The organism is Streptomyces sp. CA-251387, assembly GCF_050936625.1.
In the GTDB taxonomy this organism is placed as follows: domain Bacteria; phylum Actinomycetota; class Actinomycetes; order Streptomycetales; family Streptomycetaceae; genus Streptomyces.
Genome location: NZ_JBNJMJ010000001.1, coordinates 5,170,825 through 5,227,017, shown reverse-complemented (window position 1 = coordinate 5,227,017; position 56,193 = coordinate 5,170,825). Strand labels below are relative to the sequence as shown.

At 69.2% G+C, this 56,193-nt stretch carries 52 protein-coding genes, 1 tRNA gene and 5 pseudogenes (2 of these 58 cut by a window edge); 22 read left to right on the top strand and 36 right to left on the bottom strand.

The window, feature by feature from the left end:
* Window positions 1–677, bottom strand: the 5' portion of a protein-coding gene (locus ACQEV2_RS23385) for a hypothetical protein (protein WP_433044770.1). 652 nt of this gene lie to the left of the window's left edge; 677 of the gene's 1,329 nt are visible here — the first part of the coding sequence; it begins with the start codon at window positions 675–677; the stop codon falls past the left edge of the window.
* A gap of 296 nt (window positions 678–973) precedes the next feature.
* Here ACQEV2_RS23385 and ACQEV2_RS23380 point away from each other — a divergent pair, with 296 nt between their 5' ends.
* From ACQEV2_RS23380 to ACQEV2_RS23355, 6 genes are all read left to right on the top strand, one after another.
* Window positions 974–3,676 (top strand): SulP family inorganic anion transporter, encoded by a 2,703-nt coding sequence (locus ACQEV2_RS23380; RefSeq protein WP_433044768.1) that lies wholly within the window; start codon window positions 974–976, stop codon window positions 3,674–3,676.
* A gap of 336 nt (window positions 3,677–4,012) precedes the next feature.
* Window positions 4,013–5,968, top strand: coding sequence for an acetate--CoA ligase (gene acs, locus ACQEV2_RS23375; RefSeq protein WP_433044765.1), 1,956 nt, complete (start codon window positions 4,013–4,015; stop codon window positions 5,966–5,968).
* Between the two features lie 203 nt (window positions 5,969–6,171).
* The gene (gene nhaA / locus ACQEV2_RS23370) at window positions 6,172–7,608 is read left to right on the top strand and encodes a Na+/H+ antiporter NhaA (RefSeq protein ID WP_433044762.1); all 1,437 of its coding nucleotides are present in this window, start codon (window positions 6,172–6,174) and stop codon (window positions 7,606–7,608) included.
* Window positions 7,609–7,685: 77 nt separating this feature from the next.
* Complete coding sequence (locus tag ACQEV2_RS23365; RefSeq protein WP_433044759.1) at window positions 7,686–8,183, top strand: phage holin family protein; 498 nt, start codon at window positions 7,686–7,688, stop codon at window positions 8,181–8,183.
* The gene (locus tag ACQEV2_RS23360; protein ID WP_433044756.1) at window positions 8,180–9,118 is read left to right on the top strand and encodes an alpha/beta fold hydrolase; all 939 of its coding nucleotides are present in this window, start codon (window positions 8,180–8,182) and stop codon (window positions 9,116–9,118) included. Before ACQEV2_RS23365 ends, ACQEV2_RS23360 begins: the two co-directional genes overlap by 4 nt.
* A gap of 153 nt (window positions 9,119–9,271) precedes the next feature.
* Window positions 9,272–9,454, top strand: coding sequence for a hypothetical protein (locus tag ACQEV2_RS23355; RefSeq protein ID WP_433044753.1), 183 nt, complete (start codon window positions 9,272–9,274; stop codon window positions 9,452–9,454).
* 13 nt (window positions 9,455–9,467) lie between these two features.
* On the opposite strand, the gene ACQEV2_RS23350 is transcribed toward ACQEV2_RS23355, so the two are convergent.
* The 3 genes from ACQEV2_RS23350 to nth form a co-directional block, all read right to left on the bottom strand.
* Window positions 9,468–10,667, bottom strand: coding sequence for a MarP family serine protease (locus ACQEV2_RS23350; RefSeq protein WP_433044751.1), 1,200 nt, complete (start codon window positions 10,665–10,667; stop codon window positions 9,468–9,470).
* 120 nt (window positions 10,668–10,787) lie between these two features.
* Window positions 10,788–11,483, bottom strand: coding sequence for an NUDIX hydrolase (locus ACQEV2_RS23345; RefSeq protein ID WP_433044748.1), 696 nt, complete (start codon window positions 11,481–11,483; stop codon window positions 10,788–10,790).
* Between the two features lie 151 nt (window positions 11,484–11,634).
* Window positions 11,635–12,672, bottom strand: a complete 1,038-nt coding sequence (gene nth / locus ACQEV2_RS23340) for an endonuclease III (protein ID WP_433044744.1) — start codon at window positions 12,670–12,672, stop codon at window positions 11,635–11,637.
* A 327-nt stretch (window positions 12,673–12,999) separates the two neighbouring features.
* On the opposite strand from nth, the gene ACQEV2_RS23335 reads away from it, so the two are divergent.
* From ACQEV2_RS23335 to ACQEV2_RS23325, 3 genes are all read left to right on the top strand, one after another.
* A complete protein-coding gene (locus ACQEV2_RS23335) occupies window positions 13,000–13,674 on the top strand; it encodes a Crp/Fnr family transcriptional regulator (RefSeq protein WP_015658871.1) in 675 nt (224 codons plus the stop codon).
* Window positions 13,675–14,027: 353 nt separating this feature from the next.
* Complete coding sequence (locus ACQEV2_RS23330) at window positions 14,028–14,894, top strand: NUDIX hydrolase (protein WP_433044740.1); 867 nt, start codon at window positions 14,028–14,030, stop codon at window positions 14,892–14,894.
* Between the two features lie 40 nt (window positions 14,895–14,934).
* Window positions 14,935–15,774 (top strand): MBL fold metallo-hydrolase, encoded by an 840-nt coding sequence (locus ACQEV2_RS23325; protein ID WP_433044737.1) that lies wholly within the window; start codon window positions 14,935–14,937, stop codon window positions 15,772–15,774.
* Between the two features lie 307 nt (window positions 15,775–16,081).
* Here ACQEV2_RS23325 and ACQEV2_RS23320 read toward each other — a convergent pair whose 3' ends face one another.
* The gene (locus ACQEV2_RS23320) at window positions 16,082–16,549 is read right to left on the bottom strand and encodes a RidA family protein (protein WP_433044734.1); all 468 of its coding nucleotides are present in this window, start codon (window positions 16,547–16,549) and stop codon (window positions 16,082–16,084) included.
* Window positions 16,546–16,707, bottom strand: coding sequence for a DUF4177 domain-containing protein (locus ACQEV2_RS23315; protein ID WP_003975360.1), 162 nt, complete (start codon window positions 16,705–16,707; stop codon window positions 16,546–16,548). The genes ACQEV2_RS23320 and ACQEV2_RS23315 overlap by 4 nt, the downstream gene beginning before the upstream one ends.
* Window positions 16,708–16,824: 117 nt before the next feature.
* Between ACQEV2_RS23315 and ACQEV2_RS23310 the strand changes: the two genes are divergently transcribed.
* Complete coding sequence (locus ACQEV2_RS23310) at window positions 16,825–17,802, top strand: ArsA family ATPase (protein ID WP_433044731.1); 978 nt, start codon at window positions 16,825–16,827, stop codon at window positions 17,800–17,802.
* A gap of 52 nt (window positions 17,803–17,854) precedes the next feature.
* A complete protein-coding gene (locus ACQEV2_RS23305) occupies window positions 17,855–19,258 on the top strand; it encodes an ArsA family ATPase (protein ID WP_433044728.1) in 1,404 nt (467 codons plus the stop codon).
* Between the two features lie 62 nt (window positions 19,259–19,320).
* Here the strand turns inward: ACQEV2_RS23305 and wblA are convergent, their stop codons facing one another.
* On the bottom strand, window positions 19,321–19,659 hold the full coding sequence (gene wblA, locus ACQEV2_RS23300) for a transcriptional regulator WblA (RefSeq protein ID WP_062697668.1): 339 nt from the start codon (window positions 19,657–19,659) through the stop codon (window positions 19,321–19,323).
* 487 nt (window positions 19,660–20,146) lie between these two features.
* Between wblA and ACQEV2_RS23295 the strand changes: the two genes are divergently transcribed.
* The 3 genes and pseudogenes from ACQEV2_RS23295 to ACQEV2_RS23285 all read left to right on the top strand — a co-directional run.
* Window positions 20,147–22,444: a transglycosylase domain-containing protein gene (locus ACQEV2_RS23295; protein ID WP_433044723.1), complete on the top strand. Its 2,298-nt coding sequence runs from the start codon at window positions 20,147–20,149 to the stop codon at window positions 22,442–22,444.
* Window positions 22,445–22,579: 135 nt separating this feature from the next.
* On the top strand, window positions 22,580–23,080 hold the full coding sequence (locus tag ACQEV2_RS23290) for a hypothetical protein (RefSeq protein WP_433044720.1): 501 nt from the start codon (window positions 22,580–22,582) through the stop codon (window positions 23,078–23,080).
* Between the two features lie 52 nt (window positions 23,081–23,132).
* A pseudogene (locus tag ACQEV2_RS23285) lies at window positions 23,133–23,450 on the top strand (LuxR C-terminal-related transcriptional regulator); the annotation flags it as partial.
* A 60-nt stretch (window positions 23,451–23,510) separates the two neighbouring features.
* Here the strand turns inward: ACQEV2_RS23285 and ACQEV2_RS23280 are convergent.
* The 4 genes from ACQEV2_RS23280 to ACQEV2_RS23265 form a co-directional block, all read right to left on the bottom strand.
* On the bottom strand, window positions 23,511–23,675 hold the full coding sequence (locus ACQEV2_RS23280) for a hypothetical protein (protein ID WP_433055253.1): 165 nt from the start codon (window positions 23,673–23,675) through the stop codon (window positions 23,511–23,513).
* 67 nt (window positions 23,676–23,742) lie between these two features.
* Window positions 23,743–28,128 (bottom strand): hypothetical protein, encoded by a 4,386-nt coding sequence (locus ACQEV2_RS23275; protein ID WP_433044717.1) that lies wholly within the window; start codon window positions 28,126–28,128, stop codon window positions 23,743–23,745.
* Between the two features lie 440 nt (window positions 28,129–28,568).
* Entirely contained in the window at window positions 28,569–28,940 is a 372-nt protein-coding gene (locus ACQEV2_RS23270; protein ID WP_433044714.1) for a hypothetical protein, read from the bottom strand.
* 288 nt (window positions 28,941–29,228) lie between these two features.
* A complete protein-coding gene (locus tag ACQEV2_RS23265; RefSeq protein WP_394726532.1) occupies window positions 29,229–29,693 on the bottom strand; it encodes a GatB/YqeY domain-containing protein in 465 nt (154 codons plus the stop codon).
* 130 nt (window positions 29,694–29,823) lie between these two features.
* Here ACQEV2_RS23265 and ACQEV2_RS23260 point away from each other — a divergent pair, with 130 nt between their 5' ends.
* The 3 genes from ACQEV2_RS23260 (at window position 29,824) to ACQEV2_RS23250 (ending at window position 31,908) form a co-directional block, all read left to right on the top strand.
* The gene (locus tag ACQEV2_RS23260; protein WP_433044710.1) at window positions 29,824–30,750 is read left to right on the top strand and encodes a metallophosphoesterase; all 927 of its coding nucleotides are present in this window, start codon (window positions 29,824–29,826) and stop codon (window positions 30,748–30,750) included.
* A 244-nt stretch (window positions 30,751–30,994) separates the two neighbouring features.
* Complete coding sequence (locus ACQEV2_RS23255) at window positions 30,995–31,801, top strand: Pr6Pr family membrane protein (RefSeq protein WP_433044707.1); 807 nt, start codon at window positions 30,995–30,997, stop codon at window positions 31,799–31,801.
* 33 nt (window positions 31,802–31,834) lie between these two features.
* Window positions 31,835–31,908 (top strand) — tRNA-Pro (locus ACQEV2_RS23250).
* Window positions 31,909–31,991: 83 nt separating this feature from the next.
* On the opposite strand, the gene ACQEV2_RS23245 is transcribed toward ACQEV2_RS23250, so the two are convergent.
* From ACQEV2_RS23245 to ACQEV2_RS23170, 16 genes are all read right to left on the bottom strand, one after another.
* The gene (locus tag ACQEV2_RS23245) at window positions 31,992–33,194 is read right to left on the bottom strand and encodes a site-specific integrase (RefSeq protein ID WP_433044704.1); all 1,203 of its coding nucleotides are present in this window, start codon (window positions 33,192–33,194) and stop codon (window positions 31,992–31,994) included.
* A 74-nt stretch (window positions 33,195–33,268) separates the two neighbouring features.
* On the bottom strand, window positions 33,269–33,478 hold the full coding sequence (locus ACQEV2_RS23240) for a helix-turn-helix domain-containing protein (protein WP_108906899.1): 210 nt from the start codon (window positions 33,476–33,478) through the stop codon (window positions 33,269–33,271).
* Window positions 33,479–33,703: 225 nt separating this feature from the next.
* Window positions 33,704–34,870: a DUF3631 domain-containing protein gene (locus ACQEV2_RS23235; protein ID WP_433044699.1), complete on the bottom strand. Its 1,167-nt coding sequence runs from the start codon at window positions 34,868–34,870 to the stop codon at window positions 33,704–33,706.
* Complete coding sequence (locus tag ACQEV2_RS23230; protein WP_433044696.1) at window positions 34,867–35,223, bottom strand: hypothetical protein; 357 nt, start codon at window positions 35,221–35,223, stop codon at window positions 34,867–34,869. The genes ACQEV2_RS23235 and ACQEV2_RS23230 overlap by 4 nt, the downstream gene beginning before the upstream one ends.
* Window positions 35,220–36,110 (bottom strand): bifunctional DNA primase/polymerase, encoded by an 891-nt coding sequence (locus tag ACQEV2_RS23225; protein ID WP_433044693.1) that lies wholly within the window; start codon window positions 36,108–36,110, stop codon window positions 35,220–35,222. The genes ACQEV2_RS23230 and ACQEV2_RS23225 overlap by 4 nt, the downstream gene beginning before the upstream one ends.
* A 160-nt stretch (window positions 36,111–36,270) precedes the next feature.
* Entirely contained in the window at window positions 36,271–36,723 is a 453-nt protein-coding gene (locus tag ACQEV2_RS23220) for a hypothetical protein (RefSeq protein ID WP_433044690.1), read from the bottom strand.
* A 3-nt stretch (window positions 36,724–36,726) separates the two neighbouring features.
* Window positions 36,727–37,332, bottom strand: a complete 606-nt coding sequence (locus tag ACQEV2_RS23215; protein WP_433044687.1) for a hypothetical protein — start codon at window positions 37,330–37,332, stop codon at window positions 36,727–36,729.
* A gap of 19 nt (window positions 37,333–37,351) precedes the next feature.
* On the bottom strand, window positions 37,352–37,546 hold the full coding sequence (locus ACQEV2_RS23210) for a hypothetical protein (RefSeq protein WP_433044683.1): 195 nt from the start codon (window positions 37,544–37,546) through the stop codon (window positions 37,352–37,354).
* On the bottom strand, window positions 37,543–37,818 hold the full coding sequence (locus tag ACQEV2_RS23205; protein WP_433044680.1) for a hypothetical protein: 276 nt from the start codon (window positions 37,816–37,818) through the stop codon (window positions 37,543–37,545). The genes ACQEV2_RS23210 and ACQEV2_RS23205 overlap by 4 nt, the downstream gene beginning before the upstream one ends.
* A 140-nt stretch (window positions 37,819–37,958) precedes the next feature.
* Window positions 37,959–40,187, bottom strand: coding sequence for a cell division protein FtsK (locus tag ACQEV2_RS23200; protein WP_433044677.1), 2,229 nt, complete (start codon window positions 40,185–40,187; stop codon window positions 37,959–37,961).
* 80 nt (window positions 40,188–40,267) lie between these two features.
* On the bottom strand, window positions 40,268–40,594 hold the full coding sequence (locus tag ACQEV2_RS23195; protein WP_433044674.1) for a hypothetical protein: 327 nt from the start codon (window positions 40,592–40,594) through the stop codon (window positions 40,268–40,270).
* A 17-nt stretch (window positions 40,595–40,611) separates the two neighbouring features.
* Window positions 40,612–40,782, bottom strand: coding sequence for a pRL2-8 (locus tag ACQEV2_RS23190; RefSeq protein ID WP_433044671.1), 171 nt, complete (start codon window positions 40,780–40,782; stop codon window positions 40,612–40,614).
* A 2-nt stretch (window positions 40,783–40,784) separates the two neighbouring features.
* Window positions 40,785–41,102 carry a hypothetical protein gene (locus ACQEV2_RS23185; protein ID WP_433044668.1) on the bottom strand — a complete coding sequence of 106 codons (318 nt, stop codon included), beginning with the start codon at window positions 41,100–41,102 and terminating at the stop codon, window positions 40,785–40,787.
* Between the two features lie 2 nt (window positions 41,103–41,104).
* Window positions 41,105–41,485, bottom strand: a complete 381-nt coding sequence (locus ACQEV2_RS23180; RefSeq protein WP_433044665.1) for an RRQRL motif-containing zinc-binding protein — start codon at window positions 41,483–41,485, stop codon at window positions 41,105–41,107.
* A complete protein-coding gene (locus ACQEV2_RS23175) occupies window positions 41,485–42,480 on the bottom strand; it encodes a DUF2637 domain-containing protein (protein WP_433044662.1) in 996 nt (331 codons plus the stop codon). The genes ACQEV2_RS23180 and ACQEV2_RS23175 overlap by 1 nt, the downstream gene beginning before the upstream one ends.
* Window positions 42,477–42,767: a hypothetical protein gene (locus ACQEV2_RS23170; RefSeq protein ID WP_433044659.1), complete on the bottom strand. Its 291-nt coding sequence runs from the start codon at window positions 42,765–42,767 to the stop codon at window positions 42,477–42,479. The genes ACQEV2_RS23175 and ACQEV2_RS23170 overlap by 4 nt, the downstream gene beginning before the upstream one ends.
* 515 nt (window positions 42,768–43,282) lie before the next feature.
* Here ACQEV2_RS23170 and ACQEV2_RS23165 point away from each other — a divergent pair.
* Both ACQEV2_RS23165 and ACQEV2_RS23160 read left to right on the top strand, forming a co-directional pair.
* On the top strand, window positions 43,283–43,618 hold the full coding sequence (locus ACQEV2_RS23165) for a GntR family transcriptional regulator (RefSeq protein ID WP_433044656.1): 336 nt from the start codon (window positions 43,283–43,285) through the stop codon (window positions 43,616–43,618).
* 158 nt (window positions 43,619–43,776) lie between these two features.
* Complete coding sequence (locus ACQEV2_RS23160) at window positions 43,777–45,024, top strand: XRE family transcriptional regulator (RefSeq protein ID WP_433044653.1); 1,248 nt, start codon at window positions 43,777–43,779, stop codon at window positions 45,022–45,024.
* Window positions 45,025–45,161: 137 nt separating this feature from the next.
* Here the strand turns inward: ACQEV2_RS23160 and ACQEV2_RS23155 are convergent, their stop codons facing one another.
* Entirely contained in the window at window positions 45,162–45,827 is a 666-nt protein-coding gene (locus ACQEV2_RS23155) for a hypothetical protein (RefSeq protein ID WP_433044650.1), read from the bottom strand.
* A 1,051-nt stretch (window positions 45,828–46,878) separates the two neighbouring features.
* Here ACQEV2_RS23155 and ACQEV2_RS23150 point away from each other — a divergent pair.
* The 3 pseudogenes from ACQEV2_RS23150 to ACQEV2_RS23140 all read left to right on the top strand — a co-directional run.
* A pseudogene (locus ACQEV2_RS23150) lies at window positions 46,879–47,157 on the top strand (phosphotransferase); the annotation flags it as partial.
* A pseudogene (locus ACQEV2_RS23145) lies at window positions 47,156–47,875 on the top strand (DUF4097 family beta strand repeat-containing protein); the annotation flags it as partial. The pseudogenes ACQEV2_RS23150 and ACQEV2_RS23145, both read left to right, overlap by 2 nt.
* A 101-nt stretch (window positions 47,876–47,976) precedes the next feature.
* Window positions 47,977–48,318, top strand: a pseudogene (locus ACQEV2_RS23140) (ATP-binding cassette domain-containing protein); the annotation flags it as partial.
* 3 nt (window positions 48,319–48,321) lie between these two features.
* Here ACQEV2_RS23140 and ACQEV2_RS23135 read toward each other — a convergent pair.
* From ACQEV2_RS23135 to ACQEV2_RS23100, 8 genes and pseudogenes are all read right to left on the bottom strand, one after another.
* Window positions 48,322–49,632: pseudogene (locus ACQEV2_RS23135) on the bottom strand (universal stress protein); the annotation flags it as partial.
* 12 nt (window positions 49,633–49,644) lie between these two features.
* Window positions 49,645–50,328 (bottom strand): response regulator, encoded by a 684-nt coding sequence (locus tag ACQEV2_RS23130; RefSeq protein WP_433044647.1) that lies wholly within the window; start codon window positions 50,326–50,328, stop codon window positions 49,645–49,647.
* A gap of 100 nt (window positions 50,329–50,428) precedes the next feature.
* Window positions 50,429–51,061: a potassium-transporting ATPase subunit C gene (locus ACQEV2_RS23125; RefSeq protein WP_433044644.1), complete on the bottom strand. Its 633-nt coding sequence runs from the start codon at window positions 51,059–51,061 to the stop codon at window positions 50,429–50,431.
* A gap of 4 nt (window positions 51,062–51,065) precedes the next feature.
* The gene (gene kdpB, locus ACQEV2_RS23120) at window positions 51,066–53,201 is read right to left on the bottom strand and encodes a potassium-transporting ATPase subunit KdpB (RefSeq protein ID WP_433044641.1); all 2,136 of its coding nucleotides are present in this window, start codon (window positions 53,199–53,201) and stop codon (window positions 51,066–51,068) included.
* On the bottom strand, window positions 53,201–54,862 hold the full coding sequence (kdpA, locus tag ACQEV2_RS23115) for a potassium-transporting ATPase subunit KdpA (protein ID WP_433044638.1): 1,662 nt from the start codon (window positions 54,860–54,862) through the stop codon (window positions 53,201–53,203). Before kdpA ends, kdpB begins: the two co-directional genes overlap by 1 nt.
* An 8-nt stretch (window positions 54,863–54,870) precedes the next feature.
* Window positions 54,871–54,960 (bottom strand): K(+)-transporting ATPase subunit F, encoded by a 90-nt coding sequence (kdpF, locus tag ACQEV2_RS23110; RefSeq protein ID WP_037770757.1) that lies wholly within the window; start codon window positions 54,958–54,960, stop codon window positions 54,871–54,873.
* Window positions 54,957–55,145: a hypothetical protein gene (locus ACQEV2_RS23105; protein ID WP_433044634.1), complete on the bottom strand. Its 189-nt coding sequence runs from the start codon at window positions 55,143–55,145 to the stop codon at window positions 54,957–54,959. The genes kdpF and ACQEV2_RS23105 overlap by 4 nt, the downstream gene beginning before the upstream one ends.
* Window positions 55,146–55,161: 16 nt before the next feature.
* Window positions 55,162–56,193, bottom strand: partial view of an APC family permease gene (locus ACQEV2_RS23100; protein ID WP_433044631.1) — the 3' portion only. Its footprint extends 810 nt past the window's final position; only the last 1,032 of its 1,842 coding nucleotides appear in the window; its start codon lies off the right edge, out of view; its stop codon occupies window positions 55,162–55,164.

The window sequence follows — 56,193 nt, the reverse complement described above, 5'->3', positions numbered from 1 at the left end:
GTCTTCCAGGACTTCACGAACCTCTTCGCCTGGGCGATCTCGTCCTTCCATTCCTCCACCGACCATTCACCGACTCCGCCGCCGCTGCCGCAGAAGTGGCCGTTGAAATGGGTTCCGATCTCGTTGCCCTCCAGCCAGGCCAGACGCAACTGCCGCACGGTGGCGGCGACGCCCTCCTCGTCGTTGAAGCCGATGTCGGAGCGGCCCGGGGAGTGCTGCGGCGGGCGATACAGGTCGCGTTTGTGGTCCGGCAGCATGTACACGCCGCTGAGGAAGTACGTCATCGTCGCGTTGTTCGCCTTGGCGACCTCGCGGAAGCGGGAGAACAGCTTCTGGCCGTCCTCGCCGGCGCCGTCCCACGAGAACACCACGAACTGCGGGGGTGTCTGACCGGGCTTCAGCCGTTCGGGTCTCGGCAGGTGCGGCTGGGCTCCGGTGTACGCGGTGGACCCGTCGCCGATCAGGCGGACCACCTTTCCGGGCGCGGGCGCCGCCGGCTTCGGCCTCTGGGGTCCGGGCGCCCCCTGCCGGGTGGTATCGGTGCCGGTCCCGCAACCGGCGAGCGATGCGGCGCAGACCGCGGCGACGGCGGTGCCCGCCGCGATCCGGTGCGTCCCGACGAGCCTGTGCGTCGCGGCGAGCCTGCGTGGGGCGGCGAACCTGCGGGTGGCGGCCATGTTCCGTCCACCTTCCTTCTCTCGGGTGCCGACAGCGCCGCCAAGGTCGCACGGGACCGAGAAGGAATTAGTACGACAAGCCGACTAATTACCCACTTCATTCTTTAGAGGGATTTATTAGTCCATTTGCTCGGAAAACCTATGCCGGTCCTTTACTCTGCATTACGATCCGTTTACCGACTGTTGATGCATCCCGCCGCTGCACGCCGTGACCACACGGCCGCGACCCGACCCCTCGCCGATGAGCGGGGGACCACCTGATCCGCGACCGCGCTGCCCCGGAGGAGACGGGAAACATGTCAGCCTGCGTCCCCACCCGCGCCGACGACCCGAGTCGAGCGGAGCGCACCCACGAGCCCCACAGCCCACCCCCGAACCGGCCCCGCCGTCACCGCATCGCGGGCGCCGACGTGTCGGCCTCGATCGCGGTCTTCCTGATCGCACTCCCCCTGTCCCTGGGCATCGCCCTCGCCACCGGCGCCCCCCTCCAGGCCGGCCTCGTCGCCGCCGCCGTCGGAGGGATCGTCGCCGGATGGCTCGGCGGTGCCCCGCTCCAGGTCAGCGGCCCCGCCGCCGGCCTCACCGTGGTCACCGCCGACCTCATCCATCAGTACGGCTGGCGGACGACCTGTGCCATCACCGTCCTGGCCGGAATCGCCCAACTCGGCCTGGGCTCCCTGCGCGTGGCGCGCGGCGCGCTCGCCGTCAGCCCCGCCATCGTGCACGGCATGCTGGCCGGCATCGGCGTCACCATCGCCGTCGCCCAGCTGCACATCGTCCTCGGCGGCACCCCGCAGAGCTCCGTCCTCGACAACCTCCGCGCGCTGCCCGCCCAGTTGGCCGAGCTCCGGCCCGCCTCCGTGTCGGTGAGCGCGCTGACCCTGGCCCTGCTGTTTCTCTGGCCGCGGATTCCCGGCCGTGCCGGACGCCTGCTGCGCAAGGTCCCGGCCGCGCTCGTCGCCGTCGCCGGTGCCACCTCGGCCGCCTCGCTCGCCGGCCTGACCCTGCCCAAGGTGGACCTGCCGTCCTGGCACAGCCACGCCCTGGCCGGACTGCCGGAGGGCCCGACGCTGGGCCTGATCGCCGCGGTGCTGACCACCACGCTGGTGTGCAGCGTGCAGTCGCTGCTCGGGGCGGTCGCCGTGGACAAGATGGTGGCCGCACGTCCCGGCCTGCCGACCCGCGTCGGACGCTCCGACCTGGACCGCGAACTGCTCGGGCAGGGCGCCGCCAACGTCGTCTCCGGCACGCTCGGCGGACTGCCCGTCGCCGGAGTGGCCGTGCGCAGTTCGGCGAATGTGCAATCCGGTGCCGTCAGCCGGAACTCCACGATGTTGCACGGCGTTCTCGTAGTAGTCGCCGCGCTGCTGATGGTCCCGATCCTGGAGTTCATCCCGCTCGCCTCGCTCGCCGCCCTGGTGATGGCCGTCGGCATCCAGATGGTGTCCCTGCACCACATCCGCACGGTGACCCGCCACCGAGAGGTGCTGGTGTATGCCGTCACCACCCTCGGCGTGGTGGTCTTCGGCGTCCTGGAGGGCGTGGCCCTGGGAATCGCCATGGCCGTCGCCGTCGCCCTGCACCGCCTCACCCGCACCCGCATCACGCATGACGAGAAGGAAGGAGTCCATCACGTACACGTACGAGGGCAGTTGACGTTCCTCGCGGTGCCACGGCTCAGCCGGGCCCTGCATCTCGTACCCCAAGGCGCCCCCGTCGTCGTGGAGTTGGACGGGTCGTTCATGGACCACGCGGCGTACGAGTCACTGCAGGACTGGCAGAACACGCACACCGCGCACGGCGGCTCCGTCGAGCTCGTCGGCCGCAGAGCCGGAGTCCGGATCGGCGAACCCACCACACCGATCGGCCTCCATCTCGACGCCGCGAGCGCGACGGCCGAGTCGGCCGGCTGCCGTTGCCACCCCTGGACGGCCTGGCGCAACCACCAGTGCGAGATCCCGGAGTCCGCCGCGTCCCACGACGGACGGGACGGGCACCCTGGGAAAGTGCAGGCGACCGGAACCGGCGACACCACGGAATCGAGCCCACCTCGCACCACCGCGGCCTCCAGTCCGGCCCCCGGCAGCCCGGGCGAACCCGCCACGGACGACAGGTCGGGTCCCAGCGGTGTCGATGAGTCCGGCGGTGCCGTCGGTGAAGCCCGCGATGCCGACGGACACAGCAGCGGGTCCGGCGACCCCGGCGGTCCCGGCGACCCCGGCCGTCCCGGCCGTCCCGGCGGTCCCGGCGGTCCCGGTGAGAGCGGAGCCGACAGGTCCGGTGGAGCCGACCCAGGCCGGCCGAGGGCGCATCAACTGGCCCGCGGTATCAGCGCGTTCCACCGCAATACCGCACCCCTGGTGCGGAGCGAGCTGGCACGGTTGGCGCGTGAGGGTCAGCAGCCTTCCCAGCTGTTCCTCACCTGCGCGGACTCACGGCTGGTCACATCGATGATCACCTCCAGTGGCCCCGGCGACCTGTTCGTGGTGCGCAACGTGGGCAACCTCGTTCCTCCCCCAGCTGACGCCGGGAGGTGCCCCCAGCCCGGCCAGGAGAGCGGGGACGACTCGGTGGCGGCGGCGATCGAGTACGCGGTGGACGTGCTGCAGGTGCGGTCGATCACGGTGTGCGGGCACTCCGGGTGCGGGGCCATGCAGGCGCTGCTCAGTTCGGAGCCCGACGGCCCACAGACCCCGCTCAGGCGGTGGCTGCGGCACGGGCAGCCGAGCTTGGAGCGGTTGTCCGACGAGAGCCGACCATGGGCCCGGCTCGCCGGACGGGCACCGGCCGACGCGGTCGAGCAGCTCTGTCTGACCAACGTGGTCCAGCAGTTGGAGCATCTGCGGGCCCACGAGTCGGTGGCCCGTGCCCTGCGGGCGGGGGCGCTGGAACTGCACGGGATGTACTTCCACGTGGGCGAGGCACAGGCGTACTTGCTCACCGAGGGGGACGGGGACGCGGTGTTCGACCACGTGGGGATGGCGGATCTGTCGGCGTAAGGGGGGTGCAGTGGGAGGCGCGGCCACGCTCGATGCGGGGCCGCGCCTCCCATGCGGGACGGCACCACACCTGGGGCGGGCTACGGCTGAAGAGGGCGTCGGCACACCCGGGCCGGCGTTTCACCTGCGGCCGGAGCGAATGTGAAAGGGATAACAGACCTGAACCGGGTCCGTCCGGCGTCCGTGGGAACGGATGACCGGGGCGCCGAAAAGCAACTCCGGACCCACCCCGCCGACAGGTCTAAACCAATTTTCCGTCGACCCTTGTCATCGGGCCCCCGGGTCTGATGAGCTGTGGCCTGGGACACAACGGACACCCTGGGAAAGGGAGATGTCGTGAGCAACGAAAGCCTGGCCAACCTGCTCAAGGAAGAGCGCAGGTTCGCACCCCCCGCCGACCTGGCAGCGAAGGCCAATGTCACCGCGGAGGCGTATGAACAGGCCAAGGCTGACAGGCTCGGCTTCTGGGCCGAGCAGGCCCGTCGGCTGACCTGGGCCAAGGAGCCGACGGAGACGCTGGACTGGTCGAACCCGCCGTTCGCGAAGTGGTTCAAGGACGGCGAGCTCAACGTCGCGTACAACTGCGTGGACCGGCATGTCGAGGCCGGGCACGGCGACCGGGTCGCCATCCACTTCGAGGGTGAGCCCGGCGACAGCCGCGCCCTCACCTACGCCGAGCTCAAGGACGAGGTCTCCAAGGCCGCCAACGCCCTGCTGGAGCTCGGAGTTCAGCAGGGCGACCGGGTCGCCGTCTACATGCCGATGATCCCGGAGACGGCGGTCGCGATGCTGGCGTGCGCCCGGATCGGCGCCGCGCACTCCGTGGTCTTCGGCGGCTTCTCGGCGGACGCGCTCGCGACCCGCATCCAGGACGCCGACGCCAAGGTCGTCATCACCTCCGACGGCGGCTACCGGCGCGGCAAGCCGTCCGCGCTCAAGCCGGCCGTGGACGAGGCGATCTCCAAGGTCGACAACGTGGAACACGTGCTCGTCGTCCGGCGCACCGGCCAGGACGTCGCCTGGGACGACAGCCGTGACGTCTGGTGGCACGAGATCGTGGAGCGGCAGTCCGCCGAGCACACCCCCGAGGCGTTCAACGCCGAGCAGCCGCTCTTCATCCTCTACACGTCCGGTACGACGGGTAAGCCGAAGGGCATCCTGCACACCTCGGGCGGCTACCTCACCCAGGCCGCGTACACCCACCACGCCGTCTTCGACCTCAAGCCGGAGACGGACGTGTACTGGTGCACCGCCGACGTCGGCTGGGTCACCGGCCACTCGTACATCGTGTACGGGCCGCTCGCCAACGGTGCCACGCAGGTCATGTACGAGGGCACGCCGGACACCCCGCACCAGGGCCGCTTCTGGGAGATCGTGCAGAAGTACGGGGTGACGATCCTGTACACGGCGCCCACCGCCATCCGTACGTTCATGAAGTGGGGCGACGACATCCCCGCGAAGTTCGACCTCAGCAGCCTGCGGGTGCTCGGGTCCGTCGGTGAGCCGATCAACCCCGAGGCGTGGATCTGGTACCGCAAGCACATCGGTGCGGACCGGACGCCGATCGTCGACACCTGGTGGCAGACCGAGACCGGCGCGATGATGATCTCGCCGCTGCCGGGCGTGACGGAGACCAAGCCCGGTTCCGCGCAGACGCCGCTGCCCGGCATCGCCGCGACCGTCGTCGACGACGAGGCGAACGAGGTCCCGAACGGCGGGGGCGGCTACCTGGTCCTGACCGAGCCGTGGCCGTCGATGCTGCGCACCATCTGGGGCGACGACCAGCGGTTCCTCGACACGTACTGGTCGCGGTTCGAGGGCAAGTACTTCGCCGGTGACGGGGCGAAGAAGGACGACGACGGGGACATCTGGCTCCTCGGGCGCGTCGACGACGTCATGCTCGTGTCGGGCCACAACATCTCCACCACCGAGGTCGAGTCTGCCCTGGTCTCCCATCCGTCCGTCGCCGAGGCGGCCGTCGTCGGTGCCGCCGACGAGACCACCGGGCAGGCGATCGTCGCCTTCGTGATCCTGCGCGGTAGGGCCGCCGAGACCGAGGACCTGGTCGCCGAGCTGCGCAACCACGTCGGCGCCACCCTCGGCCCGATCGCCAAGCCGAAGCGGATCCTCCCGGTGGCCGAGCTGCCCAAGACCCGCTCCGGCAAGATCATGCGCCGCCTGCTGCGGGACGTCGCCGAGAACCGCCAGCTGGGAGACGTCACCACGCTGACGGATTCCACCGTCATGGACCTCATCCAGGCGAAGCTCCCGGCGGCGCCGAGCGAGGACTGAGCACGGCCGACGACTGAGAACGGCCATCGAGGGCACCCGGCGACAAAACGCGCCGGGTGCCCTTCGTGTTCGTACGGTGGAGCTGGACGGGATGCACTCCGGCACACCCTTAGGTAAGCTAACCAAAACAATCTCCCTCTCAGGTGCGCCGGGAAGTCTGGTCGGCAAGTGTTCCGTCCTGCCCACCGACCGGAGGTCTCCCCGTGCCCGCGCCCCGCACCACCGCTCCCCGCAAGGTTCTCGGACGTCTGTCCCTGCCCGAGCGAACCGTCGTCGCGGACGCACTGCGCACCGAGACCGTCGGTGGCGTACTGCTGCTCGTGGCCGCGATCACGGCGCTGATCTGGGCGAACGTGCCCGCGCTGCACGACAGCTACGAGAGCGTCAGCCACTTCCACCTCGGCCCCGAGGCCCTCGGGCTGAACCTGTCCCTCGAGCACTGGGCCGCCGACGGACTCCTCGCGATCTTCTTCTTCGTCGCCGGCATCGAGCTCAAGCGTGAGCTCGTGGCCGGCGATCTCAAAGACCCCAAGGCGGCCGTGCTGCCGGTCGTCGCCGCACTGTGCGGCATGGCGGTACCCGCGCTGGTCTACACGCTGACCAACGTCACCGGGAGCGGCTCGCTGGAGGGCTGGGCGGTCCCGACCGCCACCGACATCGCCTTCGCGCTCGCCGTGCTCGCCGTCATCGGCACCTCCCTGCCGAGCGCCCTGCGCGCCTTCCTGCTCACGCTCGCCGTCGTCGACGACCTGTTCGCGATCCTGATCATCGCGGTCTTCTTCACCCACCAGATCGACTTCGCCGCGCTCGGCGGTGCGGTCGTCGGCCTGGGCGTCTTCTGGCTGCTGCTGCGCAAGGGCGTACGAGGGTGGTACGTGTACGTCCCGCTCGCCCTCGTGATCTGGGGGCTGATGTACAACAGCGGCGTCCACGCCACCATCGCGGGCGTGGCGATGGGGCTGATGCTGCGCTGCACGCGGCACGAAGGCGAGGCGCACTCCCCCGGTGAGCACATCGAGCATCTCGTGCGCCCCCTGTCGGCGGGACTCGCCGTCCCCCTGTTCGCGCTGTTCAGCGCCGGTGTGGCCATCTCCGGCAGCGCGCTCGGCGAGGTGTTCACCCAGCCGGAGACGCTCGGTGTCGTCCTCGGGCTGGTCGTCGGCAAGACGCTCGGCATCTTCGGCGGCACCTGGCTGACGGCACGTTTCACCAGGGCCTCGCTCAGCGACGACCTCGAGTGGGCCGACGTGTTCGCGGTCGCCGCCCTCGCCGGCATCGGCTTCACCGTCTCCCTGCTCATCGGCGAGCTCGCGTTCGAGGGCGACGCCGCGCTGACCGACGAGGTCAAGGCGGCCGTACTCATGGGCTCCCTCATGGCGGCGATCCTGGCGACGGTGCTGCTGAAGATACGGAACGCCAAGTACCGCAGGATGGTCGAGGCCGAGGAGCGCGACGAGGACGCGGACGGCATTCCGGACATCTACGAGGAGGACATGCCGGAGTACCACCTGCGACTGGCTGCCCTCTACGAGCGCAAGGCCGCCGAGCACCGCCGTATCGCCGCGGAGAAGGCCGCGGCGCGCCACGCGCTTGCCGAAGTGCCGGGCGGGGCAGGCGAGGAGGAGCAGCGTCGGGCATGATCTGACGGGACGGTACAAAAGACGGAACCGTACGCACTCAGGCAGAAGACGGAACCGTACACACGAGGGAGACCGCGATGAGCGCACCCGACGGCAGCCCGGTCGGCGCCGAACGCAGCATCGGCCAGCTGTTCGCCTCGGCGACGACCGAATTGTCGGCGCTGGTGCACGACGAGATCGCGCTGGCCAAGGCGCAGCTCAAGCAGGACGTCAAGCGCGGCGCGACGAGCGGCGGCGCGTTCACACTGGCCGGCGGGGTGCTCGTGTTCTCCCTGCCGATGCTCAACTTCGCCCTGGCGTACGGCATTCGGACCTGGAGCGACTGGAACCTCGCGATCTGCTTCCTGCTGTCCTTCGCCGCGAACGTCCTCGTCGCCGCGGTCCTCGCGCTGATCGGTGTCGTCTTCGCGAAGAAGGCCAAGAAGAGCAAGGGCCCGCAGAAGGTCGCCGCTTCGATGAAGGAGACGGCGGGCGTCCTGCAGAAGGCCAAGCCGCACCCGCGTCCCGCCTCCGCACCGGAGCTGGAGGACCGGGCGCCCGCGGCCATCGAGGCTGTGGCACGCTCGTCGTCATGACGGATCCCGCCACCCCTTCGGCGCAACCTGCCTCGGTCGTACGACTCGACGGTCCCTGGACACACAGGGACGTCGCGGCGAACGGCGCGCGCTTCCACATCGCGGAGATGGGCGACGGGCCGCTGGTGCTGCTGCTGCACGGCTTCCCGCAGTTCTGGTGGACCTGGCGGCACCAGCTCGTCGCGCTCGCCGACGCGGGCTTCCGGGCCGTCGCGATGGACCTCAGGGGGGTCGGCGGCAGCGACCGTACGCCGCGTGGCTACGACCCGGCCAACCTCGCCCTCGACATCACCGGCGTGATCCGCTCCCTCGGCGAGCCCGACGCCGCGCTGGTCGGTCACGATCTGGGCGGATATCTGGCCTGGACGGCAGCCGTGATGCGTCCCAAGCTCGTACGGCGGCTCGCGGTCGCGTCCATGCCACACCCCCGGCGCTGGCGCTCGGCGATGCTCTCGGACGTCAAGCAGACGAGTGCGAGTTCCTACATCTGGGGGTTCCAGCGGCCCTGGCTCCCCGAGCGGCAGCTGACGGCCGACGACGGGGCGCTCGTCGCCCGGCTGGTCCGGGACTGGTCGGGCCCCCGCCAGCCGGAGGACGACGCGGTGGAGACGTACCGCCGCGCGATCTGCATCCCATCCACGGCGCACTGCTCCATCGAGCCGTACCGCTGGATGGTGCGCTCGCTGGCCCGCCCCGACGGCATCCAGTTCAACCGCCGTATGAAGCGGCCGGTGCGTGTCCCGACGCTGCATCTGCACGGCTCGCTGGACCCGGTGATGCGCACCCGCAGCGCGGCCGGCTCGGGCGAGTACGTCGAAGCGCCGTACCGCTGGCGGCTGTTCGACGGGCTGGGGCACTTCCCCCATGAGGAAGACCCGGTCGCTTTTTCCACCGAGCTCATCAACTGGCTGAAAGACCCCGAACCCGATCGGTGACCGGGGCGCATCGCCCCGATCGGTGACCGCGCCGATGCGCCCGGTATCCGGAACTGAACACCTGTCCTACGAACAGCCAATTGCCCGGCGCATAGGCCAATTGGGGGCGCGTGAGGCGGTTATCGACCATGGGGCAGGGGCAGACGTCGGGGTATGGGCTGGACGCACGACTACAGTGACGCAGCACGCAATCGCCGCTCGGCCAGTGGGCTGAGCTCCCACCAGCGAGGCAACGCCCCGCAGATAGCGGGCGCCGACCCCCGGGTGGGCATTCCGCGCATCCTGCGCCGCCGGGCCCGCTGGGTCTCGGTACGCCTGCGCCACCCGCGCGGCTGACCTCGACCGACCGTCAGAGCGCGCAGCTGTCGCTGTCCACCTGCTGGTTCGCGGTACGCCCCTTGACGATGTCCTCCTGGATCTCGTCCGCGGTGAGCGCGTATCCGGTGTCGGCGTCGTCCAGGGACTTCGCGAAGACCACGCCGTACACCTTGCCTTCGGGCGTGAGCAGCGGGCCGCCGGAGTTGCCCTGGCGGACGGTCGCGTACAGCGAGTAGACGTCACGGCTCACGGTGCCGCGGTGGTAGATGTCCGGACCGTTGGCCGGCAGGCGCCCGCGTACGCGTGCGGCCCGGACGTCGTACGACCCGTTCTCCGGGAAGCCCGCGATGATCGCGCTGTCGCCGCTCTGGGCGTCGGTGGACGTGAACCGCAGCACGGGCGCGCGCATGTCCGGCACGTCCAGTACGGCGATGTCGCGCTCCCAGTCGTAGAGGACGACCGTCGCGTCGTACTTCTTGCCCTCGCCGCCTATCTGGACGGTGGGTTCGTCGACGCCGCCGACGACATGCGCGTTGGTCATCACGCGGCGGTCGGCGAAGACGAAGCCGGTGCCTTCCAGGACCTTGCCGCAACTCGTCGCCGTGCCCATGACCTTGACGATGGAGCGCTGGGCGCGGGTCGCCACCGGGCTGTTGGCCAGGGCCGGGTCGGGCGGCTGCACCTCGTTGATCGGCTCGTTCGCGAACGGGCTGAAGACCTGCGGGAAGCCGTTCTGCGCGAGGACCGAGGAGAAGTCCGCGAACCAGGTGTCCGCCTGGTCCGGCAGCGCCTGCGAAACGCCGTGCAGCACCTTGGAGTTGCGGACCTCCTTGCCGAGCGTCGGCAGCGTCGTCCCGGCGAGGGCGGAGCCGATCAGCCACGCCACGAGGAGCATCGCGACGACGTTGACGAGGGCGCCGCCGGTCGCGTCCAGGGCGCGGGCCGGGGACCAGGTGATGTACCGGCGCAGCTTGTTGCCGAGGTGGGTGGTCAGGGCCTGGCCGACGGACGCGCAGACGATCACGACGACGACCGCGACGACGGCGGCGGTCGTGCTCACTTCGGCGTTGTCGGTCAGCCAGTCCCAGATGACCGGAAGCAGGTACACGGCCACGAGGCCGCCGCCGAGGAAGCCGATCACCGACAGGATGCCGACGACGAAGCCCTGGCGATAGCCCACGATCGCGAACCACACGGCGGCGACCAGCAACAGGATGTCCAGCACGTTCACTGCTTCAGGCTCCGCCTCGTCACTTTCCGATCACGCCCGGTCGACCCAGGGTCCGGCCCGCCGCGCAGCGGCAATCGGACACAGCGGCCCCCGGAAGAACACAGCACGGCAGACACCCTGTCATGACCGCCAGTCGAGCGGGACCTGCTTGCTGCGGTCCCAGGGGCGCTCCCAGCCCGAGAAATGGAGCAGACGGTCGATGATTCCGGCCGTGAAACCCCAGACCAGGGCCGATTCGACCAGAAATGCCGGGCCTCGGTGGCCGCTGGGGTGGACGGTCGTGGCCCGGTTGTCCGGGTTCGTGAGATCCGCCACGGGGACGGTGAAGACTCGGGCCGTCTCGTTCGGATCGACGACGTCGACCGGGCTGGGCTCGCGCCACCAGCCCAGCACGGGCGTGACGACGAAGCCGCTGACCGGGATGTACAGCTTGGGCAGCACGCCGAAGAGCTGGACGCCGCTCGGATCGAGCCCGGTCTCCTCCTCGGCTTCGCGGAGAGCGGCCCGCAGCGGCCCGTCGGCCTGCGGGTCGCCGTCCTCGGGGTCGAGGGCGCCACCGGGGAAGGACGGCTGTCCGGCATGCGACCGCAGCGAACTGGCCCGCTCCATGAGCAGCAGCTCGGGCCCGCACTCGCCCTCGCCGAAGAGAATCAGTACGGCCGACTGGCGCCCCGCGCCGTTCTCCGGCGGGAGGAAACGGCTCAGCTGCAGCGGCTCGACCGTCTCCACCACCCGCACCACCGGATCCAGCCAGTCGGGCAGCCCCTCCTTGCTGAGCACCACCGGCCCGTCCTGCGTACCGCTCGCGCGCGTCATCGCCACCCCCGTCGTCCTGCAGAGTCCAACGCCTGACGGCACCTAGATCGTTCCGCCGGGGCCGTACGACCGCACACGGGCCGCCGGCCGGACCGCCCCGACCCGGCCGTACGCACGCGTGGCGACGCCCCGACCTCTCCCGCTCGCCCCGTCATCCGGCCCCCAGCGGCGGGGCCGGCTTGCCGCCCGCGTCCAGGTAGGCCTGCGGCGGCTTGAGCCGCTGCCCCGGGAAGCCGCCCTTCTCGTATTTGAGGAGCTTCTTCGCCTTCTCCGGGTCGGTCTCGCCCTCGCCGTACGCCGGGCAGAGCGGCGCTATGGGGCAGGCGCCGCACGCGGGCTTGCGGGCGTGACAGATGCGACGGCCGTGCCAGATCACATGGTGCGAGAGGTCCGTCCAGTCGCTCTTGGGGAACAGCGCGCCGATCTCGGCCTCGATCTTGTCCGGGTCCGTCTGCTCGGTCCACTGCCACCTCCGCACCAGCCGCTGGAAGTGCGTGTCCACGGTGATGCCGGGCCGGCCGAAGGCGTTGCCGAGCACGACGAAGGCCGTCTTGCGCCCGACGCCGGGCAGCTTGACGAGATCTTCGAGCCGGCCCGGGACCTCGCCACCATGGTCCTCCACCAGCGCCTTCGACAGGCCCATGACCGACTTGGTCTTGGCCCGGAAGAAACCGCACGGACGGAGGATCTCCTCCACCTCCTCCGGGTTGGCGGCGGCCAGGTCCTCGGGGGTGGGGTACTTGGCGAAGAGCGCGGGCGTGGTCTGGTTGACGCGCAGGTCGGTGGTCTGGGCGGACAGCACCGTGGCGACCAGGAGCTGGAAGGGGTTGTCGAAGTCCAGCTCGGGATGGGCGTAGGGATAGACCTCGGCGAGCTCACGGTTGATACGGCGGGCCCGTCGGACGAGAGCGGTGCGGGACTCGGCCGTAGGGGGCTTCAGGGTGACCGTCTTGGCCGGGGAGGCGCCCTTGACCGAGGCGGTGGCCTTCTTCGGCGCGATGGCGGGTTTCTTGCCGACCACTTTTTTCGTGACCACCGCGCCGGTGGCCTTCTTCGCGGTCGCCGCCGTCTTCTTCGCAGCAGCCGTCGTCTTCTTCGCGGCCGTCTTCTTCGCAGGCGCGGCCTTCCGCGCGGCCGTCGACTTCTTCACCGCAGCTTTCTCGCCACCCGCGACCGTTTCACCCGGCACCCTTTTCGCCGCTTTTGCCGTTTTCCGTCCGCCACCAGGGTTCTGTTCGCCCACAGCGGAATCGCGACGTACAACCACCCGCCCAGCCCCCTTGGCCTGTGTTCTCACCGGCGATTTGGACACTCGGCCAGCCTAAAGCCCGGCACCGACATCCGCCCCGGACCCCGAAGATCGGCCCCCAATTGGACCCCTGCCGCTTACCTCGGCACACCTGTGCGGCATCCTTGTGACAGATCACACTGTTTGGACCGTCCGGCAAAATGGGGAGCACGGTCCCCTGGTACGCGGGGGAGCGATCCCCTGAGCAGGTCGACAAGGAGAGAACTCGTGGACGACGTTCTGCGGCGCAACCCGCTCTTTGCGGCGCTCGATGACGAGCAGTCCGCGGAGCTCCGCGCCTCCATGAGTGAGGTGACCCTCGCACGGGGCGACTCCCTGTTCCACGAGGGCGACCCCGGTGACCGGCTGTACGTCGTCACCGAGGGCAAGGTGAAGCTCCACCGCACCTCGCCCGACGGCCGCGAGAACATGCTGGCCGTCGTCGGCCCCGGTGAGCTCATCGGCGAGCTGTCCCTCTTCGACCCGGGTCCGCGTACGGCGACGGCGACCGCGCTGACCGAGGTCAAGCTGCTGGGTCTGGGCCACGGCGACCTGCAGCCCTGGCTGAACGCCCGCCCCGAGGTGGCGACCGCACTGCTGCGCGCCGTCGCACGCCGTCTGCGCCGCACCAACGACGCGATGTCCGACCTGGTCTTCTCGGACGTCCCCGGCCGCGTGGCCCGCGCGCTCCTGGACCTCTCCCGCCGCTTCGGCGTGCAGTCCGAGGAGGGCATCCACGTCGTACACGATCTGACGCAGGAGGAGCTGGCCCAACTGGTCGGCGCGTCGCGTGAGACGGTCAACAAGGCGCTCGCCGACTTCGCCCAGCGCGGGTGGCTCCGCCTGGAGGCACGCGCGGTGATCCTGCTGGACGTCGAGCGACTGGCCAAGCGGTCGCGGTAACCACACCTGGTCATACGACGCCGGGGCCCTGTCTCACCAGGAGGCAGGGCCCCGGCGCCATTGGCCCCGAGACGCGAGCCCCCACGTGCCCGCAGTCGCCGACGGCGGGAAGGGGACGTGTCGGGGGGTGTCCGCCCGCAGTGGCCGGCGTCAACACGCAGTGCCTCCTGGCCTAAGTCCAGCCGCCGGTCCGAGGAGGACACCCCCCGGCGCGGCCCCGACCCACAACGAGTCCGCAGGCGCAACGCGAACCCCCAACCAGCGACACAGGCCGCCGCAGGCATCCTCGGCCCCACCGCCGGACGCACCCGCCACCCCTCGAACATCCGCGCACCAAGAGATAGCCTCCGCCCATGGCAAACGGGCAGTGGTACCCACCGGAGTGGCCGGACCGTATCCGCGCGCTGGCGGACGGAAGCCTCACTCCTGTCGCGCCGAAGCGTGCGGCCACCGTCATGTTGCTCAGGGACACCGACGCCGGTCCTGCCGTGCACATGCTGCGCCGCCGGACCTCCATGGCCTTCGCCGGTGGGGCGTACGCCTACCCGGGCGGCGGCGTCGACCCGCGCGACGAGCATCCCGTCCGCTGGGCGGGCCCCACGCGCGCGTGGTGGGCGCAAAAGCTCGGGGTCGACGAGGCGGAGGCCCAGGCGATCGTCTGTGCGGCCGTAAGGGAGACGTACGAGGAGGCGGGCGTCCTGCTCGCCGGGCCCACCGACGATTCCGTCGTCGGCGACACGACGGGCGAGGACTGGGAGGCGGACCGCGCCGCCCTGGTCGCCCGGGACGTGTCGTTCGCCGAGTTCCTGGACCGCCGGGGACTGGCGTTGCGTTCGGACCTCCTGGGCGCCTGGACCCGCTGGATCACCCCGGAGTTCGAGCCCCGCCGCTACGACACGTGGTTCTTCGTCGCCGCCCTCCCGAAGGGCCAGCGCACCTGGAACGCCTCCACGGAGGCCGACCGTACGGTGTGGATCCGCCCCGCGGAGGCCGCCGCCTCCTACGACAAGGGCGAGCTGCTGATGATGCCGCCCACCATCGCGACCCTGCGCCAGCTGACCCCGTACGACAGCGCCGCCGAGGCCCTCGCCGGCGCCCCCGATCGCGACCTCACCCCGGTCCTGGCCCAGGCTCGCCTCGAAGACGGCGAGATCGTGCTCTCCTGGCCGGGCCACGACGAGTTCACCAAGCACATCCCGACCGGCGGAGCCCCCGCATGACCGTGCCCACAGTGCCCGCAGCCCTGGAAGGCCCCCTCGTATGACGGACGCAGCAGCCCTCCCCGGCCAGCCGCGAGGCGGGGTCCTCTCCGGCCCCGCCACCCCCCGCGCCGTCAACGTCCTCGCGCCCAACCCCTCCGCGATGACCCTGGACGGCACCAACACCTGGCTCCTCGCCGAGCCGGACTCGGACCTGGCCGTCGTCGTCGACCCCGGCCCGCTGGACGAAGGACACCTGCGCAATGTCGTCGCCATGGCAGAGAGGTCCGGCAAGCGCATCGCCCTGACCCTGCTCACGCACGGTCACCCGGACCACGCCGAGGGCGCCGTACGCTTCGCCGAGCTGACCGGCACGCGCGTGCGTGCCCTCGATCCGGCGCTGCGGCTGGGCGACGAGGGTCTGGCTGCCGGGGACGTGGTCACCGTGGGCGGCCTGGAGCTGCGGGTCGTACCGACGCCCGGCCACACCGCCGACTCGCTCTGCTTCCATCTCCCGGCCGACCGCGCCGTCCTGACCGGCGACACGATCCTGGGCCGCGGCACGACGGTCGTGGCGCATCCTGACGGCCGTCTCGGCGACTACCTGGACTCGCTGCGGCGGCTCAGGTCCCTCACGGTCGACGACGGCGTGCACACCGTCCTGCCGGGCCACGGCCCCGTCCTGGACGACGCCCAGGGCGCCGTCGAGTTCTACCTCGCCCACCGCGCCCACCGCCTCGCCCAGGTCGAGACGGCGGTCGAGGACGGCTACCGCACACCGGCCGAGGTGGTGGCCCATGTGTACGCGGACGTGGACCGCTCCCTGTGGCCGGCGGCCGAGCTGTCGGTACGGGCGCAGATGGACTACCTGGAGGAGCACGGCCTCATCGAGTCCGCCTGACCTCATGGCCGGCCCGCCCTGACCCGGCTGGCCCGCCCTGATCCGCTTGGCCCCGCTGACCTGGCCAGGCATTTTGACGCCGTGCACGCGCGCGTACCCCTGCCGCAGACGGGCCATTCGGAATCCGCCTTGCCGCAGACGGGCCATTCCCGGCGCCGTTCAGCCATGTTCAGCCTGCCCGGGCTCCCCGGACAGGCTGCTGCGACACGACGGCCGTGGACGACGACCGGCCACGACGACCAGGCCCATGACGACCGGGCCCACGACGCCCGGCACGACCACCGAACCCACTCCCACCGCCGGAGGCCTACACCCCCGTCAGCTCCACCTGGACCTCGACCTCCACCGGCGCGTCCAGCGGAAGCACGGCCACGCCCACCGCGCTGCGCGCGTGGACGCCCTTGTCGCCGAGGACCTCGCCCAGGAGTTCGCTCGCGCCGTTGAGGACGCCGGGCTGGCCGGTGAAGTCCGGGGCCGAGGCCACGAAGCCGACCACCTTCACCACGCGCGCGATGCGGTCCAGGTCGCCCGCCACCGACTTCACGGCCGCGAGGGCGTTCAGGGCGCAGGTGCGGGCGAGCTCCTTGGCCTCCTCGGCGGTGACCTCCGCGCCCACCTTGCCGGTGACCGGAAGCTTGCCCTCCACCATGGGGAGCTGGCCGGCGGTGTAGACGTACACGCCCGACCGGACGGCCGGCTGGTAGGCGGCCAGCGGAGGCACGACCTCCGGGAGCGTCAGGCCCAGCTCGGCGAGCTTCGCCTCGACGGCGCTCACGCCTGCTTCTCCCGCTTCAGGTAGGCCACGAGCTGCTCGGGGTTGTTCGGCCCGGGCACGACCTGGACGAGCTCCCAGCCGTCCTCGCCCCAGGTGTCCAGAATCTGCTTCGTGGCGTGGACGAGCAGCGGCACGGTTGCGTATTCCCACTTGGTCATGTGGCCGACTTTATCCGCTGCCCGACGAGGGCCATGAGGGGCCATGCGGCCGACCGCGGGTCACGTTGTCCACAGGCTGTCGCGTAGCCGGCGCGGCGACTGGTTAGGCTCGAAGACGTGAGCAGGCTCCAGGTCGTCAGCGGCAAGGGCGGGACCGGAAAGACCACGGTCGCCGCCGCACTCGCGCTCGCTCTCGCGACCGAGGGGAAGCGGACGCTTCTCGTCGAGGTCGAGGGCCGGCAGGGCATCGCGCAGCTCTTCGAGACAGAGGCGCTGCCCTATGAGGAGCGGAAGATCGCCGTCGCTCCAGGGGGCGGGGAGGTGTACGCCCTCGCCATCGACCCCGAACTGGCCCTTCTGGACTACCTCCAGATGTTCTACAAGATGGGCGGCGCCGGCCGGGCTCTGAAGAAGCTCGGCGCCATCGACTTCGCCACCACCATCGCGCCGGGCCTCAGAGACGTACTCCTGACCGGCAAGGCGTGCGAGGCCGTGCGGCGCAAGGACAAGAGCGGGCGGTTCGTCTACGACTACGTGGTGATGGACGCGCCCCCCACCGGGCGCATCACCCGCTTCCTGAACGTCAACGACGAGGTGGCGGGCCTCGCCAAGATCGGCCCGATACACAACCAGGCGCAGGCCGTGATGCGGGTGCTGAAGTCCGCGGAGACGGCCGTGCATCTGGTGACGCTGCTGGAGGAGATGCCCGTCCAGGAGACCGTGGACGGGATCGCCGAGCTGCGGGCGGCGCGGCTGCCGGTCGGGCGGATCATCGTGAACATGGTGCGGCCCGAGGTGTTGGACGCGGCCGACCTGGAACTCGTACGCAGTGTCCCGCGCGCCGCCGTGGCCAAGTCGCTGTCCTCGGCGGGGCTCGGCGGGGCGCGGCGCGGCGGGAACGCCGAGCGGCTGGTGGCCCCGCTGCTGGTGCAGGCCGAGGAGTACGCCGAGCGGTACGCGCTGGAGCAGGAACAGCGGGCGGTGCTGGACGAGTTGGGGCTGCCCGTGCACGAGCTGCCCTTGCTGTCCGAGGGCATGGACCTGGCAGGCCTGTACGAACTCGCGCGGGAGATGCGGGAACAGGGTCCGACATGAGTTCGTTGACCAGGTGCGAGCGGTACGCGGTACGTCGGAAGCAGGGGATGTCATGAGTCGTCCGGAACCGGCCCACACACACGACACCGCTCGCCAGCCGCACCACCCCCAGCACCTGTCCCCCGCGCGCGTGCTCGACCTCGACCCGCTGCTCGACGACCCGAGGACCCGGATCGTGGTGTGCTGCGGCTCGGGCGGCGTGGGGAAGACGACGACCGCGGCCGCTCTCGGCCTGCGGGCCGCCGAGCGTGGGCGGAAGGTGGTCGTGCTCACCATCGACCCGGCCCGCCGGCTCGCGCAGTCCATGGGCATCGACTCCCTCGACAACACCCCGCGCCGGGTGAAGGGCGTCGAGGGCGACGGCGAGCTGCACGCGATGATGCTCGACATGAAGCGCACCTTCGACGAGATCGTCGAGGCGCACGCGGACCCCGACCGGGCGGCCGCGATCCTGGGCAACCCCTTCTACCAGTCGCTCTCGGCGGGCTTCGCGGGCACGCAGGAGTACATGGCGATGGAGAAGCTGGGGCAGCTGCGGGCCAGGGACGAGTGGGACCTCATCGTCGTCGACACGCCGCCGTCGCGCTCGGCGCTGGACTTCCTGGACGCGCCCAAGCGGCTCGGCTCGTTCCTGGACGGCAAGCTGATCCGTGTGCTGCTGGCCCCGGCGAAGGTCGGCGGGCGCGCGGGGATGAAGTTCCTGAACGTCGGCATGTCGATGATGACGGGCGCGCTGGGCAAACTGCTGGGCGGGCAGCTGCTGAAGGACGTACAGACCTTCGTGGCCGCGATGGACTCGATGTTCGGCGGGTTCCGCACGCGCGCGGACGCGACGTACAAGCTGCTGCAGGCGCCCGGGACGGCGTTCCTGGTGGTGGCGGCGCCGGAGCGGGACGCGCTGCGGGAGGCCGCGTACTTCGTGGAGCGGCTGGCCGCCGAGGACATGCCGCTCGCCGGTCTGGTACTCAACCGGGTCCAGGGCAGCGGCGCCGACCGGCTGTCGGCCGAGCGGGCGCTCGCCGCCGCGGAAAATCTTGAAGAGCCCCGCATTGTGGATCAGGACGGAGGGAAAGCTGGACTTCGTAACTCCCCCGACACGTACGGCAGTTCAGAATCGGCCACTTCCGAGGTACCGGCTCCTGACGGAGGCTCCCCCGCCGCCACGGACATGGAGCGCACCCCGGCCACGAACGAACCGCAGTCCGTCGCTCCGCATGTGGAGCGGTCCGTCGACCAGCTCACGGCAGGCCTGTTGAGGCTGCACGCGGAGCGTATGCAGCTGCTCTCCCGCGAGCAGCGCACGCGTGACCGCTTCACCGCGCTCCACCCCGAGGTGGCGGTGGCCGAAGTGGCCGCGCTGCCCGGCGATGTGCACGACCTCACCGGCCTGCGGGACATCGGAAACCGGCTCGCGGCCAATCGGCCGGAGCTGCCTGATCCCGCGGTCGGTGCCTGAGGGAGTTCCTGTCGGGCCGAAGCCCTTCGGGTCCGCCTGAGGGGAGGGCCCCTTGGGCCCCCTCAGCTCACCGCCGCGTAGTTCTCGTACACCTCGTCGTCGTCGAGCGGCAGGATGCCCGCCCCGCGCTCGTACTCCGTCCGTGCCGTCTCCAGCAGCCGGCGCCACGAGGTGACGGTCGGCCGCCTGCGCAGCAGGGCGCGGCGCTCCCGCTCCGTCATGCCTCCCCACACGCCGAACTCGACGCGGTTGTCTAGCGCGTCGGCGAGGCACTCCGTGCGCACCGGGCATCCGGTGCACACCGCCTTGGCCCTGTTCTGCGCTGCTCCCTGAACGAACAGTTCATCCGGATCGGTAGTGCGGCAGGCCGCCTGCGCACTCCAGTCGACTACCCAGCCCATACCGGCGCCGTCCTCTCCCGAATCGAGGCTCCCCCACGGCGGCAGCGGCATATTCACCGCCGCCAGTTGAGGACGTTACGGAAGGTGGGCACAGCGCAACACCCCCAGCGGGCCCAATCTTGAATGGCCCGAACGGACTATGGGTAAGCGGCAGATCACCCGGGGGAGTGAGCTGGCGACATGCGTGACCTTCCCGGCAAACCGGGACAGTTCTGTTGAGTCACAACGGACGCCGGATGACACACAAGGCGGATTCGGACACGCGCCCAACAAAAAAGTTGGGGAACCTCCGCAACGATTCGGGGTCGCCGGACGTATTGATACGTGGCCGCACTGCTGTGACAGTTGAGAGCAGCTTAGGCCAAGGCCTGCGCGCCTGTCCGGCGAATGGGTTGCATTGCCGTGCCATGGCCGACATCACTCTCCGTGGCGTGCTCACGCACGGTCGGCCCTCGGTTCGCTCATCTCTACGGTTTAGGCTGCCCTCATGCCAAAGAAGCGCTCGGGCGGCGGTCTCTCGCCAACGCAGCAGGCCGCCAAGTTCCTCGGTGTCAGTGTGCTCGCGGGAGCCGTGCTGGCGGGTATCGCGCTGCCGGCCGTCGGCGCACTGGGACTTGCGGCCAAGGGATCGGTGGAGAGTTTCGACGAGCTCCCGGTCAGCCTCAAGACCCCGCCGCTGAGCCAGCGCACCACGATTCTGGACGCCAAGGGCGGTCTGATCGCCTCGGTCTACTCACGCGACCGTACGGTGGTCGACCTCAAGGACATCTCGCCGTACATGCAGAAGGCGATCGTCGCGATCGAGGACGCCCGCTTCTACCAGCACGGCGCGGTCGACCTGAAGGGCGTCCTGCGCGCCCTCAACCGCAACGCCCAGAGCGGCGGCGTCGCGGAGGGCGCGTCCACGCTCACGCAGCAGTACGTGAAGAACGTCTTCGTCGAAGAGGCCGGCGACGACGCGACGAAGGTCGCGCAGGCCACCCAGCAGACCCTCGGCCGCAAGATCAAGGAGCTGAAGTACGCGATCCAGGTCGAGGAGGAACTCGGCAAAAAGAAGATCCTCGAGAACTACCTGAACATCACGTTCTTCGGCCAGCAGGCGTACGGCGTCGAGGCCGCCGCCGAGCGCTACTTCTCCAAGTCCGCCAAGGACCTCAAGCTCCAGGAAGCGGCGCTGCTCGCCGGCATCGTCCAGTCGCCCAGCCGGTACGACCCGATCAACGACGAGGCCGAGGCCACCAAGCGGCGCAACATCGTGCTGCAGCGCATGGCCGACGTCGGTGACATCTCCCAGGCAGACGCCGACAAGGCCAAGGAGGCGCCGCTGGGCCTGAAGGTCAGCAAGCCCAAGAACGGCTGCATCACCGCGGTCAAGGGCGCCGGCTTCTTCTGTGACTACGTGCGCAAGGTGTTCACGAGCGACCCGGTCTTCGGCAAGTCCAAGGAGGAGCGGGCCAAGATCTGGAACCAGGGCGGTCTGACGATCCGGACCACGATGGACCCGCAGGCGCAGAAGTCGGTCCAGCGGTCCATCAAGGAGCACGTCTACCAGAAGGACGACGTCGCCACCGCCGCCACCATCGTGGAACCCGGCACCGGCAAGATCCTGGCGATGGGCCAGTCCCGGCCGTACGGCAACGAGGTCAAGAAGAACGAGACGGTGCTCAACCTCTCCGTCGACCTGAATATGGGCGGCGGCGCCGGTTACCAGCCCGGTTCGACGTTCAAGCCGATCGTGGCCGCGGCGGCCATCGAGGGCGGCATGGCGCCGACGCAGGTGTACTCCTCGCCGTACGAGATGGAGTACCCGAGCCCCGTCCAGGCCTGCGACGGCAAGACCTGGAACGAGAAGGGCGTCAAGCTCACCAACGAGAACGAGTCCGAGGTCGGCCCGTACGACATGAAGGAGGCGACCGCGAAGTCGGTCAACACCTACTACGTACAGATGATCTCGGAGATCGGGATCTGCCCGGTGACGACGATGGCGAAGAAGATGGGCGTCGAGCGGGCCGACGGCGGTGACCTCGCCCAGGCCCCGTCCATCGCCCTCGGCACCATGGAGATGTCTCCGCTGACGATGGCGTCCGGGTACGCGACGTTCGCCTCGCGCGGGATGTACTGCACGCCGGTCGCCATCGAATCGGTCACCCAGAAGGTCGGCGGGAAGACGCAGTCCCTGGAGGTCCCGAAGTCGACCTGCCGGCGCGCGATGTCCGAGACCACCGCCGACACGATCAACACGCTCCTGAAGGGTGTGGTCGAGGACGGTACGGGCACGGAGGCGGGCCTCGGCGCCCGTCCCAGCGCCGGCAAGACCGGTACGACGGACGAGCGGTACGCGGCCTGGTTCGTCGGCTACACGCCGAACATGGCCGGCGCCGTCTGGGTGGGCGACCCCACCCACAAGCGGAAGATGCAGGGCATCAGCATCGGCGGCGTCTGGCACGACAAGGTGTTCGGTGGTGAGGTGCCGGGCCCGATCTGGCGCGACATGATGACGGGCGCCCTGGACGGCAAGGACGCACCCCCCTTCAACCTGGTGGACATCCCGGACCGCGAGCAGGACAAGGGCCGTGACGATGACGACGACAAGGGCGACGACAACGGGAACGGCAACGGGAACGGCAACAACGGTGGTCTCATCGGCGGCCTGACCGACGGAGGCATCACCGGCGGCGCGGACGGCGGGACGAATGGCGGCACCTTCCCGTCGCCTTCGTTCTCGATCCCGGAGGGCTGGTGGCAGGGTCAGACGAACGGCAACGGCAATGGAGGCCGCGGCTGACTCTCCGACGGCCCGGGCGTAATTACGCCAGTTAGGCAATATGGGCATTCTCTCGGCGGACGCCGTGACATATTCACGTGCAGCCCCGCCACGAGGGTGCCCATTTTGCTGCCCGCCGTTTCACATGGAGGGGAAATGAAACTCCGGTCACGCATCGGCCTCACGCTCGGCATGCTGCTCAGTTCCCTCGCGCTCGCCGTCCCGAATTCCGCCTCGGCCGCCGCCCTGGCCTGTGACAACTTCGGCTGTGACGGCCACGATCCGAACATCCAGAGCTGGGACTCCGGACCGGTCACCCCGCACGGCCCCTACGACCTGGGCAACTCGTTCTCGTACGAGCTGCGGTGGGGGAAGACGGACGGCGACCAGTACAGCTGGGGTCGCTTCAAGTACATCAGCGGCTCGGGCGCACAGGACTGGTCGGTGTACGTCCAGCGCTGCACGAAGGACCACTCCACCTGCTACTGGAGGCTCGGTCTGAAGGAGGGCGGGGCATCGGGCTGGACCGCCAAGGTGCCGGACACGGCGAATTTCTACCAGACACGCACGCCGATGTATTACAACCCGTCGACCCACGAAATGCGTGCCTGCGTCGAAAATCCCTCGGGCAGGCAGTACTGCACTCCCTGGTACTGAGTCGGCCCAGACGGTTCAGTAACCGGACGTCCAGCAATCGGACACACCGCGGGTGGGGTGGCGTGATTACGCCACCCCACCCGCCCCTTTACCGCCCTTTGGTGACGTTTATTCGGCTGTTCATGGTCACAAGCGCTTCCTAGACTGCTCTGTGAAGTGGCTGTGGAAACAGCGTCACAGGGGGGCGAAATTGACCATTCCGCCAAAATTCGAAACCGGCACATCTGGTGTCGATACCGACGAACGAAGAATTCTGGATCTGCTCTACACGGGGTTGAACGACGCATCGATCGCGAGGCACCTGGGAGTGGGACACCGGACGGTGCAGCGCAAGGTGCAGCGCCTCATGGAGCGGTTGCAGGCCAACGGACGGGTGGCCCTGGGCGCACGCGCCCAGGAACTCGGCCTGCTGCCTCCGGCCGGGCTCACCTCAGGGAATGACAGCGGCGATGACGACGGCGACCGGCAGGAACACTACGGCCGCCGCCATCAGCCAGCCCACCTTCCATGAGGACCTGTCGCCGACCTTCACGCACAGCACCGTCATGAGGATGAGATAGACGGTCAGCGGCACGATGAGGATGCCCGCGCCCACGATTGACTCCTTCGAGACGTGAGCCCGGGGCCGCCGAGAGCGGCCCCGGGCTCTTTGTTCCTACGCCCTACGGCGTGACGTTGTCGAGAAACCCGGTGGTGGGTGCGTCACAGTGCACGACGCCGGCCGGACGGGCGCCGGGTCCTTCACCGACCACGGGCACCGGAGCGTCGAGCGCCCACGGGTTGCCGCCGCTGCCACGATCGGTCGCGTTGCACTTTCCATAGGCGTTCCCGCCGATGCTGTTGACCCCGGGGATGTTGGAGAAGTTCTTCCAGTCCCCGAGCTTGATCCGCTCGTTCGACGGGCGGCCGAGGTTGTCGGTCATCGAGTCGTCGACGTAGAGGTACAGGTCGGGCATGTAGCTCTGCCAGACGATACCGTTCGACGGAACCGCGTCGCGGTTCTCCACCAGATGCGTCGGCTTGACACTGCCGTCGGCGCAGAACGCCGCCGCGATGTCCTGCCAGATCGGCGGCGCGTTGCCGATCTGGCTGCCGAAGATGTTGTTGTCCCCGCTGTTCTTGAAGAACATCGAGTACATCTCACCGGCGAAGTTCTGGATCATGATGTTGGTCTCGGGATGCGCCTTGACCTTGTCGACCCATGCCTTGACGTTGTCGTTGATGTACTTGTGAGCGACCATCGGCCGGTACCCGTGGACACCGCCGCCGACGGCGCGGAAGTCCACACAGGTGTTGTCCGAGTTCAGGCGGGCTCCCCGGAAGTGCGGGAAGAACACCTGACCGGGCGTGTCACCGTCGGTGTACGGGTGCACCCTCTGGTCACGGCCCCACTCGAGCGCGTCCTGGGTGGTGTAGTCGATGTACGGCTTGGAAATGCCGTAGTCCCGCTCGATCGCGTCCATGATCTCGGTCACGAAGTGCGGCAGGTGGGCGTTTCCGATCTTGACCTCGTAGTCCGCCGACTCGCTCCCCGAGATGATCTTCCCGGTCGACTTGTCCTTGATGAACGAGACGTTGACGTCGCTCTTGATCTTGTAACTGTTGGGGTCCTTCAGCGCGATGCTGGCCGGCGTGAGCGGGTTGGGCCGCTGGTTGGCCATGGCCATCCAGACCGGTATGGACATGGACGGCGCCGAACCGTCGGCACGCGGCGTGTAACCGCCCGCCTTGATGTCCTCGTACCACTTCTGGGCCGCGTCGTAGGTGTTCTGTCCGCTGCACTCGCCGACCGGCACCACCGTGGGGCAGCGGGCGGCACTGGTGATGCCGTACGCGTCGGCCCCCGGGTTGTCCCACCGCGGTCCCTGGTAGGCCAGGCCCATCCCCCAGTCGTACAGGGTCTTCATGGTGCGCAGCGGTGTGTAGACCTCCTCCGGCATGTTCGAGTTGAGGTTCTGGTTCCGGTCGAAGATCGCCGCCGCGGTCAGGCTCCGCTCGACGTACTCACCGTCGATCGGCTGCACGGCGATCGCGTCGTAGGCGATGTCCTTGTCCCCGGTGCCGTCGGGCGTGATGGTCGACAGCGTCACCTTGGGCCTGCCGTCGAACATGAACGCGCCGAGCGCGACCCACCGGTTCTTGCTGCCGTTCTGGTCCAGGACCCGGGTCTTGACTCCTCGGGCGGTGGTGATCTGGTACTTGGCGTACTTCGCCTGCGCACCGTGGTCGGGCAGGTGCACCCAGATCTTCGCGGGCCCGTTGACGTCCTTGTTCAGCGTCCACGAACCCGTCATCTTGAGCCGCTCGCCCTTGGCCCCCGGGGCACGGGTGTGCCCGAAGTAGAAGTGCCCGCCGAACCCTGCGCCCAACTGGTGCAGGTCGACCTTGGACGGCCAGGTGGTGATGATGGCGCTTCCGTCGTAGTTCAGGCCCGGTTCGCCGTCACCGAAGTCGAGGCTGAAGCTGCCCTCGTTGGTCCAGTCGCTGTTGGCGCAGCCGGATCTGATGGACGGGGTCCCCTGCGGCAGGTCGTCGATGATCATCGCGCCGGACGGCAGGCCGGAGCGTGAGCAGTTCGGCGGGTAGGCGGTGCCGTCCGCCTGCTCGGCGTCGTAGTCCGGGGAGGTGAAGCGGAAGAACTCGTTGCCGCACTCGTAGGCGCAGTCCGTCTTCCACTGCACCGACTGGTGGAACCAGCACTTGAAGTCGGCGTGGGTGCAGGGACCCTGACCGGCCTCGTTGCTGGCGCCGTCGCTGATCTTCGAGGGCTCGCACCAGTTGTACGGCCCGCAGAACAGGTCCTCCGGCGGCTTGACCCGCGCGCGGTTGTACTTGGCCGAGCCCTTGACGGTGGCGTCCTCGCTGGTGCCGTTCCACCAAGCGGCGCGGAAGGCGGGCACCATCGTGCCCGGCGATTCCAGGAACGCCGGCGGGTGCGCCGCGAAGCCGAGCACCTTCTCCGGGTACGGCCAGTTCTGCGGGCGGGCGGCGGCGGAGGCGTCCTCGTTGCCGAGCCGGTCCTCCATGAACGGCGTACGGCCGGCGTCCCACTCGGGGTTGGCGGGGTTGTTGGCCCAGCCCACGCCCCAGGCGTCGTTGCCGTTGACGTTCTCGTAGAAGCCGCTGTTGTAGGCCCACAGCGCGAAGAACCAGTTCTCCAGCCGGTTCGGGTTGCCGTCGTGGACCGCGAGCCCGGCCTTGCGGGTCGTGTTCCACTTGTCGACCAGGATCTGCAGACCGGCGGCGACGTTGGCGGCGTAGTCCAGGGCCACCGCGCGCTGCTTCTGGTAGTCCCAGGCGGTGCCGCCCTTGCCGTTCTCCCGGCCGGCCATCCGCATGTGGTCGGTGACCTGCGTGATGCCGTAGCCGCAGTCGGCGTCGGACCAGTCGATGTCCCAGTCGTTGTCGGTGTTGCCGTCGTAGTAGTCGATGCCGTAGTAGTTGCCGATCAGCGGGCTGCCGGTCACACCGGGCACCGCGGAACGGGCCGCCTGCCACATGTTCGACTCCTGCGTGGTGATGCCGAGCATCACCTGCGCCGGCACCCGGCCACCGCCCTCGAGCGCCGGGTTCGCGAAGAGGGTCTGCGGCGCGTAGGCCGGCATCCCCAGGTTCTTCCAGTTCGCCGGCCGGGTGGCGCCGATGTTCAGCTTCCCGGTGATCGCCTTGTTCACCGCCCACTCGACCTGGCGCGGCTTGGGCTGCATGGCCTGGTTGCGCGGGTCGCTGCGCGGCACGGAGCAGGTGCGCTCCGACTCCACGATCTCGGTACGCGTGCCGCTCACGGCGGCGGCGCTCAGGGCGCTCGTCCCGGCGGAGTTGGTCCGCATGCCGCCCTCGGCGGCCGCCTTGCCCTTGGCCGCCTTCTTGCCCGTGCCCAGCAGCGGTGACGGGGTACGGGAGGTCTCCCACTGCGGCGACTTGGCCTTCAGCGGGGTCACGGTGAAGCCGGCCTTCGTGCCGCTGTCGCGGACCGTGGCGGTGATCTTGACCGTGCGCGCGTCCAGCGCCGAGTCGGGGTGCAGGTACTTCGGCGAGCCCTTGCCGTCCGCCCACGTCGTGTGCTGGACGATCGTCTCGCCCTTGGTGGACAGCGTGGCGTCCTTGTCGGCACCGGCGAGCCGTGTGACCGTCTTCGGCAGGCTCTTGGCCGCCTTCACCCCGCCGGTCAGGTAGACCTGGCCGGCCCGCCGGATCAGGCCGGTGTCGGCCAGCGGTCCGGAGCCCAGCTTCGACACCTTCTTGTCCGCCCAGCGGCGCACCAGCGCGGTCTCGCCCTGCTTGAGGCTGTCGCGCTGCACGCGCTCCAGGAAGACGTAACCGCCGTCGCTGTCCTTGCTGATGCGGTAGGGCACGGTGCCCGTCGTCGCGAGCTTCTTCTTGGCGCCCTTGGCGTCGATCTCGACGAGCGTACGTCCGGAGGCGCCCGCGATCTTCCCGCCGCCGGCCGGCACCGAGGAGGTGACCTGACCGTCGACGGCGACGGGCTTGCTCAGCCTGCCGGTCCCGGTGTCGACGCGGATCAGCCGGGTCTGCTTCTTGTCCTCACCCGGCGACTGCGTCAGAACCGCCTCTTCACCCGTGCCGCAGCCCGGGTTGTAGTACGACAGCGACGCGTTGGCCTTCAGCTTCGTCACCGCGCCGGTGACCAGGTCCACCACGGCGGTGAACCCGCCGCGGGCCATCAGCCGGGGGTCGTTGGTGAAGGTACGCGGCGCGTAGACGACGACGGCACGCTTGCCGGAGCCGGTGACGCACGCATTGCCGATCCACTGGTCGGCGTCGAACCCGGGCTCGGCCAGCGAGGCGAGGGTCTTCCACGCGTAACCGCTCTTCTCCGTCGCGGTCAGCAGATGGAAGCCCTGGGCGTCACCGGTCGTGGTCCAGGCGATGTCCGCCGACTGCTTGTAGTCCTCGCCCAGCACCTCGGCACGGTCACCGGCCGGGACCGCGTCGGGCGTGGGCTTGGCCGACGACGCGGCCGGAGACGGGGACAGGGACGGGGAGTCGTCCGCCCAGGCCGTCACCTGCAGCAGCCCAGTCAGCATTCCGCCGGCCGCCACGAGGGACAGCGGAGCCCTGAGCCGTTTGTACCTGCCGTATCTGTGTCTGTTGTTTTCGCGCGTTCTCAACCAGTCTTTCCTTTCAGTGACACACGCGCCTAGACGGCACGCGTGACCCGACCCGTCTCCGGGGAGCGCAGCGGTCGGGAGTCTGTGGGGGATTCAGCGGCTACAGGGCTGCAAAGGGCCCGTAGAAGGGCAGCGCAGGGCAGGGCAGGAGCAGCTGAGGAAAAGAAAAGGAAGAGATAGAAGGGAGAGAAGATATAAGGGGAAAAGGGAAAGGCGGAGGAGGAGGGAGAAAGGGAAGAACGGCGACATCAGGGAGATATGCGCGAATCAACAGCGGCCGGAGATTCACGGCAGAATGCGACGCAGGAGGTGAATACGGCACAGGGCCTGCGCCACCTCCCGCGTCGGGGTGCTCGTCAGCCGCAGTGGACGTTCTGCCACTGGTCGCCGACGATCTTGTTGTACCCGGGGTCCGCGACCCAGCCGGAGAGGGTGATGCACTTGCCGTTGCTGTTGGTGACCAGGGCAGGGCCCGCGTACTCGTAGAAGTAGCCCTCGTCCTTGTCGTCGTCGCTGCTGTGCCAGAGCTTGACGTCCATGTAGTGCCGCTGGCCGGCGTACTTCTTGGTCATGTTGATGACACAGTTCGTGCCGCCATTGGCGCTGGAGTAGTAGAGGTAAATCGACCCCCACGTACTGCCGTTCTCGTCCTTGATGTTGTACGTGTCGATCTGCGAGCCGGGGCAGCCGTACGCGTCGGCGGCCGCCGACGCCGACGGGGCCGCCATGAGATTGAGTCCAGCCGCGACAACCAGACCGGACACTGTCGCCAAAACCTTGCGCAAGGCGCTTCCCCCTCCGAGCCGAAACCCATGAATTTCAGGCTGGTGCATTCAATGCAAGATTTGATCAGACATGACAAGGGTGATCAATAGCCGCTGGGGAATTGACGTCATTACGCCAACCCGGAGGCGCGCACACAAAAGCCCCGCACCGCAACGAGTGCGGGGCGGGGCTGCGCGGGGCGGCGCGGGGCGGGGCTGCCGCCCGACCGGTCGGTGTGCGGCGGGCCGCTGTCAGCCGGCGAGCAGCTTCTTCACCGCGGCGGCGACCCGGCCGCCCTCCGCCTGGCCGGCCACCTTCGGGTTCACGATCTTCATGACGGCGCCCATGGCGCGCGGCCCCTCGGCGCCCGCCGCCTTGGCCTCCTCGACGGCCTGGGCGACGATCTGGTTCAGCTCGTCGTCGCTGAGCTGCTTCGGCAGGTAGGCGGCGAGCACCTCGCCCTCCGCCTTCTCCCGCTCGGCGCTCTCGGCGCGACCGCCCTGCGCGAAGGCCTCGGCCGCCTCGCGGCGCTTCTTCGCCTCGCGGGTGATCACCTTCTGCACCTCGTCGTCGGAGAGCTCGCGCTTCTCCTTGCCCGCGACCTCCTCCTTGGTGATTGCGGCGAGCGTCAGCCGGAGCGTCGAGGAGCGGAGCTCGTCGCGCTCCTTGATCGCGGCGTTGAGGTCTTCCTGCAGCTTCGACTTGAGCGTGGTCATGGGGTCGATTGTCGCAGGTGTGGGCAGCGGAACGCCCGTTGATTTCAAGGGGCCTGCGCGCAGGCGTCGTACCGGAGTGGTCGACGGCGGCCGGGCACGGGGCACTTCCGCGGTCTGACACGATGGTCGTATGCGCGCGCGATACGGAGTACCTCTGGGCATCACGGCGGTTGGCGCCGCCGGTCTGCTGTATTCGGCGGGTTTCGAGGCCCGCTCCTTCCGCCTGCGACGGGTGACGGTCCCCGTCCTGCCCGCCGGCATGCGCCCGCTGCGGGTACTCCAGGTCTCCGACATCCACATGGTGAGCGGTCAGCGCAAGAAGCAGCGCTGGCTGCGCTCACTGGCCGGCCTGCGCCCCGACTTCGTGATCAACACGGGCGACAACCTGTCGGACCCGGAGGGCGTGCCGGAGGTGCTGGACGCGCTGGGCCCGCTGATGGAGTTCCCGGGAGCGTACGTCTTCGGCTCCAACGACTACTACGGCCCCAGGCCGCGCAACCCTGCCCGCTACCTGCTGGAGAAGGTCCAGGGCCGCCATGGCCTGAACGGCAACCCGCCCGTCGTCGGCGCGATCCACAACCCCTGGGAGAACCTGCGCGACGGCTTCGACGCCGCGGGCTGGCTCAACCTGACGAACACACGGGGGACGCTGAAGGTCGAGGGCGTGTCGGTGGAGCTCACCGGCCTGGACGACCCGCACATCAAGAGGGACCGGTACGCGCAGGTGGCCGGCGGTCCGTCGGGCGCCGCGGACTTCGCGATGGGCGTGGTGCACGCGCCGTACCTGCGCGTCCTGGACGCGTACACGGCCGACGACTACCCCCTGATCCTGGCCGGCCACACCCACGGCGGCCAGGTCTGCATTCCCTTCTACGGCGCCCTGGTCACCAACTGCGACCTGGACACGGACCGAGTGAAGGGCCTGTCGCAGCACACGGCGGAGGGCCGTACGTCCTACCTGCACGTCTCGGCGGGCTGCGGCGCGAACCGCTACACACCGTTCCGCTTCGCCTGCCCGCCGGAGGCTACGTTGTTGACGCTGGTGGGACGGGAGTAAGGGCCCTCGGCGGCGGCACGGCCGCGGCGGCTCAGCGGCTCGGCGGCTCGGCGGCTCGGCGGCTCGGCGGCTCGGCGGCTCGGCGGCTCGGCGGCTCGGCGGCTCGGCGGCTCGGCGGCTCGGCGGCTCGGCGGCTCGGCGGCTCGGCGGCTCGGCGTAACGATGGGGGCGGTCTGCGGTTCTCGGGTAACCCGCACGGATTACCCGTATCGCCCCATTCGCCCACCCTGCTTAGCGTGAGGGCATGACCGCCCCGATACCCAGGGACATCCCGGATCTCCCCGCGATACCGGGCATGCCCGTACTGCTGCCCTCCCATGTCCCCGCCACGGCGGTGATGGCCCCCGTACCTCGCCCCTTGGCCGCCGCGTACCGCCTGCTGGTCGCAATGACCGCGGCCGCGGCGGTGACGGTCGAGCTGGCCCTCGGCAGCCCCTTGCGCACCCTGAGCCACTTCGCGATCCAGAGCAACATCCTGCTGGCCCTGGTCCTCACCGCCGCGGCCCGCCGCGCCTGGACCGCCCGCCGCCCCCTGCCGTCGGCCCTCACGGGCGCGACGCTGCTCTACGCCGTGGTCACGGGCCTCGTCTACCACCTGCTGCTGGCGCGCGGGGCGAGTTCCTTCGCGCTCCCCGGCGTCCTCACCGGCGAGGCCACCGCGCCGACCGGCTGGCACGCGCTCACCACGCAGGTCCTGCACACGGCGACACCCATAGCGGCCGTCCTGGACTGGCTGCTCCTCACATCCCCCGGCCGGTTGCGCCTGCGCCAGGCAGCGACCTGGATGCTCTACCCCCTCGCCTACCTGGCGTTCACCCTCATCCGAGGCGAACTCCTCCCCGGCAGCCCGGCCCGCTACCTCTACCCGTTCCTCGATGTGGCCCGGCACGGCTACAAGAGCGTCCTGGGCAACGCCCTCCTCATCGGCCTCGCCATCTACGCCCTGGCCATCCTCCTGGTGGCCCTCGACCACGCCCGCCCCAACCCGATCCGCCGCCGCATCCATCACCGCACGAAAACCGGATTTCGTCTCCAGCCACCAGTGGGCTAAAGTAAACGTCGTCGCCGCGACAAGCAGTGACATCGGGGTGTAGCGCAGCTTGGCAGCGCGCTTCGTTCGGGACGAAGAGGTCGTGGGTTCAAATCCCGCCACCCCGACGCTGGTCAGAGGGCCAATCGCGTGATCGCGATTGGCCCTCTGTCATGCTCGGGGAGCCAAACAGGGGGCCAAACGAATTTGATCAGGCCACCGCGTCGCCCTCCTCCTCGCCCTCCGTGTCCTCCCCTTCCTGATCTTCGGCGAAGATGTCATCCATCGCTTCGGCACCCTGCGTGATCACCGGCCGGAGCTGCTTGCGGTAGACCGCCTCTGTGGTCGCCTGACTGCTGTGACCGACCAGCAGCGCGATCCGCTCCAAGGGGATGCCATGGTCAGAGAGCAGGGACACGAAGCTGTGCCGGAGCTCCCGCGGGGTCCACTCAGGCTTCAGCCCGGCTTTCTTCACGATGGCCTTGAAGTCGCGCCGGACGTTGGCCGCGTCGAGCGGCTCGCCGCTCCGAGTCGTGAAGACACGGCCGGTCGGGCTCCACTCCATCCCTCTCGATGCCCGCTCCTGCTTCTGCCATCGCATGTGCTCTTCGAGGACTTCGACCACCTGTTTCGGTAGAGCAATGGTCCGGCGGCTCTTCCTGGTCTTCGTCTCACCGTGCTTGCGCACCGAACGCCACACCGCGACGTGAGGCGGGATGCCGTCCGTCGGCTCCAGGAAGACGTGATCCCAGGTGAGCGGGCGCGCCTCTTCCGTGCGCACGCCACTGAGAAGCGAGAGCACCAGGTAGGCGTAGAGCCGTGACGGGCGCGCGGCGGTGAGCACGGCTTTCGCCTGCTCCAAGTTGAGTGCCTTGCTCGGACGGCCGGGGCGCCCCTCCGGTGCGGTGACGAGTAGGGCGACGTTGCGCGCAGCTTTGTCCCTGCGCTGGGCGTGCGCGATGGAGCGGCGCAGGATGGCGAGCAGGTCACGCAGGCTTCGGGTTGCGAGGAATTCGGCCCTGTCATCCAACCAGTCGTCGACGTCGTCCGCGCTGAGTTCCTTCAGCTTAGCCTTGCCGATGAAGGGGATCAGGTGCTTGTTCGCCATCGAGCGGTTCTTGCCGATGGTGCCCTTCTCATCGCGCCCTTTCAGCCCGCGCTCCAACCAGTCGTTCACCGCGTCGGCCACGGTGTAGTTGGCCGGAGCCTTAACGCCGGTTTGTACCTCCTTCTTCAAGTCCCGGATCTTCTGACGGACTTCGGTCTTTGTCTTGCCGTACACCTTCGGTCGACGGCGCTTGCCGTTCGGGGCGTAGCCCAAGGAGACGGCTCCCACGTAGCTCTTCTTGGCGGGGTCCCAATAGATGGTGTCCGCACCATGGCCAGCCCGGGTGTTCTTCGGGGTCTCGCTCATCTTCTGTTGTGCCTCCATAGGACAGGGCCGCGCCCTGAAGGGCGCGGCCCTGTGGAACTGGGGTGATGGGGAGTTCAGGCGGTGGCCTCTGCCTCGCGCTTGAGGAGTTCGACGTACTGCGCGATGTACTCCGGCGGCACGAGTCGGCGGCGACCGATGCGGACGGTCTGAAGGCGTCCGAGGCGGATCTCCTCGTAGACCATCGAGCGTCCGATCCTGAGAGCCTTGGCCGCCTCTTCGGGGCGGTAGAGGAGCTGTTCGGCGGGTTCAGCAACCGTGGTCATGCGGCGGTGCCTCCTCGGCAGGGTGTCGGGGGCGGTGGCCCCCTTCCTGTCAGGTCCGCTACTTCCGCTACCTCCGCTACCGCCCTGGTCAGGGGCATGATCGAGGTAGCGGATAGAGGTGCGGGTAGCGGATGGAGCCGCTACCGGCCCCGGGTCGTGGCCGCGGGGCGGGTAGCGGATGGGGCGGCGCGGTAGCGGACGCGGAAGGGCGATCCGCTACCGGTTTTAGGGCTCTGACCTGCCCGGTAGCGGAGGTAGCGGAAGTAGCGCACTTTCCGCGGGGGGTGGGCAGTACCGCTGCCATGCGTCGTGAAGGTCCGTCGCGTAGTAGCCCTTCATGACGCTGCCGCCTGCCTTGATGTTGCGGGCCGCGATGGGAGTGTTGTCCGCTGTCATGTACTCCCGCAGCATCCGGGAAAGCCCGCGCGCATCGAGCGGCTTGCCGCTCATGTCCGCCCACGGCGCCTCTTCGAGGCTGTGCAGCCTGTCGAGGATGGCGACGGTGGGCAGGCGGTCGATGCCGTTGAACACGTAGTCACGCAGGTCCGTGAGCAGGCGGATGCCGATGCTGCCCTTGTCGCTGGTCTTGGCCGCGTTGACCAGCTCGATGCAGGCGGCGCGGGCCCGCTCCGGCCACGCCCCGCCTGCCGCGTCGGCCACGGCGAGCAGGGGTTCCCACACGTCCGCGGGCCGGTCGCTGATGCCCTCCGGGAGTTCCGGGAACACCCCATCGACCACGTGGCGGACGGACTGTGCCCATGCGGCGAGCCGGTCGCGCAGCTCGTGCCCCTCCTTCTCGTGGATGCGCTGACGGAACGGCTCCACACGCTCGTTCGGCGCGCGGCGGCGCATGCGGACGATGACCGAGCGGGTCAGGATCGTGTCCGGCAGCGAGCCGAGACCGGCGACCGCGACCCCGCAGAACGACGGGAACTCCTGTACCTGCTGATTTGCTCCGTCGCCCACGCAGCGCCACATGACGCCGGAGCGGCGATGCCCGGCGTTCAGGAAGCCGCGGAGCTGTTCGTTCTCTCCGGCCTTGGGCCCGAACACGGTGTCGATCTCATCGAACAGGATCGTGGGCCGCCCCTCCATCCCGGACACCGCGCGGAAGAGCGCGGAGGCTGAGGCGTTGACCGCGACCATCGGTTGCGGCACGAGAGTTTCCACGATCTCCAAAGCACGGGACTTGCCCGAACCCGGCTCCGGCGACAGGAACGCGAGCCGCGGGGTGGAGTCGAAGCAGTCGAGCAGGTGCGCGTGCGCGTCCCACAGCGTCACAGCGACGTACGCGGCATCGAGGGGGAAGATGTTGAAGCGGCGGTGGAAGGCTTCGACCTCATCGAGCAATGCGGATCCGTCCATGGCGGGTGCCGGCGGATTGGTGCTCATGCCGCCTGCCTCCCTTCCTGGTTGCTGCGGAGCGGGCATGCGTCGCGGTGGGCGGTGTGGTCTTCGATCAGGGCGAGCACCTTCGTGTGGCCGACGGCGCTACGGTCCCTGCCGCACAGGCACCTCGAGGTGGCTGTGGGCACGGCGCCGCGCGGCGCGCAGATGCACAGCCACGCGACCGGGAACCGTCCGTCCCCCTCGTGCGGGTCAGGACGAAGAGCAGAAGGGACGCCCTTGCGGGCGGCGCCTTTCGGCTCGCCCACGGCCGGAGCGGGCGCGGCTTGTGCGGCGGCGCGCGGGCCGGTCGGGGCGGCGGGAAGGCTCTTCAGGGAGGGGCGGGGCGCGGTGCTCATGCCGCCCTCCCCTGACCGTTGCGGGCAATAGACCAGTTCAGACCGCTGCGAATGGTCGCCTCACAGGATCGCGGCGAGAGACCGGCCTGCTCCCCCGCCCACTGAAGAGCCTCCTCAACCTGCTCCCTGGGGAGGTCGCCCCATGCGATGAACCGCCCCAAGGCTCGCGCCGCCCGCAGCAATGTGGCGTTGCGCTCGCCCTCCGGAGCCTGCCGCACGGACGCGGTTTCCGCGTTCAAGCCCGCTGCCGCGTAGCGAGAGGCTCGTACGGCTGACGGTGCAGCCATCAGTGCCCGCGAAGCCTGACGGCCCGTCAGACGGGCGCTCAGCCATTCCGGCAGCGGGGCGGGCGGCATGTCGTTGACGAGCGCATAGGCGCCCGTGGGGGTGAGGCTGCCGGGGGCGACGACGTAGCCACCCCAAGCGCGGGTGTCGATGCGCTTGCCGAGCCGTCCGGCCGTATTGCCGAGCCGGACGCCGGACGGGGCGGTGAAGTACAGGTGGACCCCGCCGCTCGCGGTCCGCACCGTGCGCGTGGTGGGGACGGCATGCCCGGCGCGCTCGCAGAGCGCCGTGAAGGTCGTCACGCCGTTAGGCGTGTCCGTAGCGCTCTTCCGTTTGGGCATGTCGAGGTCGACAACGACCAAGCGGGAAGGGCCGGTCGCGATGCCGACGTTGAACGGCAGGTCGCCCCACGCGCGGCGGATGCGGTCCGGGTCGATGGTGGCGCGCTCTTCCCACTTGCGGTGACCGCCCGCACAGTCGCCGATGCCGGGGCAGACGTCCTCACCGTGCAGGGCCGGACGCTTGTCGCCGGGGCGCAGCGGGAGGACGGCCCATCCCCGTTCCGCGGCGTCGAGGGCGGCGTACAGGAGGTGACGGTTCATGCCGTCACCCCCGCCGTGCTCGATGGGGTGGCTTGGGCCGGACGACCCTCGCCGAATGACGCTCGTTGGGTCATGCTGGATGTCTCCTGCTCTCTTGGAGGGACTGGAGAACCGGGGCGGGCGCAGGCTTGTGGTGAGACGGCGCCCGCCTCGGGCGTACCTACTGGTGGTTGATCCAGTGGGCGTACTGCTGGCGGACGTAGCGCCGCGGGTCGCAGATGACGCCCGCGTCGTCCAGGCTCATCAGGCGCTCGGCTGCCTCGTTCGCTGCCTCGGCCGCGTCGTCGCCGACGTCCTGCAGGGCGATGCGGTCCAGGACGGCCGCCTTGCGGAGCCAGAAGTCACGCGGCAGCCGGGTGCCGAACGGCGTGTTGGCCTCCTGCTCAGCAGTCCACCCGACTTCGCTGAGGACGCTCGGGGCGAGCGCGTACGCCTCCTCCGGCGCGGGCCACGGTCCGGTGTTGCTGTGGTGGTCGGCCGTGACGTACAGGCGCAGCCGCTTGCCGCCGCGGGTGGGGTACTGGCGTACGGGGCCGACGGTGAAGGCCTGCGACAGGGCGTCGGTGACGCGGTCGGTGTCGGCGGGGTCGCAGATGACGCGGATTTCGAGCATGGGTCAGTGCTCCTTGCTGGTGTCGACGGCGGGGAGGGCAGGCAGTCCTGCGCGTTCCAGGGCGGTGGGGTCGAAGCCGGGCAGCGTGGCGCGGGTGACGAGTGCCTGCGCGAGCTGTTCGGCGTAGGCGGCGCCGGTACGGGCCACCTCGATCTGTGTGGTGGAGCGGAGGGTTTCGACGCGCTCGATGTGGGCGTACTCCTCGCGCCGCTCGCTCGTCTGCCGCTCGTACGCGACCGTCTCGCGGCGGTCGGTGCGCCAGTAGCGGGCGGCGAGCCCGTAGGCGCCCGCGGTGGCGAGCGACCACAGCAGCAGGGGCAGGGAGAGTCCGTCGGAGTATCCGGCTACCCCGGCGAAGGCGAGGGCGCCGGAGGCGGCGAACGCGGTCCCGACGAGCACGGAGTCCCCGGTGGCGTTGCCCGCGACCACGCCCGCGGCGGCGGCTCCGAGGGACAAGGCAGCCATCAGCACAGCGTTGCCGACGGAGTGTTCGGCGCCGTTGGCGTTCCAGATCCGGGCGAGTGCGAGCACGGTCGTGGTGGCGATGGCGGGCGTTGCCTTGGGCGCGGCAGCAGCGAGCCAGTGCCGGGCGGTGGTGGAGTCGTTCACGAGTACTCCTCCTGTCCTGTCAGTTGCCGAGCGCGGAGAGGGCGTCAGCGGACGCCTGCACGAGGTTGTGGATGGGCTCGTACGCGCCGGTCCCAGCGGTGAAGAACCCGAACAGGAACAGCACGACGGCGGCGCCGCCCCCGGCGGACCGGGTCTTGACGGCGAGGGCGGACGCGGCACCGAACAGCAGCACGGCGGAAATGTTCAGAATCATCGGGAGCCTTCCGGGCGCGGGGTGTCGGTGCCCGCGCGGTAGATGCGGGCCCAGCGGTTGTAGAGCCAGCGGCCGACGCGTACGCGCTTGCCGGTGGCCTTGCAGCGGCGGCAGTCCTTGCCGCGCTTCATGCGGCCCTTGCGGTCGGTCTTGAACGCGAAGCCCCAGCCGTGGCACTTGCGGCAGTCGCCGAACGGCGAGGCGGCGCACACAGCGACGTAACACAGCGTGACGCCGACGAGCAGGGTGATAGCGAGCAGGGCAAGGCTCATGGAGGCCCTTCCAGGCGGTTTTCTGGGGTTTCCGCAGGTGGGCCGCTATCCGCTAGCGGCCTGATCAGAGCGGGTTCGGGGCGCTAGCGGGGCCGCTAACGTTAGCGGGGTGTGCCGCTAGCGCTAGCGGCCCCGGAGCCTCAGCCCGCGTCCCGATTTCCGTCACGCTCCGCAATGGCCGTGACGATATGGGAGCGGTCGATGCCGCGCCGGTTGACGACCTTGCCGTTGACCCGGCGGCCCACCTGGATGGTGGACACGCCATGGGGCTTCAGGGCCGCGGCGAGCCCTTCGGGGTCCCATCCGTCGTAGACCTCGCCGCGCAGGTCAGCGAGCCGGGCGACGACGGTCTCGGACCACACCTTGGGCTCATCGGCCGGGACGACTGCGAGGATGTCGGCGAGCAGGTCGTATCCGCTGCCCGCAGCAGGTTCCGGCTCCTGACCGAGGGCGTAGCCGGACAGGGTCCCGGCTTCCTCGCGTGCCTTGCGGGCCCGCAGCGCGATCCGTTCGGCGGTGGGTGCGTCGACGTAGACGCTGCGGATGATCCGGGCATCGGAGCCGTCGCCGACGAAGTAGGCAATGCCCTTGTCGGCCCAGGAGAACATGGTGGCGCGCACGCCGCGCTTGTAGGAGGACGTGCCGAGCACCATGTCGTTCTCCGTCTGGCCCATGACCTTCATGCACAGCCGCACGCCCGCGTTCGCGCTGATGCCGGTGGGCAGCGACTTGGCGTCGGGGCGCTGAGTGGCCAGCATGAGCACGATCCCGGTGGCCGGGCCCCGCTTGACCAGGTCGGTGCAGATTTCCTCGAACTCCTTGCCGTACTTGTCGTGCTCGAACCACACCTGGCATTCGTCCACGGTGATGACGATGGGGTGCAGTCCCAGGCTCGGCTTGGAGGCGAGTTCGCTGGTCACCTTGGACTCGGGGCAAATGTCCCGCGGCAGCGAGCGGATCACCTTGGCGCGGCGGCGCAGTTCGCCGCGTACCTCGCGCATGTCGGCGATGGCGTACTCGATGTCCTCGTCTTCCTCCCCGGCGCGGTGCCGGTAGGAGACGTGCTCGCCGACCGGATCCAGGTCGCCGGTGCCCTTCAGGTCGTAGGTGTGCAGCTCAGCGCGCGGATCCAAGGCTGCGATCAGCGCGAACAGGCGCAGCAAGAACGTCTTGCCCATGCGCGGGATCGCGCCGATGATCGCCGCGATGTACATGAACGTCAGGCCCACCCAGCGGCCCCGCTGATCGGTAGAGAAGTCGACCGGCTTGAACAGGTCGACCAGACCGGACTTGGCCAGCGACCACGCGGGCTGCTTGGCCTTGTTCATGTCCTGATCGCCCACCCACAGCACGAGGCGTCCGGTGTGCTCATCGGCCACCGCCTCCGGCCACACGCAGCCCAGCGGGCGGCGCAGGCCGGACGCGAGCCGCTCCCGCCGCTCGATGATGTCCGTGACCGTCACGCCGTACGGGAGGTTGCCCTCCGCACGCCAGCCGGGCCCGTCGCGGGTGATCGGGGCGGTGAACTCGAACCCGTCCCGACCCTTGGCCTGCGCCTGGTTGATGGCCGGGATGCCGAGCGAGCCGAGCGCCCGCAGCACGATGTCCGAGGTGAGCTTGACCGCCGTGGGCAGTTCCACCGCACGGTGGATGACCGGGTCATCGGCCCTGCGGCCGGCGTACCCGAGCGCCAGCACGACCGCGCCAACCGACAATGCCTGAAGCCAGTCGGGGGCGAGCACGTAAATGGCGAGTGCGGCGCCGAGCCCGATGAACATCGCGAGCACGGTCACGAGGGTGCGCAGTCGGACGCGGCCGTCGCGCTGCCGTGAGAGCTTCAGGTACTCGGCCGCGTCCTCGCGCCGCACGGCGGCGAGTCGGACCGGCTCGCCCTCGCGGTCGGCCACCCACCGCATCGTGCCCCCGATGAAGCGGGCGGCGCCGGTCGGGGCTTGCAGGGTGAGCCGGGCGACGTAGACCGGGGCACGCAGCGCGTGATAGCCGAGCGAGTGGGCGTAGTGGCGGGCCACCCACGCCGACGCGGTCTTGAGCTCCGCCACGGACTTGAGCCACACCGGAACAACCGCGCGGCGCCGCGCGCCAGCGAGCCGACCCAGGTAGCCCGGACCGGTCGCGGTCGGAGCCGACTGGTCGACCATCGCGCGCGCCGTCGGGTCGCCCGACTCCCTACCCGACCGCTCCGGAGCGGAGTCGGCCGACGGGTCGGCGTCGGGTCGGATGGTCGGGTCGGCCGACTCCGCGCGGGCCAACCGCGCCTTGTCGAGGTCGACTACCTCGCCCCCGGAGTCGGCGTTCATCTCTGCTTCGAGTCGGTTGAACAGTTCGTTGGCGTCGTCGGGGTGCTTCACTGAGAGTCCTTCCACTTTCGGGTGTGAGGGAGGGCGGGCCCGGCCGACGCTGTAGGAGGTGAGCGGCCGGGCCCGTGGGCTTACATGCCGGGCGGGAGTGCGCTGCCCGCGGGGAACTCGAAGACCGTGACCAGGGCTTCAAGGCCCGGGTCGTCGACGTAGGCGACGCGGGTGTAGATGACCGTCAACGGGGTGCCGTCGCGACCGGTGGTCGGATAGGCGCGGACGTCGTGTCCCCATGCCCGGCGTCGGCTGATCTCGAAGCGGGCGCGGGACGCCGGGACCACGCCGTGAACGCCGAACCTGCGGCCCGACAGGCACACGACCCACGCTGAGTCGGCAGGCAGCGGCTGCCCCAGCGAGCCACCCGAGCCACGGAACAGACGGGTGATCCACTTCAGGCCCATGCCTGAACTCCTCCTCGTCACCGCCAGCGGGACTTCGCCTTGGGCACGATGTAGGGGTGGCCGTTGATCATGTGGTCCACGCACTGCGGGCAGTCCTCACGAGGCTTGAGGTGGCGATGTGCGCGCCGATCGTGAGCGTGCTGCCAGCACTGCGGGCACTGGCCGGGCGGCGTGTCCATCCGGGCCATGGTCACCACCACCCCGAGGACTTCTTGGCGGCCTTGGCGGTGGCGGCCTCGTTCAGGACCCGCTGCCGCTCCGTCTCCAAGGCGGTCAGCTCCGTGGTGAGCCGGTTCAGCACCGACTGCCACAGGGTCTCCAGCTTCCGTTCCGCGCGGCCGGGGCTCTTGCCACGGGCGATCTTGTAGGAGCCGCCCGCCAGGGCAGCCACGACCTGACGGCGTTCGCGGCCGGTCAGCGGCCACAGCTCCTCTTTGCCAGCCGCTTCGAGCTTGCGCCGTGTCTGCTGGATCTCGCGGTCCAGGCGGCGGGTGTTGGGCTTGAGCATAGTCAGCCCCTCCTCGGGGTGTCGGGGTAGGCGCAGGGAACGCACATGCCGAGCGAGCCGGGGATGACGTATCCCGCGTCGGTTCGGCAGGCCGGGCATGTGCGGCGCGCGCGCATGGCCTTGGCGAGTGCGGCCCGCTTGCCGGGCGTCATCGGCCGCACGGGCTTGGCGCGGTCGATGCGGTACAGGTAGGCAGTTAGCGGCGCGCGTCGGCGGCGCGGACGCAGCAGTTGAGCTGCGATCGGCTGACCGCCGGGACGTAAGCCGCGGGCGCGGAGCTGACGGCGTGTGGCGAGCCCGTCGGGGGCGTAGCGCCACGGGTAGGTGGGGATGCCGTACTGGCTGCCGGTGGGGTCGAAGCACTTGCCGAATGCCGCGGGCATCAGGCTGCCTCAGCCTCGGACTCCTCGCCCTCTGGTGCCTCCACCACGTGCAGCGGGCGGCCCTCAGCGCGCTCGCCCTTCAGGGTGTCGCGCAGCTTGCGGGCGTTGGCCTGCGAGACGTGCAGCGTGGTGCGCAGACGGTCCGCGGTCAGCTCCGCGTCCGTCCAGTCCACGGTGACCTTGCGCGCCTCGGTCAGCGCTTCCTCGAAGGTGCGCTGCGCTTTGCCCTTGGCGGGGGTCCGGCGCGGCGGGCGCGGCTTGGGCTCAGCCGCGAGTGCCGGCGGATGCTCCACCGCGGCCTCAGCGGGCGTCTCCTGCTCGGTTGCACGGGCGAGTTCGCCCATGCGCAGCTTCACGCGCTCGCGCCGCGGGGTCTTCCAGCGCCACGTCCAGCCGTAACGCTCGTGCAGGTCCGCACGGGCCAGCAGCCGTTCGCGCTCGCAGGCGAGCGCCAGGCTGTAGGAGGTGACCTCCCACAGCGTCATGCGCCGCCACAGCGCGAACGTTGACAGCGGCGCCAGCAGCCACCGCGACCAGCGGATCTTCTCCATGCGGCGGCCGGTGGCGGCGCCGATGCGGACGGCGTAGATGTGCGCGCCGATCTCGGAGAACACCACCCACAGCAACGGCATCGTGCCGTGCGCCACCTTCGCCCACACACCGTGTCCGGCGGCGACGTTCAGCCCGCAGGTGACCAGGGTGAGCACCCAGGGCACGAACCGCACCCACGCGAGCGCCATATCCATGCGGATCAGCAGCAGGTTGGCCACGGTGAACACCGGGATGGCCACGTCGATACCGACCGGCAACATCCACGGCTCACCAAAACCCCAGCGGAGCGCGGCGGCCGATACGGCGTCGAAGGAGGCGATCAGACCGAGCGCGCCGACTCCCGCCGCGGCAAGCGCGCCCACTCCGGCGAGCCCCATTTCCGGGCGGGTCAGCGGCGGCACCCCGGACAGCGGCGCCTCGGGGGTCGGGGGCGTGGTGGTCATGCCGCTGCCCCCTTGCGTGCCGGGCGACGGCCGCGGGCGGGGCGGGTGAGCGGGATGACGTCGAACAGGTCCGGGTTCTCCTCGATGACCTGCGCGGCCATGCGGACCAGGTCATCGGGAAGGTTCGGGTTGTCAGCGAGGATGTCTCGCGCCGCGTCCAGGCGGGCCGCGCGCTCTTCGTCCGTCTCGCCCTCCACCCCGAGCCACAGCTCAACCGGGGTGCCGAGCGCCAGTTCCGCGAAGTCCTCAGCAGAGATGGCCTGTTGGCGGCCAATGTACGTATGCATGGCAAGACTCCTGAAGTGGAGGGACAGGGAGCCGGAGCGATGCAGGCGTGTTGGTGAGACGGCGACCGCTCCGGAAGCCCCCGAGCCGCAAGTTGCGGCAGGGGATAGCGCCCCGGCGGGAGTCGAACCCGCCTACGACCATCGGGGCAGCACTGGAGCGAGCGGGGCCGACGGCATGAACGCCAGGTCGGGCCCGCTCGCGAGATCAGGTGCGCGGGTCTTTCTCCGCGCGGGCCGCCTTCTTGGAGCTGAGGACAGGCGGTAGATCCTCGGTCCACTGTGGAGTTCTCAAGGTGCGATCAGCGCGGGGCCCGCGGCGCGCGGCAGAAGCCGCCTTCCGGCCGCCGCGAGCGGCAGCCATACGGGCAGTCCCGAGCCATTCGTGCAGGTCAAGCGGGTTGCCATCCCGAAGTTTCCGGGAGGCCACTCATTGACTAGCTTGCACTAGTCTGCTGTGGTGCACAACCCCCGTGGGGTGATGCGCGCTAGTTCGCTGTGGTGGGTACGCTCAGAGCATGACTGTCACAGGAGGGCCGAAGCCGAAAGCGGTACAGGTCGCGGACGCACTTCGCGAGGACATCAAGAAGATGAAGCCGGGGGACAAGCTCCCGTCACAGCGCGAGTTGATCGACCGGTTCGGATTCGCGAGCCAGACCATCCAGAACGGCTTGGCCGCACTCCGGGCCGAAGGACTGATCGTGTCGGCCGGGAACCTCGGCAACTTCGTCAGCGACGGGGCTTCCCCCAGCAGCGACGTGCGCGACGACATCAAGGAAATCCGCTCCCAGATTCAGGCGTTGACTGAACGGGTCGCAGCGCTCGAAGAGCGTTCCGCCCCGGGTGGTGCGTGATCTGCAACCAGCATGCGTGGAACGGGAGTTGTGTCGTAAGTGACAGCCAGGGGACGACGAAGCGGAGGTGGGGACATGTCCAGTGACACCCCTGTGTCCCCTTCCCTGTCCCCCTGGCTCGCGGGTGAGACTCGGAGTAGGCACTCGGAGGAGGGCACATGACCGATGACAGGCCCGCATGGGCGCGGCGCATCGCTGCCGAACGGTTGGCGCGCGACTGGTCGCAGCGTCAGGCAGTGAGGGCACTGCGGGCGCACGCTCCCACGGAGCTGCCCGCAGAGGACAGCATGATTCGCCAGTGGAAGCGCTGGGAGTCAGGCCAGATGCCGAACGACTTCTACCAACCGATCATCGCGGCCCTGTTCGGCACCGTGACGCACGCGCTCTTCCCGGCGCCTTCACGACGGGACGGGGACAAGGAGATCCTTGCAGCGTCCGGCATGGAGACGCTGGAGATCGTGAGCCGCCTCAACCGGTCCGACGTCGACAATGCCACGCTGGACGCCCTGCGGATCACGGCGGACCGGCTCGCCTCGGAGTACCCGTTCATGCCGAGCGAACAGCTCCTCATCGAGGGGCGGCAGTGGCTCCGTCGTGTTGTCGAGCTTCACACGAAGAGCCTCACGCTCGCGCAGCACCGCGAGGTGCTCGCGCTGTCTGGTTGGCTCGCACTACTGGTCGGTTGTGTCGAGTACGACACGGGCGCACGCCACGCGGCTGAGTCGACGCGACAGGCGGCCCTATCGCTAGCGACCGAGGCGGACCATGCGGAGGTCGCCGGGTGGGCGCACGAGATGCGGGCGTGGTTCGCCCTGACGACCGGCGACTACCGCGGCGTCATCGCAGCCGCGCAGGCCGGAGCCGAGACGGCACAGCACCACGGCGTGGCCGTGCAGCTCGCAGCCCAAGAGGCCAAGGCGTGGGCTCGGATTGGGGACCGCCGGCAAGTCGAGGTTGCCTTGGACAAGGGGCGGCGGTTGCTCGAAGGGATGCCTTACCCCGAGAACCTGGACAACCACTTCGTAGTGGACCCTGCCAAGTTCGACTTCTACGCGATGGACTGCTACCGCCTGGTCGGTGAGGACAAGCTCGCGCGCACGCTCGCCGAAGAGGTGCTGAGGGCAGGAACGGACTTCGATGGCACCGAGCGCTCGCCGATGCGCAACGCCGAAGCTCGCGTCACGTTGGGCGTCACAGCGGCACGTGAGGGCGACTTGGAACAGGCACTGGTGATGGGCGAACGCGCCCTCGAAGGGGACCGGCAGTCGGTGCCATCGCTCATCATGACCAGCCGAGAACTCGCTGCCGAGATGAGGAACCGGTACAGCTCCGAACCGGCAGCACAGGACTACCTCGCGCGGCTTCACTCGCTCGCTGAGCAGAAGCCCGGATTCATGCCTCGCTGAGCCCCAAACACAGGTTAGCGAGAAAGGTCCGCGCGCGCGTTATCTGCATATTCAGACAACGCCGCATCGATGCATGGCGGCATGCGGACCTAGTCTGCACTGGCACTTCTGCTAGGCAGCCGAGTTAAGGAAGCCCACTATCGCACCGTGAGGCTCGGAAACGATTTATCCTTCTTATCGGCCTCATGCTTGTCTTTATCGTATCCGAGATAGCCGAATATTATCGCCGCAAGAAGCGACGCAATGGAGATCACAATGGTGATTCTCTCGAAATTGGACATTGAGGGAGCCTGCGGTGGTGGCGGGCTTTCCGAGATCCAAAGGGTGGTCTGGTGGCGCCGTACAACACGCGTGCCCACGATGAAGCCAATAAAGTACGCGAACGTGGGGCATACGCCAAGGGGCACGAAAGACCACGGGGACGTAGCGGCTTTAGCTGACAGATCGACACCAGCGGCTGTCAATATAAGCACGTATGCGAGCCATGATGTCCCCGCGAACATGACGCCCGTCAGTTCAGGGCTGAGGAGCCAAAGCCGACGCTTCCCGTGCGTGTCCTGAATCAAAGATTTTAGATGCTCAACCTTGGAACGGGCCCAAGCGGGATCCCCGGAGATTGATAAAGTTAGACCTTTAGGGGAAATTTCTACGCGAATACTTTTCGGGAATTCGTCGTCGGGTGTGTCATCTCGGGATGTCGTTATGCTTAGCCAGAGGTTATCTACAACTTCTGGATCACCAGGCTCATTTGACTCGCTTAACCCCTGGACCAGATCATCTAGTGTCGCCGCGTAGATTTCCACGAGGATTCCTCGCCGCGTCCCCATGACCCGGCCAGCAGAAGATGGGAACCCTTCGCACATTACGGCCCAAATGCGCTCAATATGCCTACGCTCTAATTTGCAGTCCTCGAAGAGGTAACTGGCCCGGGCCATAGCGGTGTGCGGCGAGGGAGACGACATGCCTACATGCTCGCAGTCGGCCACGGGCTGCGAGTCCCGTTTGAGGAGACTCCCGAAGCTGCTGAGCCGCCTCCGTGCCGTCAAGCCCACTCCACTGGCGGGCCTGCCGCCTGTGGGCCGCCCGAGCGCAGCCGACGACGACAGCCGACGACAGCCCCTTCCGCTGCTCAGAGACGGCGCCTTGCTGTCGGCGCAGGTACTCATCCGCGAACGTGAGTTGAGGAACAGCAGAGCTCAGGCTGCTGTCACCCACGGAACACATCTCCCGCGTCGGGCGAATCCAGGGGGCCAAACAGGGGGCCAAACGGTGCAGCCCCGTCGAGACCCTCCCGGACGGTCATGGACAGTCCCGGTAGCGAACAGGGCAGGTCGGTGGCACCAATGCAAGGTCGCGAGGGGGCTAATCGCGTTCGGGACGAAGAGGTCGTGGGTTCAAATCCCGCCACCCCGACAGAGAAACAGCAGATCAGGCACTCCCTCACGTGAGGGGGTGCCTGATCTGTTTCGTCTGTGTGTCTGTCTGCGTGACTACCGTCTCGGAGGCGGTGGCGTGCCAAAGCCCATCCATGGCGATGGCCGCGGTCTGGATCACAGGGCGGATCTGCTTCGAGCGCGCAGTAGCCGATCGAGTACGGCGACCGGCGACCGGCGAGCGCGGGTGCAGGTTGCGACGGGCGTCGAGCGCTGCTTCCCACTGCCGAGACCGAGCCGTCGATGTGGCCCATGCGCTCGTCCATCAGCACCTTCTCGGTGCCGAGTCCTCCATATGCGGGCGGTGGGAGTGCCGCAGGCCATGCGGGGTGAGTCCTCTGGCAATGGGCAGCCAGCAGGCGTCGGCCCGGCCTTGGGCGTTGCGGCCACGGACCGGGATGCGATCCAACACCACTGACCCGAGCAGCTCCTGGATGTTCCCCGGCTTCGCCACCTCTGGGCAACGCTGCGCGAACTGCCGCGCGGTGCCGCGGATGACGTGATGACACACGGTGACCTGATTCCTGGCAACGTGCTCGTGTCCGCCGGCCGGCTGGCGGGGATTCTTGATGTCGGCGGCTTCGGGCCGGCTGATCCTTCTCTGGATCTCGTGAGCGCGTGGCATTTGCTCGATGCCGGGCCGCGGCGGGTTCTCCGCGATCACCTGGGGTGCGACGACCTCGAATGGGAGCGGGGAGAAAAAGGACCTGGACGCGCGGACGGCCGAGCAGACCGAGGTCGGTTACGCGAGCGGCCTCCTGACCGTCAGGACGCCCAAGGCCAATCTGTTCGGCCGCACCGGCACCGTCGACGTCACGGTCGAACTGCCCACAGGCTCACGCATCGACATGACCGGCGCCTGGGCCCAGGTGCTCGGTGAGGGCCGGCTCGGCGAGGTCCGCGTGAAGACCTCGTCCGGTGACGCCCGTTCGACACGACCGGCCCGCTGCAGCTGACTGCCTCCCACGGCTCGATCACCGTCGACCGTGTCGAGGGCAGGGCCGAGATCACCACCAGCTCCGGCAGCCTGCGCGTCGGCACCGTCGACGGCCCCGCCGTCCTGAAGAACTCGCACGGCACCACCACCGTCGGAGCCGCGACCGGCGAGCTGCGGGTGAGCGGCGCCAACGGCGACATCCAGATCCGGCGCGCCGAGGACTCGGTCACCGCCACCACCGCCCACGGCACCCTGCGCGTGGACGAAGTGGCGCGGCACCGTCCAGTAGGAGACCAACTACGGCGCCATCGACGTCGGCATCCGCGAGGGTACGGCCGCCTGGCTCGACGTCAGCTCGACCTCCGGGCAGGTCCGCAACACGCTCACCGCGTCCGAGACCCCGGAGCAGACCGAGGACACCGTCAAGGTCCGCGCCCGGACCAAGTACGGCAACATCGACATCCGCCGCGCCCGGGCCTGAGCGGCACCTCCGCGCCTCCGCGCCTCCACACCTCGCCTCATCTCCTCATCTCCTCAACCGGCCCCATTCCCCACCCACTTCAGCCTTCAACGGAGGGCCCCATGGCCTCGTCTGTCATGCCCACGTCCAGGCAGGTGGCGGTCCCCCGTCGCCCGCCGCCATCTCCGCCGTCGGTCTGCGCAAGTCGTACGGCGACAAGACCGTCCTCGACGGCATCGACCTGGCCGTCCCGGAAGGAACGATCTTCTCCCTGCTCGGCCCGAACGGTGCCGGCAAGACCACCGCCGTGAAGATCCTGTCCACCCTCATCTCCGCCGACGGCGGTCAGGGCCCACGTCGCGGGCCACGACCTCGCCACCGACCCGCAGGCCGTACGTGCCGCGATCGGTGTCACCGGGCAGTTCTCCGCGGTCGACGGCCTGATCACCGGCGAGGAGAACATGCCGGGAGCCCACCACCGCGGAGGCCAGCGCCGGGAAGAGACCGCCCAGCAGGGCCGCCGCCACCGTCAGGGTCAGGAACAGCAGCATGTCGTTGGCGAGACCGACGTCCGCAGTGGCACTGGTGAGGAGCCAGGTCAGGAGTGCGGGGCCGAGTACGCCCACGGCCCAGCCCCAGCTGACCCGGGACCGTCCGAGGCGTGCGCCGCGCGCCACCGGCAGGCCGCGGCCCTTGCCCGCCTCGTCGTGCGTGATGAGGTGGACGTCGAGGTCGGGGCCCGACTCGCGGGCGACCGTTGCGCCGACTCCCGGTCCGAAAACGTACTGTCAGCTCCTGCGCCGGGAGACGCCCAGCACGATCTGGGTGGCGTTCACGCCCCGGGCGAAGTCGAGCAGGGCGGCCGGGATGTCGTCGCCGACGACCTGGTGGAAGGTGCCGCCGAGGTCCTCGACCAGGGTGCGTTGGACGGCCAGTTCCTTCGGGGAGGCGGCGGTGAGGCCGTCGCTGCGGGAGATGTAGACGGCCAGGACCTCGCCGCCGGCGCCCTTCTCGGCGAGCCGCGCGGCGCGCCGTACCAGAGTGCGTCCCTCGGGTCCGCCGGTCAGGCCGACGACGATCCGCTCGCGCGAGCCCCAAATGGCCGAGACCTGGTGCTCGCTGCGGTACTCGGTCAGGTAGGCGTCGACCCGGTCGGCGACCCACAGCAGTGCCAGTTCGCGCAGGGCGGTCAGGTTCCCGGGGCGGAAGTAGTTGGAGAGGGCCGCGTCGACCTTGTCCGGCTTGTAGATGTTACCGTGGGCCATACGGCGGCGCAGCGCCTCCGGTGACATGTCGACCAGCTCGATCTGGTCGGCGCGCCGTACGACCTCGTCGGGGACGGTTTCGCGTTGCCGCACCCCGGTGATCGACTCGACCACGTCGCCCAGGGACTCCAGGTGCTGGATGTTGACGGTGGAGATGACGTCGATGCCCGCGGCGAGCAGCTCCTCGACGTCCTCCCAGCGCTTGGTGTTGCGGGAGCCGGGCACGTTGGTGTGGGCCAGCTCGTCGACCAGGGCGACGGCAGGGGCGCGTCGCAGGACGGCGTCCACGTCCATCTCGGTGAAGACGGTGTCCCGGTACTCGATCTCCTTGCGCGGCACCTGTTCCAGGCCGTGCAGCATCACCTCCGTGCGCGGGCGGTGGTGGTGTTCCACGAAGGCGACCACACAGTCGGTGCCCCGCTCGATACGGCGGTGTGCCTCCGACAGCATGGCGTAGGTCTTGCCGACGCCGGGTGCCGCGCCCAGGTAGATCCGGAGCTTGCCGCGTGCCATGTCGTCCCTCGGTCAGGCTTCGAAGCGGTAGCCCATGCCGGGCTCGGTGATCAGGTAGCGGGGGCGGGAGGGGTCCTGCTCCAGCTTGCGGCGCAGCTGGGCCATGTAGACGCGCAGGTAGTTGGTCTTGTTGCTGTGCGAGACGCCCCACACCTCCTGCAGGAGGTGTTTCTGCGTGATCAGCCGGCCCGGGCTGGTCACCAGGATCTCCAGCAGGTGCCACTCGGTCGGGGTCAGCCGCACGTCCCGACCGTTGCGGAGAACCTTCTTGGCGAGCAGGTCGATGCCGAAGTCCTCCGTCTCGACCATCGTCGTCTCGGGGGTGAGCGCGGTGTCCTCGGTACGTCGGACGGCGGCGCGCAGGCGGGCCAGCAGCTCGTTCATGCTGAACGGCTTGGTGATGTAGTCGTCGGCGCCGGCGTCCAGCGCGGCCACCTTCTCGTCGGACGCCTGCCGGGCGGACAGGACCAGGATCGGTACGCGGGTCCAGCCGCGAAGGCCCTTGATGACGTCGACGCCGTCCATGTCGGGCAGGCCGAGATCCAGCAGCACCACATCGGGCTGCCGAGCGGCAGCGAGCCGCAGCGCCGTGGTCCCGTCGGGGGCGGCGTCCACGCCGTACTGGCGTACCTGCAAGTTGATGACGAGGGCCCGTACGAGCTGCGGGTCGTCCTCCACCACGAGCACCCGGGTCATGGGGTGTGCCTCTCCTGTCTTCATGGCGGCGGGAGCCGGCGGTCCGGGATGCCTCCCGGTCCCGCCGACTCCCCTGTGGGTCCGTGACGCCATCGGCTCTTCAGCTCTTCGCCACGAGTTCCTTGAGCGCGATGTTCAGCTCGAGGACGTTCACCCGCGGCTCGCCCATGAAGCCGAGGGTGCGGCTCTCGGTGTGGTCCTTGACCAGCTTCTCCACCTGGGCGACGGACAGACCGTTGCGCTCGGCGACCCGGTGGACCTGGATCTCGGCGTACCGGGGGGAGATGTCCGGGTCGAGACCGGAGCCGGACGACGTGACCGCGTCGGCGGGGACCTGGGAGGGCTGCACCGTATAGCCGGGCACGAAGTTGTCCTTGATGACCTTCGCCTGCGCCTCCTTCACCGACTTGATGAGTTCGGGGTTGTCGGCGGAGCGGTTCGTGGCACCGGAGAGGATCAGCTTGTACTGGGTGTTGACGGAGTTCTCGCCGAGGCCGTCGGCGGGGCGCGGCTGGAAGTAGTCCAGGCTGTAGCCCTGTTGGCCGATCAGGGACGAGCCGACGACCTTGCCGTCCGCCTTGGCCTCGGAGCCGTTCGCCTTGTTGTGGAACAGCCCTTGTGCGATGCCGGTGACGATCAGTGGGTAGATGACGCCGGTCACGAGGGTCAGTACGAGGAGGGCGCGCAGGCCCGCTCCGAGCAACCGGGCGGTGTTCATGACGGAGTTGTTCATGGCCTCAGCCGATCCCGGGGATGAGGGAGATGAGCAGGTCGATGAGCTTGATGCCGATGAAGGGCGCGATCAGGCCGCCGAGGCCGTAGACGGTGAGGTTGCGGCGCAGCATCTTGTCGGCGCTGACCGGCCGGTACTGCACGCCCTTCAGGGAGAGCGGTACGAGCGCGATGATGATCAGCGCGTTGAAGACGACCGCGGACAGGATCGCGGAGTCCGGCGAGGACAGGCCCATGATGTTGAGCTTGTCCAGGCCCGGGTAGACGGCCGCGAACAGCGCCGGGATGATCGCGAAGTACTTCGCGACGTCGTTGGCGATGGAGAACGTCGTCAACGCGCCCCGGGTGATGAGGAGTTGCTTGCCGATCTCGACGATCTCGATGAGCTTGGTCGGGTTGGAGTCGAGGTCGACCATGTTGCCGGCCTCCTTGGCGGCCGACGTACCGGTGTTCATCGCCACGCCGACATCCGCCTGCGCCAGCGCCGGGGCGTCGTTCGTACCGTCACCGGTCATCGCGACCAGCTTGCCGCCGGCCTGCTCCCGCTTGATCAGGGCCATCTTGTCCTCGGGAGTCGCCTCCGCGAGGAAGTCGTCGACGCCGGCCTCCTCCGCGATCGCCTTCGCCGTCAGCGGGTTGTCGCCCGTGATCATGACGGTCTTGATGCCCATGCGGCGCAGTTCCTCGAACCGCTCCCGCATGCCGTCCTTCACGACGTCCTTGAGGTGGATCACGCCGAGGACCCGGGCGCCCTGCGCGTCGGCCACCGCGACCAGCAGCGGGGTGCCGCCGGCCTCGGAGATGCGGTTGGCGATCCGGTCGGCGTCGTCGGCGACGTCGCCCCCTTGTTCCTTCACCCAGGCGATGACCGAACCGGCCGCGCCCTTGCGGACCTTGCGGCCGTCCACGTCCACGCCCGACATGCGGGTCTGGGCGGTGAAGGCGATCCACTCGGCGTGCGCCAGCTCCCCGTGGTGTCGTTCCCGCAGGCCGTACTTCTCCTTGGCCAGTACGACGATGGACCGGCCCTCGGGCGTCTCGTCGGCGAGCGAGGACAGCTGGGCGGCGTCGGCCACCTCGGCCTCCGTCGTGCCGTGCACCGGGACGAACTCGGCGGCCTGGCGGTTGCCGAGGGTGATGGTGCCGGTCTTGTCGAGCAGCAGCGTGGAGACGTCACCGGCGGCCTCGACCGCCCTGCCGGACATGGCGAGTACGTTGCGCTGGACCAGGCGGTCCATGCCCGCGATGCCGATCGCCGACAGCAGTGCGCCGATCGTCGTCGGGATCAGGCAGACCAGCAGCGCCACCAGCACGACCATCGTCAGGTGTGTGCCCGAGTAGTCCGCGATCGGTGGCAGTGTGGCCACCGCCAGCAGGAACACGATCGTCAGCGAGGCGAGCAGGATGTTCAGGGCGATCTCGTTCGGCGTCTTCTGCCGGGCGGCGCCCTCGACCAGGTTGATCATCCGGTCGATGAAGGTCTCGCCGGGCTTCGTCGTGATCTTGATGACGATGCGGTCGGAGAGGACCTTCGTGCCGCCGGTCACGGCGCTCCGGTCACCGCCGGACTCACGGATGACCGGCGCCGACTCACCGGTGATCGCCGACTCGTCGACGGACGCGACGCCCTCGACGACGTCACCGTCACCGGGGATGACGTCACCGGCCTCGCAGACCACGAGGTCGCCGATCCTCAACTCGGTGCCCGCGACCCGCTCTTCCGAGCCGTCGCTGAGCAGCCGGCGCGCGACGGTGTCGGTCTTGGCCTTGCGCAGCGTGTCGGCCTGGGCCTTGCCGCGGCCCTCGGCGACCGCCTCCGCCAGGTTGGCGAAGACCACGGTCAGCCACAGCCACGCGCTGATCACCCAGCCGAACCAGTCGCCCGGGTCCTTGAACGAGAACACGGTGGTCAGGACGGAGCCGATCCACACGACGAACATCACGGGCGACTTGACCATCACGCGCGGGTCGAGCTTGCGGAAGGCGTCCGGCAGCGACTTGACCAGCTGCTTGGGGTCGAAGAGCCCCGCACCGACACGGCCCTCGGCGGGCTTGTGCCCGGTGGGTACGTCGCTGTGCGGCGCCCGGGTGGGAGTGGCTGTGGACATGGAGTCCTCTGACTTCTCGGTACGGGTGGTCATCACGCCAGCCCTTCGGCGAGCGGGCCCAGTGCGAGGGCGGGGAAGTACGTCAGACCGGTGATGATCAGGATCGCGCCCACCAGCAGACCGGTGAACAGCGGCTTTTCGGTGCGCAGGGTGCCCGCGGTGGCCGGGACCGGCTTCTGCCCGGCGAGCGAACCGGCCAGCGCCAGCACGAACACCATCGGCACGAAGCGGCCGAGCAGCATGCACAGGCCCAGCGTGGTGTTGAACCACTGGGTGTCCGCGTTCAGACCGGCGAAGGCCGAGCCGTTGTTGTTGGAGGCGGAGGTGTAGGCGTAGAGGATCTCGGAGAATCCGTGCGCGCCGGAGTTGGTCATCGAGTGCGCCGGCGTCGGCAGCGCCATCGCCGCGGCGGTGAACACCAGGACGAGCGCCGGAGTGACGAGGATGTAGCAGGCCGCCAGCTTGATCTCGCGGGTGCTGATCTTCTTGCCCAGGTACTCGGGCGTACGGCCGACCATCAACCCGGCGATGAACACCGCGATGACCGCCATGATCAGCATGCCGTAGAGACCGGAGCCGACACCGCCCGGCGCGATCTCGCCCAGCATCATGCCGAGCAGGGTGATGCCGCCGCCGAGGCCGGTGAAGGAGGAGTGGAAGGAGTCCACCGCGCCGGTCGAGGTGAGCGTGGTCGACGTCGCGAAGATCGACGAGGCGCCGACGCCGAAGCGGACCTCCTTACCCTCGTACGCCCCGCCGGCGATCTCGAACGCCGGGCCGTGGTGGGCGAACTCGGTCCACATCATCAGGGCGACGAAGCCCAGCCAGATGGTGCCCATCGTCGCGAGGATCGCGTAGCCCTGCTTCACGCTGCCGACCATGAGGCCGAAGGTGCGGGTCAGCGCGAAGGGGATGACCAGGATCAGGAAGATCTCGAAGAGGTTCGTGAACGGGGTGGGGTTCTCGAAGGGGTGGGCGCTGTTGGCGTTGAAGTAGCCGCCACCGTTGGTGCCGAGCTCCTTGATGGCCTCCTGCGAGGCGACCGCACCGCCGTTCCACTGCTGCTGCCCGCCCATGAACTGGCCGACCTCGTGGATCCCGGAGAAGTTCTGGATCACCCCGCAGGCGACCAGCACGACCGCGGCGATCGCGGCCAGCGGCACCAGGACGCGTACGACACCCCGCACCAAGTCGGCCCAGAAGTTGCCGAGTTCACCGGTGCGGGAGCGCACGAACCCGCGCACCAGCGCCACCGCGACGGCCATGCCGACCGCCGCGGAGACGAAGTTCTGCACGGCCAGCCCGGCGGTCTGCACGACGTGGCCCATGGCCTGTTCGCCGTAGTACGACTGCCAGTTGGTGTTGGTCACGAAGGACACGGCCGTGTTGAACGCCTGGTCCGGGTCGATCGAGGAGAAGCCGAGCGAGCCGGGCAGTACACCCTGGAGCCGTTGCAGCAGGTAGAGGAAGAGGACGCCGGCGGCCGAGAAGGCGAGGATGCCGCGCAGGTACGCGGGCCAGGTCATCTCGGTGTCGGGGTTCGCGCCGATGCCCTTGTAGATCCACTTCTCGACGCGCAGGTGCTTCTTCGAGGAGTAGGCCTTGGCCATGTGGTTGCCGAGGGGGAGGTAGGCGAGCGCCAGAGCGCCTATGAGGGCGAGCAGTTGGAGCACGCCGGCCAGTACGGGACCCATGTGTGCTCTCAGAACCTCTCCGGGAAGATCAGGGCGAGGACGAGATAGCCCAGCAGGGCGACGGCCACGACCAGGCCGACGACGTTCTCGACGGTCACAGCTTCGTCACCCCCTTGGCGACGAGAGCCACCACCGCGAAACCCGCGATCGTGGTGAGGACGAAGGCCAGATCGGCCATCGCGAACTCCTGGAGTGAGGTTCGGTGAAAACGGACGATTAGAGGAAAGCGCCTCTCCGGCCGGAACAGGTCGTCCGTTGACGGCTCCCTGACGGCGGCGCCCACGGCCTTGACGGAACTCTTACGCCAGCCGGAAGCGGAGCCGGCAGATCACCGCGTCCGTCTCCCGCCGCACGGCGTGCGCGACGACCGCGCCCCGCTGGTTCTGGAGCAGCCGCTGCCACAGCCGCTCCGGCTCGGCCTCCGGGATCAGCACGGTGACGCGCGTGCCCGGCTCGTCGGCGGCCACCTCACGGACATACGCGGCGATCGGGCGGCCCAGGGTGCGGCGCGCGGAGGGCAGCCGGACCAACGGCACCCCCGGGTTCCATTCCGCCCAGGCCAGCTCCAGGGCGTACAGCGCGGCCCGGTCCTCGACGTCCGGGTAGCACACGGTGACCGCGCGGACCTCGTCGCCGAGGGAGGCGGCGGCGGTCAGGGCCTCGGAGGTCAGACGGGACAGCGACGAGACGGGGACGATCACGACCGAGCGGTCACGGTGCGGGGTTTCGGGTATCCGGCCGAGGCCGAGCCGCTCGCCGATACGGGTGTAGGCGCGGTGCACGGTCCCGAAGCCGAGCACCAGCAGGGGCAGGGCGACGACGACGAGCCAGGCGCCCTCCTCGAACTTGCTCACCGTGACAACGACGGTCGCGACGCCGGTGAGCAGTGCGCCGAAGCCGTTGAGCAGCGCCTTCCCGTGCCGACCCGGCCCCCGCTCGAGGCGCCAGTGCCGGACCATGCCGACCTGGGCGATGGTGAAGCCGACGAAGACACCGATCGCGAACAGCGGGACGAGTGTGTTGGTGTCGCCGCCGGAGAAGACCAGCAGCGCGGCCGAGACGACGGCCAGTGCCAGGACGCCGTGCCGGTGGACCTGGCGGTCGGCCTTCAGGGCGAAGACGTGCGGGGCGTAGTTGTCCCGGGCGAGCAGCTTCAGCAGCACCGGAAGGCCGCCGAAGGAGGTGTTGGCCGACAGGGCCAGCAGGATCATCGTGGCGAACTGGATGACGTAGAAGGCCCCGTTGTGGCCCAGCGAGGCGTCCGCCAGCTGGGCCAGGACGGTCACGCCCTCGACCGGCTGCAGGTGGAAGCGTCCGATCAGCACCGACAG

Excerpts from the sequence above, each read along its gene's own strand:
- ACQEV2_RS23380 (WP_433044768.1), top strand. The coding sequence starts at position 974 with ATGTCAGCCTGCGTCCCCACCCGCGCCGACGACCCGAGTCGAGCGGAG.
- ACQEV2_RS23365 (WP_433044759.1), top strand. The coding sequence starts at position 7,686 with ATGAGCGCACCCGACGGCAGCCCGGTCGGCGCCGAACGCAGCATCGGC.
- ACQEV2_RS23360 (WP_433044756.1), top strand. The coding sequence starts at position 8,180 with ATGACGGATCCCGCCACCCCTTCGGCGCAACCTGCCTCGGTCGTACGA.
- ACQEV2_RS23355 (WP_433044753.1), top strand. The coding sequence starts at position 9,272 with ATGGGCTGGACGCACGACTACAGTGACGCAGCACGCAATCGCCGCTCG.
- ACQEV2_RS23345 (WP_433044748.1), bottom strand. The coding sequence starts at position 11,483 with ATGACGCGCGCGAGCGGTACGCAGGACGGGCCGGTGGTGCTCAGCAAG.
- ACQEV2_RS23330 (WP_433044740.1), top strand. The coding sequence starts at position 14,028 with ATGGCAAACGGGCAGTGGTACCCACCGGAGTGGCCGGACCGTATCCGC.
- ACQEV2_RS23325 (WP_433044737.1), top strand. The coding sequence starts at position 14,935 with ATGACGGACGCAGCAGCCCTCCCCGGCCAGCCGCGAGGCGGGGTCCTC.
- ACQEV2_RS23315 (WP_003975360.1), bottom strand. The coding sequence starts at position 16,707 with ATGACCAAGTGGGAATACGCAACCGTGCCGCTGCTCGTCCACGCCACG.
- ACQEV2_RS23305 (WP_433044728.1), top strand. The coding sequence starts at position 17,855 with ATGAGTCGTCCGGAACCGGCCCACACACACGACACCGCTCGCCAGCCG.
- wblA (WP_062697668.1), bottom strand. The coding sequence starts at position 19,659 with ATGGGCTGGGTAGTCGACTGGAGTGCGCAGGCGGCCTGCCGCACTACC.
- ACQEV2_RS23295 (WP_433044723.1), top strand. The coding sequence starts at position 20,147 with ATGCCAAAGAAGCGCTCGGGCGGCGGTCTCTCGCCAACGCAGCAGGCC.
- ACQEV2_RS23290 (WP_433044720.1), top strand. The coding sequence starts at position 22,580 with ATGAAACTCCGGTCACGCATCGGCCTCACGCTCGGCATGCTGCTCAGT.
- ACQEV2_RS23275 (WP_433044717.1), bottom strand. The coding sequence starts at position 28,128 with ATGCTGACTGGGCTGCTGCAGGTGACGGCCTGGGCGGACGACTCCCCG.
- ACQEV2_RS23270 (WP_433044714.1), bottom strand. The coding sequence starts at position 28,940 with ATGGCGGCCCCGTCGGCGTCGGCGGCCGCCGACGCGTACGGCTGCCCC.
- ACQEV2_RS23265 (WP_394726532.1), bottom strand. The coding sequence starts at position 29,693 with ATGACCACGCTCAAGTCGAAGCTGCAGGAAGACCTCAACGCCGCGATC.
- ACQEV2_RS23260 (WP_433044710.1), top strand. The coding sequence starts at position 29,824 with ATGCGCGCGCGATACGGAGTACCTCTGGGCATCACGGCGGTTGGCGCC.
- ACQEV2_RS23255 (WP_433044707.1), top strand. The coding sequence starts at position 30,995 with ATGACCGCCCCGATACCCAGGGACATCCCGGATCTCCCCGCGATACCG.
- ACQEV2_RS23245 (WP_433044704.1), bottom strand. The coding sequence starts at position 33,194 with ATGAGCGAGACCCCGAAGAACACCCGGGCTGGCCATGGTGCGGACACC.
- ACQEV2_RS23240 (WP_108906899.1), bottom strand. The coding sequence starts at position 33,478 with ATGACCACGGTTGCTGAACCCGCCGAACAGCTCCTCTACCGCCCCGAA.
- ACQEV2_RS23235 (WP_433044699.1), bottom strand. The coding sequence starts at position 34,870 with ATGAGCACCAATCCGCCGGCACCCGCCATGGACGGATCCGCATTGCTC.
- ACQEV2_RS23230 (WP_433044696.1), bottom strand. The coding sequence starts at position 35,223 with ATGAGCACCGCGCCCCGCCCCTCCCTGAAGAGCCTTCCCGCCGCCCCG.
- ACQEV2_RS23225 (WP_433044693.1), bottom strand. The coding sequence starts at position 36,110 with ATGAACCGTCACCTCCTGTACGCCGCCCTCGACGCCGCGGAACGGGGA.
- ACQEV2_RS23220 (WP_433044690.1), bottom strand. The coding sequence starts at position 36,723 with ATGCTCGAAATCCGCGTCATCTGCGACCCCGCCGACACCGACCGCGTC.
- ACQEV2_RS23210 (WP_433044683.1), bottom strand. The coding sequence starts at position 37,546 with ATGATTCTGAACATTTCCGCCGTGCTGCTGTTCGGTGCCGCGTCCGCC.
- ACQEV2_RS23205 (WP_433044680.1), bottom strand. The coding sequence starts at position 37,818 with ATGAGCCTTGCCCTGCTCGCTATCACCCTGCTCGTCGGCGTCACGCTG.
- ACQEV2_RS23195 (WP_433044674.1), bottom strand. The coding sequence starts at position 40,594 with ATGGGCCTGAAGTGGATCACCCGTCTGTTCCGTGGCTCGGGTGGCTCG.
- ACQEV2_RS23190 (WP_433044671.1), bottom strand. The coding sequence starts at position 40,782 with ATGGCCCGGATGGACACGCCGCCCGGCCAGTGCCCGCAGTGCTGGCAG.
- ACQEV2_RS23185 (WP_433044668.1), bottom strand. The coding sequence starts at position 41,102 with ATGCTCAAGCCCAACACCCGCCGCCTGGACCGCGAGATCCAGCAGACA.
- ACQEV2_RS23180 (WP_433044665.1), bottom strand. The coding sequence starts at position 41,485 with ATGCCCGCGGCATTCGGCAAGTGCTTCGACCCCACCGGCAGCCAGTAC.
- ACQEV2_RS23175 (WP_433044662.1), bottom strand. The coding sequence starts at position 42,480 with ATGACCACCACGCCCCCGACCCCCGAGGCGCCGCTGTCCGGGGTGCCG.
- ACQEV2_RS23170 (WP_433044659.1), bottom strand. The coding sequence starts at position 42,767 with ATGCATACGTACATTGGCCGCCAACAGGCCATCTCTGCTGAGGACTTC.
- ACQEV2_RS23165 (WP_433044656.1), top strand. The coding sequence starts at position 43,283 with ATGACTGTCACAGGAGGGCCGAAGCCGAAAGCGGTACAGGTCGCGGAC.
- ACQEV2_RS23160 (WP_433044653.1), top strand. The coding sequence starts at position 43,777 with ATGACCGATGACAGGCCCGCATGGGCGCGGCGCATCGCTGCCGAACGG.
- ACQEV2_RS23130 (WP_433044647.1), bottom strand. The coding sequence starts at position 50,328 with ATGACCCGGGTGCTCGTGGTGGAGGACGACCCGCAGCTCGTACGGGCC.
- ACQEV2_RS23125 (WP_433044644.1), bottom strand. The coding sequence starts at position 51,061 with ATGAACAACTCCGTCATGAACACCGCCCGGTTGCTCGGAGCGGGCCTG.
- kdpB (WP_433044641.1), bottom strand. The coding sequence starts at position 53,201 with ATGACCACCCGTACCGAGAAGTCAGAGGACTCCATGTCCACAGCCACT.
- kdpA (WP_433044638.1), bottom strand. The coding sequence starts at position 54,862 with ATGGGTCCCGTACTGGCCGGCGTGCTCCAACTGCTCGCCCTCATAGGC.